The organism is Streptomyces rimosus subsp. rimosus, assembly GCF_000720725.1.
In the GTDB taxonomy this organism is placed as follows: Bacteria; Actinomycetota; Actinomycetes; order Streptomycetales; family Streptomycetaceae; genus Streptomyces; species Streptomyces rimosus_A.
Genome location: NZ_JOCQ01000011.1, coordinates 1 through 57,076 on the forward strand (window position 1 = coordinate 1; position 57,076 = coordinate 57,076).

The 57,076-nt window shown below is 73.5% G+C and carries 49 protein-coding genes (1 of these 49 cut by a window edge); 20 read left to right on the plus strand and 29 right to left on the minus strand.

The window, feature by feature from the left end; all coding sequences use genetic code 11:
• Positions 1-701 precede the first annotated feature (701 nt).
• Positions 702-971, plus strand: a complete 270-nt coding sequence (locus tag IH45_RS0108220) for an acyl carrier protein (protein ID WP_030663681.1) — start codon at positions 702-704, stop codon at positions 969-971.
• Positions 972-1,264: 293 nt separating this feature from the next.
• Here IH45_RS0108220 and IH45_RS0108225 read toward each other — a convergent pair whose 3' ends face one another.
• Entirely contained in the window at positions 1,265-1,894 is a 630-nt protein-coding gene (locus IH45_RS0108225; RefSeq protein ID WP_030663684.1) for an RraA family protein, read from the minus strand.
• A gap of 216 nt (positions 1,895-2,110) precedes the next feature.
• On the opposite strand from IH45_RS0108225, the gene IH45_RS0108230 reads away from it, so the two are divergent.
• Positions 2,111-3,070: a D-2-hydroxyacid dehydrogenase family protein gene (locus IH45_RS0108230; RefSeq protein WP_030663687.1), complete on the plus strand. Its 960-nt coding sequence runs from the start codon at positions 2,111-2,113 to the stop codon at positions 3,068-3,070.
• Positions 3,071-3,171: 101 nt separating this feature from the next.
• Here the strand turns inward: IH45_RS0108230 and IH45_RS0108235 are convergent, their stop codons facing one another.
• Positions 3,172-4,635 carry an MFS transporter gene (locus IH45_RS0108235; protein WP_030663690.1) on the minus strand — a complete coding sequence of 488 codons (1,464 nt, stop codon included), beginning with the start codon at positions 4,633-4,635 and terminating at the stop codon, positions 3,172-3,174.
• Positions 4,636-4,812: 177 nt separating this feature from the next.
• On the opposite strand from IH45_RS0108235, the gene IH45_RS0108240 reads away from it, so the two are divergent.
• The gene (locus IH45_RS0108240; protein ID WP_030663694.1) at positions 4,813-5,733 is read left to right on the plus strand and encodes a helix-turn-helix transcriptional regulator; all 921 of its coding nucleotides are present in this window, start codon (positions 4,813-4,815) and stop codon (positions 5,731-5,733) included.
• A gap of 50 nt (positions 5,734-5,783) precedes the next feature.
• Here the strand turns inward: IH45_RS0108240 and IH45_RS0108245 are convergent, their stop codons facing one another.
• Complete coding sequence (locus tag IH45_RS0108245; RefSeq protein ID WP_030663697.1) at positions 5,784-6,860, minus strand: glutamate--cysteine ligase 2; 1,077 nt, start codon at positions 6,858-6,860, stop codon at positions 5,784-5,786.
• Positions 6,861-7,143: 283 nt separating this feature from the next.
• Between IH45_RS0108245 and IH45_RS0108250 the strand changes: the two genes are divergently transcribed.
• Complete coding sequence (locus IH45_RS0108250) at positions 7,144-7,968, plus strand: alpha/beta fold hydrolase (RefSeq protein WP_030663700.1); 825 nt, start codon at positions 7,144-7,146, stop codon at positions 7,966-7,968.
• A gap of 68 nt (positions 7,969-8,036) precedes the next feature.
• On the opposite strand, the gene IH45_RS0108255 is transcribed toward IH45_RS0108250, so the two are convergent.
• The 7 genes from IH45_RS0108255 to IH45_RS0108290 form a co-directional block, all read right to left on the minus strand.
• Positions 8,037-9,602, minus strand: a complete 1,566-nt coding sequence (locus IH45_RS0108255) for an AMP-binding protein (protein WP_050514639.1) — start codon at positions 9,600-9,602, stop codon at positions 8,037-8,039.
• A 235-nt stretch (positions 9,603-9,837) separates the two neighbouring features.
• Positions 9,838-10,512 (minus strand): CBS domain-containing protein, encoded by a 675-nt coding sequence (locus IH45_RS0108260; RefSeq protein ID WP_050514640.1) that lies wholly within the window; start codon positions 10,510-10,512, stop codon positions 9,838-9,840.
• Positions 10,513-10,656: 144 nt separating this feature from the next.
• A complete protein-coding gene (locus tag IH45_RS0108265; RefSeq protein ID WP_030663706.1) occupies positions 10,657-11,103 on the minus strand; it encodes a cyclic nucleotide-binding domain-containing protein in 447 nt (148 codons plus the stop codon).
• 205 nt (positions 11,104-11,308) lie between these two features.
• Positions 11,309-12,823, minus strand: a complete 1,515-nt coding sequence (locus tag IH45_RS0108275) for an ABC transporter ATP-binding protein (protein WP_234440461.1) — start codon at positions 12,821-12,823, stop codon at positions 11,309-11,311.
• Between the two features lie 38 nt (positions 12,824-12,861).
• Positions 12,862-13,695, minus strand: a complete 834-nt coding sequence (locus tag IH45_RS0108280; RefSeq protein WP_078897349.1) for an ABC transporter permease — start codon at positions 13,693-13,695, stop codon at positions 12,862-12,864.
• A complete protein-coding gene (locus tag IH45_RS0108285; RefSeq protein WP_032917008.1) occupies positions 13,692-14,582 on the minus strand; it encodes an ABC transporter permease in 891 nt (296 codons plus the stop codon). Before IH45_RS0108285 ends, IH45_RS0108280 begins: the two co-directional genes overlap by 4 nt.
• A 110-nt stretch (positions 14,583-14,692) precedes the next feature.
• On the minus strand, positions 14,693-16,237 hold the full coding sequence (locus tag IH45_RS0108290; protein WP_030663714.1) for an ABC transporter substrate-binding protein: 1,545 nt from the start codon (positions 16,235-16,237) through the stop codon (positions 14,693-14,695).
• Positions 16,238-16,625: 388 nt separating this feature from the next.
• On the opposite strand from IH45_RS0108290, the gene IH45_RS0108295 reads away from it, so the two are divergent.
• The 6 genes from IH45_RS0108295 to IH45_RS0108320 are packed head-to-tail and all read left to right on the plus strand — an operon-like array spanning position 16,626 to position 23,220.
• Positions 16,626-17,624 carry a TauD/TfdA family dioxygenase gene (locus IH45_RS0108295; RefSeq protein ID WP_030663716.1) on the plus strand — a complete coding sequence of 333 codons (999 nt, stop codon included), beginning with the start codon at positions 16,626-16,628 and terminating at the stop codon, positions 17,622-17,624.
• Between the two features lie 26 nt (positions 17,625-17,650).
• The gene (locus IH45_RS0108300) at positions 17,651-18,676 is read left to right on the plus strand and encodes an ornithine cyclodeaminase family protein (RefSeq protein ID WP_199810638.1); all 1,026 of its coding nucleotides are present in this window, start codon (positions 17,651-17,653) and stop codon (positions 18,674-18,676) included.
• A complete protein-coding gene (locus IH45_RS0108305; RefSeq protein WP_030663720.1) occupies positions 18,667-20,052 on the plus strand; it encodes a type III PLP-dependent enzyme domain-containing protein in 1,386 nt (461 codons plus the stop codon). The genes IH45_RS0108300 and IH45_RS0108305 overlap by 10 nt, the downstream gene beginning before the upstream one ends.
• A 49-nt stretch (positions 20,053-20,101) precedes the next feature.
• Positions 20,102-21,130, plus strand: a complete 1,029-nt coding sequence (locus tag IH45_RS0108310; protein ID WP_030663723.1) for a cysteine synthase family protein — start codon at positions 20,102-20,104, stop codon at positions 21,128-21,130.
• Positions 21,131-21,138: 8 nt separating this feature from the next.
• A complete protein-coding gene (locus IH45_RS0108315; RefSeq protein WP_030663727.1) occupies positions 21,139-22,545 on the plus strand; it encodes an MATE family efflux transporter in 1,407 nt (468 codons plus the stop codon).
• Between the two features lie 57 nt (positions 22,546-22,602).
• Positions 22,603-23,220, plus strand: a complete 618-nt coding sequence (locus IH45_RS0108320; protein WP_030663731.1) for a TOPRIM nucleotidyl transferase/hydrolase domain-containing protein — start codon at positions 22,603-22,605, stop codon at positions 23,218-23,220.
• Between the two features lie 12 nt (positions 23,221-23,232).
• Here the strand turns inward: IH45_RS0108320 and IH45_RS0108325 are convergent, their stop codons facing one another.
• From IH45_RS0108325 to IH45_RS1000000150600, 9 genes are all read right to left on the minus strand, one after another.
• Positions 23,233-24,744: an ABC transporter substrate-binding protein gene (locus tag IH45_RS0108325; protein WP_050514642.1), complete on the minus strand. Its 1,512-nt coding sequence runs from the start codon at positions 24,742-24,744 to the stop codon at positions 23,233-23,235.
• Positions 24,745-24,751: 7 nt separating this feature from the next.
• On the minus strand, positions 24,752-26,782 hold the full coding sequence (locus tag IH45_RS0108330) for an ATP-binding protein (RefSeq protein ID WP_158812973.1): 2,031 nt from the start codon (positions 26,780-26,782) through the stop codon (positions 24,752-24,754).
• Between the two features lie 136 nt (positions 26,783-26,918).
• Positions 26,919-27,155, minus strand: a complete 237-nt coding sequence (locus IH45_RS0108335; protein WP_030663741.1) for a helix-turn-helix domain-containing protein — start codon at positions 27,153-27,155, stop codon at positions 26,919-26,921.
• Positions 27,155-27,652 (minus strand): DUF2975 domain-containing protein, encoded by a 498-nt coding sequence (locus IH45_RS0108340; protein WP_030663744.1) that lies wholly within the window; start codon positions 27,650-27,652, stop codon positions 27,155-27,157. Before IH45_RS0108340 ends, IH45_RS0108335 begins: the two co-directional genes overlap by 1 nt.
• Before the next feature lie 88 nt (positions 27,653-27,740).
• A complete protein-coding gene (locus IH45_RS0108345; RefSeq protein WP_030663746.1) occupies positions 27,741-28,928 on the minus strand; it encodes an FAD-dependent monooxygenase in 1,188 nt (395 codons plus the stop codon).
• A gap of 179 nt (positions 28,929-29,107) precedes the next feature.
• A complete protein-coding gene (locus IH45_RS1000000145110; RefSeq protein WP_050514644.1) occupies positions 29,108-30,589 on the minus strand; it encodes a 3-deoxy-7-phosphoheptulonate synthase in 1,482 nt (493 codons plus the stop codon).
• A 2-nt stretch (positions 30,590-30,591) separates the two neighbouring features.
• Entirely contained in the window at positions 30,592-31,758 is a 1,167-nt protein-coding gene (locus tag IH45_RS0108355; RefSeq protein WP_078897350.1) for a 3-deoxy-7-phosphoheptulonate synthase, read from the minus strand.
• 53 nt (positions 31,759-31,811) lie between these two features.
• On the minus strand, positions 31,812-33,833 hold the full coding sequence (locus tag IH45_RS0108360) for a multicopper oxidase family protein (RefSeq protein ID WP_078897351.1): 2,022 nt from the start codon (positions 33,831-33,833) through the stop codon (positions 31,812-31,814).
• Positions 33,834-33,997: 164 nt separating this feature from the next.
• Positions 33,998-36,991 carry a helix-turn-helix transcriptional regulator gene (locus tag IH45_RS1000000150600; RefSeq protein WP_030663756.1) on the minus strand — a complete coding sequence of 998 codons (2,994 nt, stop codon included), beginning with the start codon at positions 36,989-36,991 and terminating at the stop codon, positions 33,998-34,000.
• Positions 36,992-37,143: 152 nt separating this feature from the next.
• Here IH45_RS1000000150600 and IH45_RS0108370 point away from each other — a divergent pair, with 152 nt between their 5' ends.
• Complete coding sequence (locus IH45_RS0108370) at positions 37,144-38,256, plus strand: alpha/beta hydrolase (protein WP_030663758.1); 1,113 nt, start codon at positions 37,144-37,146, stop codon at positions 38,254-38,256.
• A gap of 19 nt (positions 38,257-38,275) precedes the next feature.
• On the opposite strand, the gene IH45_RS0108375 is transcribed toward IH45_RS0108370, so the two are convergent.
• Complete coding sequence (locus tag IH45_RS0108375; RefSeq protein ID WP_030663762.1) at positions 38,276-38,779, minus strand: MarR family winged helix-turn-helix transcriptional regulator; 504 nt, start codon at positions 38,777-38,779, stop codon at positions 38,276-38,278.
• Positions 38,780-38,923: 144 nt separating this feature from the next.
• Here IH45_RS0108375 and IH45_RS0108380 point away from each other — a divergent pair, with 144 nt between their 5' ends.
• Together IH45_RS0108380 and IH45_RS0108385 are read left to right on the plus strand one after the other, a co-directional pair.
• Positions 38,924-39,682 carry a nitroreductase family protein gene (locus IH45_RS0108380; RefSeq protein ID WP_234440462.1) on the plus strand — a complete coding sequence of 253 codons (759 nt, stop codon included), beginning with the start codon at positions 38,924-38,926 and terminating at the stop codon, positions 39,680-39,682.
• Positions 39,679-40,650 (plus strand): EamA family transporter, encoded by a 972-nt coding sequence (locus IH45_RS0108385; RefSeq protein ID WP_030663769.1) that lies wholly within the window; start codon positions 39,679-39,681, stop codon positions 40,648-40,650. The genes IH45_RS0108380 and IH45_RS0108385 overlap by 4 nt, the downstream gene beginning before the upstream one ends.
• Here IH45_RS0108385 and IH45_RS0108390 read toward each other — a convergent pair.
• On the minus strand, positions 40,562-42,847 hold the full coding sequence (locus IH45_RS0108390) for a GMC oxidoreductase (RefSeq protein WP_050514645.1): 2,286 nt from the start codon (positions 42,845-42,847) through the stop codon (positions 40,562-40,564). The two genes, IH45_RS0108385 and IH45_RS0108390, sit on opposite strands and share 89 nt — an antisense overlap.
• A gap of 302 nt (positions 42,848-43,149) precedes the next feature.
• On the opposite strand from IH45_RS0108390, the gene IH45_RS0108395 reads away from it, so the two are divergent.
• The 5 genes from IH45_RS0108395 (at position 43,150) to qcrB (ending at position 47,408) form a co-directional block, all read left to right on the plus strand.
• Positions 43,150-43,983 carry a SigB/SigF/SigG family RNA polymerase sigma factor gene (locus IH45_RS0108395; protein WP_032916998.1) on the plus strand — a complete coding sequence of 278 codons (834 nt, stop codon included), beginning with the start codon at positions 43,150-43,152 and terminating at the stop codon, positions 43,981-43,983.
• Positions 43,984-44,125: 142 nt separating this feature from the next.
• Entirely contained in the window at positions 44,126-44,542 is a 417-nt protein-coding gene (locus tag IH45_RS0108400) for a CBS domain-containing protein (protein WP_030663779.1), read from the plus strand.
• A gap of 177 nt (positions 44,543-44,719) precedes the next feature.
• The gene (locus tag IH45_RS0108405; protein ID WP_030663784.1) at positions 44,720-45,202 is read left to right on the plus strand and encodes a VOC family protein; all 483 of its coding nucleotides are present in this window, start codon (positions 44,720-44,722) and stop codon (positions 45,200-45,202) included.
• A 181-nt stretch (positions 45,203-45,383) separates the two neighbouring features.
• Positions 45,384-45,758, plus strand: a complete 375-nt coding sequence (locus IH45_RS0108410; RefSeq protein WP_050514646.1) for a DUF6479 family protein — start codon at positions 45,384-45,386, stop codon at positions 45,756-45,758.
• Between the two features lie 9 nt (positions 45,759-45,767).
• Positions 45,768-47,408 carry a cytochrome bc1 complex cytochrome b subunit gene (qcrB, locus tag IH45_RS0108415; protein ID WP_030663790.1) on the plus strand — a complete coding sequence of 547 codons (1,641 nt, stop codon included), beginning with the start codon at positions 45,768-45,770 and terminating at the stop codon, positions 47,406-47,408.
• A gap of 80 nt (positions 47,409-47,488) precedes the next feature.
• On the opposite strand, the gene ctaF is transcribed toward qcrB, so the two are convergent.
• The 4 genes from ctaF to IH45_RS0108435 all read right to left on the minus strand — a co-directional run bounded on the left by ctaF (position 47,489) and on the right by IH45_RS0108435 (position 50,594).
• Positions 47,489-47,875, minus strand: coding sequence for an aa3-type cytochrome oxidase subunit IV (gene ctaF / locus IH45_RS0108420; RefSeq protein WP_030663792.1), 387 nt, complete (start codon positions 47,873-47,875; stop codon positions 47,489-47,491).
• Positions 47,872-49,560, minus strand: a complete 1,689-nt coding sequence (ctaD, locus tag IH45_RS0108425) for an aa3-type cytochrome oxidase subunit I (protein WP_030663794.1) — start codon at positions 49,558-49,560, stop codon at positions 47,872-47,874. Before ctaD ends, ctaF begins: the two co-directional genes overlap by 4 nt.
• Before the next feature lie 276 nt (positions 49,561-49,836).
• The gene (locus IH45_RS0108430; RefSeq protein WP_030663795.1) at positions 49,837-50,133 is read right to left on the minus strand and encodes a hypothetical protein; all 297 of its coding nucleotides are present in this window, start codon (positions 50,131-50,133) and stop codon (positions 49,837-49,839) included.
• 137 nt (positions 50,134-50,270) lie between these two features.
• Positions 50,271-50,594, minus strand: a complete 324-nt coding sequence (locus IH45_RS0108435; protein ID WP_030663797.1) for a hypothetical protein — start codon at positions 50,592-50,594, stop codon at positions 50,271-50,273.
• A gap of 398 nt (positions 50,595-50,992) precedes the next feature.
• Between IH45_RS0108435 and IH45_RS0108440 the strand changes: the two genes are divergently transcribed.
• Complete coding sequence (locus IH45_RS0108440) at positions 50,993-52,381, plus strand: cytochrome P450 (RefSeq protein ID WP_030663799.1); 1,389 nt, start codon at positions 50,993-50,995, stop codon at positions 52,379-52,381.
• A gap of 101 nt (positions 52,382-52,482) precedes the next feature.
• On the opposite strand, the gene IH45_RS0108445 is transcribed toward IH45_RS0108440, so the two are convergent.
• Positions 52,483-52,812 carry a DUF6233 domain-containing protein gene (locus IH45_RS0108445; protein WP_030663801.1) on the minus strand — a complete coding sequence of 110 codons (330 nt, stop codon included), beginning with the start codon at positions 52,810-52,812 and terminating at the stop codon, positions 52,483-52,485.
• 56 nt (positions 52,813-52,868) lie between these two features.
• Entirely contained in the window at positions 52,869-53,660 is a 792-nt protein-coding gene (locus IH45_RS1000000147760; protein WP_050514647.1) for a hypothetical protein, read from the minus strand.
• A 645-nt stretch (positions 53,661-54,305) separates the two neighbouring features.
• On the opposite strand from IH45_RS1000000147760, the gene IH45_RS0108455 reads away from it, so the two are divergent.
• Positions 54,306-54,674: an ArsR/SmtB family transcription factor gene (locus IH45_RS0108455; protein WP_030663805.1), complete on the plus strand. Its 369-nt coding sequence runs from the start codon at positions 54,306-54,308 to the stop codon at positions 54,672-54,674.
• A 155-nt stretch (positions 54,675-54,829) separates the two neighbouring features.
• Here the strand turns inward: IH45_RS0108455 and IH45_RS0108460 are convergent, their stop codons facing one another.
• Both IH45_RS0108460 and IH45_RS0108465 read right to left on the minus strand, forming a co-directional pair.
• The gene (locus tag IH45_RS0108460; RefSeq protein ID WP_030663808.1) at positions 54,830-56,239 is read right to left on the minus strand and encodes an FAD-dependent oxidoreductase; all 1,410 of its coding nucleotides are present in this window, start codon (positions 56,237-56,239) and stop codon (positions 54,830-54,832) included.
• A 136-nt stretch (positions 56,240-56,375) separates the two neighbouring features.
• On the minus strand, positions 56,376-57,076 hold the 3' portion of the coding sequence (locus tag IH45_RS0108465) for a TetR/AcrR family transcriptional regulator (protein ID WP_050514648.1). Its footprint extends 55 nt past the window's final position; only the last 701 of its 756 coding nucleotides appear in the window; its start codon lies beyond the right edge, outside the window; its stop codon occupies positions 56,376-56,378.

Consider the following 57,076-nt stretch of genomic DNA (forward strand, 5'->3'; position numbering starts at 1 on the left):
GGCGGGGGGTGGGGTGTGGGGTGTGGGCATGTGGGTCCCAATCGTTCTCACGCCGGCGGCTGTGGCAAGGGGGGACGTGCCGGGCTGTAACGGGGTCCATCCGGAAAGTGATCATGGCATATGTGGCGACTCGTTCAAAGATCGGCAACCAGCCATCGGCAAGCGTCCGGCAAGCGGAACGACAAGGAAGCGGCAAGCCGCGGCCCGATGACCGGCAAGCGTCCGCCAGCGTCCGGACAAGGGGGCCGCAAGGGGGCTGGCGCACGATGGCCGTCGGCTGCCCGCCGGCCCGGCCGACGCCCGTCGACAGGCCCGGGCGGGTACCTCGCACCGAATGACCACCACCTCGCGGACAGGAACGACATGCACTCAGAAGGCCACGTGGACGCGCCCGGCGCGAGGACCGGAAGGCCGGCTGCCGCTCCGGGCACGGCCTCGGCGCACCCGCGGCCGTGGCGTCCGGCGGCGCCGTAGCGCGGCGCGCGCTTTCAGGAGGACCCGCTCCGTGCCATCGCCTCCCCGCGCCGTACCCGCCCACGCCGAAGCCGGGCGACTTTTACGGAAATTGAGCTCCGCTGCCCCGGACCCGGCGGCCGTCGCCGACGCCACCGACCGTACGGAAGAACGCCGACACCCCCTCACACCGAGCGCGCGACCGGCCACCGCCCTGCCTTCTCCCCCACGGAACCAGGACCTGAGACATGAACCGGACACAGAAGATCCAGCAGTTCATCGAAGAGCGCTTCCTCGTCCAATTCGGCGGCGAGGTGACGGCCGACACCGACCTCTTCCAGGCGGGCGTCATCGACTCGTTCGGCTACATCCAGCTCATGTCCTTCATCGAGAACGACTTCGCGCTGCGCGACACGGACGACGAGCTGCTCTCCAACATTTTCGTTTCCCTGACGGACATCGACGCGTTCGTTGCCGGTCTGGCCGAAAATCATGCCCCCGCGGGCGAGGGGTGGTGAGGCGCGCCGTGTGCGGGCGCGCCCTGAGGTCCTCCCATGACCCACACGGAAACCGTTGACGAGACCCCGGCGACGCGGGCCGCCCACTTCCGCGCGGAGGCTGCCGCGCGGGGGATTCCGGCGGCGGAGGTGGCGGCGCACCTACGCGCCGCGGGCCGCCGAGCTGGGCTCCGCCGGGTCGCACGTCGTCGGATGCTGCCCGCACGGGCGCTTCCAGCACAGTTGGCGGGCCTCGTGCCACGGCCGGCCCGGTGGGTCCCGTCGGTCCTGCCGGTCCCGTCGGTCCCGCGCGCTCACCCCATGAACCCCTGCTCCCGCAGGATCGCGTCGATACGGGCCCGGTGGGCCGCCTCCCAGGCGTCGAGGGTTTCGTCCGCCTCCTTGGCCAGTTTCTTCCGGGCGTCGGCGAGCACCTGCTGCTGACGGTCCCCGGGCCCGGGGGTGACGACGACGCCCTCTTCGTCGGCCACCACGACGTCACCGGCGCGTACGGTCACGCCGCCGCACCGCACCGGGCCGTTGAGCGGCGCGACAGCCGCCTTCGAGCCGGGGATGGGGATGACACCACGGGCGAACACGGGGAAACCCGCCTCGCGTACCTCGCCGAGGTCACGGATCAGCCCGTCCGCCACGATGGCCGCCACCCCACGCCGCCGGGCCACGGCACAAACGTTTCCTCCGGCCAGCGCGTAGTCCAGGTCCCCCGACTCCACGACGATGACCGCACCCGGCTCCGCCCGGTGCACGGCCGCGTGCAGCATGAGGTTGTCACCCGGCGGACACCGCACGGTGAACGCGGGCCCGGCCACGCGCGGGACCGGGGACCACAGGGGCCGGATGCCGCTGTCCATGACCTGCTCGCGCCCCAGGAGGTCGGCGAGGGTGGTGGTGGGGACGGTCCGGAAGCCGGAGAAGTCGTTCATGGGTTCCTCTTCTACCGGCTCAAGTGGATCAACGCCAGGGATTCCGGGCGGCTTTCCCATCCTTTACGTCCTTTGCCATCGAGCTGCCGGTGCGGCCGCCACCCCTGTGAGTTGTCGGTACGGCCGCCGCACCGCACCCGTAATGTGATCACCGTGCCGCGGGTCCCGGGCGGGCCGGGCACCTCGACCACCCATCGCACCTACGGAGACACCGCCATGAACCTGCGCTGTGCCGTGCTCGACGACTACCAGGACATCGCCACGACCGCCGCCGACTGGAGCCCCGTCCAGGACCGGGTGGAGGTCACCGGCTTCACCCGGCACTTCGCCACCGAGGACGAACTGGCCGGGGCGCTGGCCGGTTTCGACATCGTCGTCACGCTGCGCGAGCGGGTGCCGTTCCCGGCGGGGCTGTTCGCCCGGCTGCCCCGGCTCAAGCTCCTCGTCGCCTCGGGCATGCGCAACTCCGTGATCGACTTCGCCGCGGCGGCGGAGCACGGCGTGACGGTGTGCGGTACGGCCAGTTCGTCCACCCCGCCCGTCGAACTGACCTGGGCGCTGCTCCTCGGCCTCGCCCGGGGCGTGGTCACCGAGCACAACGCGCTGCGCGCGGGCGGCCCCTGGCAGTCCACGGTCGGCGCCGACCTGCACGGCAAGCGGCTCGGCCTGCTCGGGCTCGGCAAGATCGGCAGCCGGGTGGCCCGGGTCGGCGCGGCGTTCGGCATGGACGTGGTGGCGTGGAGCCGGAACCTCACCGCGGAACGCGCCGAAGAGGTCGGCACCGGCCTCGCGCCGAGTCTGGAGGAACTGCTGCGCACCAGCGACTTCCTCTCCGTCCACCTGGCACTGAGCGACCGCACCCGAGGGCTGCTCGGCGCCCCCGAACTGGCCCTGCTCAAGCCGACCGCGTACCTGGTCAACACCTCGCGCGCGGCCATCGTCGACCAGGACGCCCTGCTCGCCGCGCTGCACGAGGGCCGGATCGCCGGCGCGGGCATCGACGTCTTCGACACCGAGCCGCTGCCCGCCGACCATCCGATGCGCACGGCACCACGGCTGCTGGCCACGCCGCACCTCGGCTACGTGTCCCAGGACAACTACCGTACGTATTACGGTCAGGCCGTCGAGGACATCGAGGCGTTTCTCAAGGGGGCGCCGATACGTCGGCTGGGGTGAGGACGGCCCAGCCGATGAGCACCCGTGCGGCCCGTGTCGCCAGCCCCTTGCCCACCGCCGACGGCTCCAGACGGCAGCCTGTTGTACGGCCCGATGAACTCCTACTCACACGCCCCGGGCGGCTGTGGCAGTGCCCGCAGCAGGACGGACACCGCGATGGCCAGCGCCAGACAGAAGGCCAGGGCGGCGGCCAGGGCAGGGCCGTACGCGCTCGGGTCGTGGTGCGCGGCGCCGCCCAGCGTGCCGTAGAAGATGACGCCGACGACGGCGACCCCGACCGAGCCGCCCACTTGCTGGCCGGTGGACAGGATGCCGGAGGCCATGCCGATCTCCGCGGGCCGTACGCGGGCGAGTACGGCGTTGAGCAGCGGCGTGACCAGCACACCGGTGCCCGCGCCGATCACCAGCAGGGGGACGACGAGGGACCGGGCGGTCAGCGCGGCCCCGGCGTGGAGGACGACGGCGACGGCGGTTGCGTGACCGAGGCCGAGGACGAGCGCCCCGGTCTGCAACAGGCGCCGCCCGTAACGGGCCAGGCGCCCGGCGACGAGGCTGCCGGCGAAGAAGGCCGCCGCGAAGGGCAGGTAGAAGGCGCCGGCGGCGAGGGTGCCCAGGCCGAGGCCGTCCTGCAGGGTGACGGACAGCACCAGGAAGAGGGAGTTGATCCCGAAGTACGTGAGCAGGACCAGCACCATGCCGACCGCGAAGGCGCGGGACCGCAGCAGGCGCAGCCGTACGAGCGGGGAACCGCCGCGTGCCTCCACCCGGCGTTCCACGCGCGCGAAGGCGACGAGGGCGAGTGCCCCCAGGGCCGGGCTGAGCCATGTCCACAGCGGCCAGCCGGCCTCCCGGCCCTCGACCAGCGGTACGACGAGGAGGAAGAGCGCGGGCGTCAGTACGGCCGTGCCGGCCAGGTCGAGGCGGTGGGCCTCCGGGGCCCGCGACTCGGGGACGAGGGCGGCCGCCAGGGCCAGCGTGAGCAGGCCGACGGGTACGTTCACCCAGAAGACCGGGCGCCAGGACGTACCGAAGAGGTCGGCGGAGACGAGCACCCCACCGAGGAGCTGCCCGGCGACCCCGGCCGTACCGATGACCGCGCCGAGCACACCGAACGCCCGCGCGCGCCGCTCCGGCGGCAGCAGCACCTGGACGGTCGAGAAGACCTGCGGGGACATCACGGCGGCACCGAGACCCTGGACGAGCCGCGCGCCGATCAGCGCCCCGGCGCCGGGCGCGGCAGCACAGGCCGCCGAAGCGAGCGTGAAGACGGCCATACCGATCAGGAAGCACCGTTTGCGGCCGATGAGGTCGCCGAGGCGGGCGCCGGTGATCAGGGCGACGGCGTAGGCGAGCTGATAGCCGGCGAGGACGAGCTGCACGTCCGCGTCGGAGGCGTGCAGGTCCTGCTGGATGGCCGGAGTGGCCACGAGGACGATGAAGGTGTCCAGTACGGCCACGAAGGTGCCGATGAGGACGACGGAGAGGGCGCGCCAGGGGGAGGGCGCGGTGCGGGCGTGGGCACGGACGTCGAATCCGGAGTCGGCCGGTGGCCTGGTGTACGTCATGATCTCGACCCTCGTCCGGGCCCGGACGGCGGTACAGAGGCCATTTATGCTGGTGGTGGCGGTACCCCCCTGTGCGGTCCGGAGTGCTGGGAGCGGCTGCGGCCGCCGCGGGAACACGCATCGCGCACGGGGACCGCGAGTGGGGGAGGACTGGGGAAGAAATGGGGGAGGACCGGAATGAGCGGGCGCGAAGCCAGGGGGAGCGGGGAGGGGACGGCGTCCGACGCGGCGGAACAGCGACGGGTCCTGGCCGCCTTCCTCCGCTCCCGCAGGGAACGCATCGCCCCCGGTGACGCGGGCCTCCCGGCAGGCCCGCGCCGCCGTACGCCCGGACTGCGCCGCGAGGAGGTCGCGACGCTGTCGGGTGTCAGTGTCACGTGGTACACGTGGCTCGAACAGGCCAGGGACATCACCGTCAGCCGCCAGGTCCTGCACAGCCTGGCCCGGGTCCTGTGCCTGTCCCCGGCCGAGACCCGGCACCTGTTCGCCCTGGCCGGACAGCCGTTGCCGGCACCTGCTGCGGCACAGGCCGGAGGCCGGACGTTGCAGCGGCTCGTGGACGCGCTCGACCCGCACCCGGCGTACGTGATCGCCGCCAACTGGGACCTGCTGGCCTGGAACCGCGCGGAAGCGGGCCTCATCGGCGACCCGGCGCACTGGGGCGATCCCGAACGCAATCTGCTGCGCCTGGTGTTCACCGATCCCCGTATCCGTACGCTGCTGGCCGACTGGCCCGACCAGGCCCGTACGCTGCTGGAGCAGTACCGCGCCGGCGCCGACCGGCACCCCGGCGACCCGGCGTTCACCCGTCTGACCGCCGACCTCCGCGAACGCAGCGCGGAATTCCGTACCTGGTGGGACACCCACGACATCGCCGAATTCCGACCCACCCGCCGCGTCTTCGACCACCCGCATCTGGGACGCCTGACCTTCGACTACGTCAAACTCACACCGGTCGACACCCCTGGGGTCACGCTGGTCTCCTGCATGCCGTCGGACGACGGGACGGCCGGGAAACTGGGGGAGTTGAGTGCGTACGCGGACGGCCTCGAAGCGGTTTCGCAACGGCGCGCCGAGGGCGCACCGAGCCCCCGGTGATCCCTTCTCGCCCACGGACAGCGCAACCCGCGCCGTAACACCCGTCCCCCTCACACGGCGGTACGCCGCACGCACTCCCCGACCACCGACCGCAGGTCCCCCGTCCGTCCCAGCAGTTCCCGTTGCACATGGGCCCCGTTGCCGCGGCCCAGCAGGGTGTCGAGGCCTTCCTTGGCGAGGGCCAGGTCGCCGGTGTCCTCCAGGGCCTCGCCGACGTGGTCGAGCAGGGCGCGGACCACGGCCTCGGCGGGGGCCGGGGTCCAGGTGAGCGGGTGGACGAGCCGGCCGGACAGGCCCGACCGGCCGGCCCGCCAGGTCGCCAGCCGCAGCAGACCGATCCCGGCGGAGTCCGGCGGCTCGCCCGCACGCCACGCGCGGGCCGCCGTCTCGACCAGCCCGCGGGTCAGCGCGGCGAGCAGTACCGTGTCGTCCGACTGCAGGCACACGTCGGCGACTCTGATCTCGACGGTGGGGTAGTGACGCGACAGCCGGGCATCGAAGTAGATCATGCCCTCGTCGATCAGGGTGCCGGTCGCCAGCATCTCCCGCACCCGCCGGTGGTAGTTCTCCGCGCACCCGAACGGCTCCATGGGCCCGGAGGACGGCCAGCGGCCCCACACCCGGCTGCGGTAGCTGCTGTACCGGGTGTCCTTGCCCTGCCAGAAAGGCGAGTTGGCGCTGAGCGCCAGCAGCGTCGGTAGCCAGGGGCGGATGCGGTCCAGTACGGCCACGCCCTCGTCGTCGGACTCCACGGACACGTGGATGTGGCAGCCGCAGGCCAGCTGCTCCTGCGCGGTACGGCCGAACTCCTCCTCCAGCCGCTGGTAGCGCTCGTCCACGCTGAGGGACGGCGTGACGGGCAGCGGAGAAGTGGCCAGGGCCACCAGTTCCGTACCGGCCCGGCGCGCCCGGCGCGCCGCCTCGCCACGCCAGCGCCCGACCTCCGCGGCCAGGTCCTCGATCAGCTTTCTGGGACGGGTGGCGATCTCCAGCTGCTCGCGGTGCAGTTCCTTGTCCAAGGTGGAATCGTGCGGAGTCGAGGCCAGCACGGTCCCGGCGACAGCTCGCGGCTCCCCTGAGTGCGGATCCACCAGGAGCAGTTCTTCTTCCACACCCACGCTCCGCATACGACAGCCTCTCTCGACCGGCGACGGTCAGCAGGACGGGCTTTCGGGCCTGCTGCCATAGGAGACGTTCGCGCGGCACGGCACAAGGGGTCGGGCGGCCACCGAGTGGCGTGATGAGAGCGGGGGTGTGACGCGGGCCGCCGGCCCCGAATGCGGAGGCCGGCATGCCGGCGGGGCCGTATGCCCGGCGCGGAGACCGGTCGGTTGGACATCGGTACGCGGCCGACTGGATCTGTTGTGATGGTGAGCGTGCCCGGGTTGTTCCGTGGAGGGGGGCGGGCTCATGCCGGTGCTGAGGACGAACGGGATCCGTCTCGCGTACGAGGAGTACGGGACCGGGGAACCGGTCGTGATGGTCACCGGTACCGGCGCGCCCGGACGGGTGTGGCGCGCGCACCAGGTGCCCGCCCTGACCGCGGCCGGATACCGGGTGATCACTTTCGACCACCGGGGTGTCGCGTCGAACGGGCAGCACGAACACCCCTTCACCCTCGACGACATGGCGGCCGACCTCGCCGGCCTCATCACCCACGTCAGCCCGGGGCCGTGCCGCGTCGTGGGCTTCTCACTGGGGTCGATCATCGTCCAGGAACTGCTTGTGGCCCGGCCCGAACTCGTCGGCCGGGCCGTGCTGATGGCGACCATCGGCCGGGCGGACACGCTGGTCGGCGCGATGGCGTCCGCCGAGATCGCCCTGTGCGACAGCGGAGCCGTCCTCCCGCCCCGGTACGCGGCCTACGTCCAGGCCCTGCAGTACCTGTCGGGGGAGACGCTCGGCGACGAGGAACGGCTCCGGGGCTGGCTGGACATCTTCGAGATGACGGCGGCGACCGATTTCACCGGTGTCCGCGGCCAATTGGGCCTCCAGGTGATCGAGGACCGGCGGCCCGCGTACCGGGCCATTCGGTGTCCGTGCCTGGTCATCGGATTCGGCGACGACCGTATCGTCCGCCCGCGGCTGGTGCGCGAGGTCGCCGAGTGCATTCCCGGCGCCGCGTACACCGAGCTGCCGGGGTGCGGCCATTACGGGTATCTGGAAAAGCCGGAGCTGGTGAATTCCGCCATTCTGGAATTCTTCGCGGGACGGCAGAAGGCCGAGCGGGTTTGAGCGGGCCGTACGCCCGGGCCCGCCCTCCGGGCCCTCGTGCGCCCGGGCCCGGCCCCCGGCCCACCCCTTCAGTTCCCCAGCATCGCCCGGATCCGCTTCTTGTCGGGCTTGCCCACCGGAGTCAGCGGGATCTCCGTAACCAGGTGCAGGGCGGAGGGCGCGTACATCGCGCCCTTGTGCCGGGTGACGAACTCCCGCACCCGGCCCAGGTCGAGCGGGCGTTGCGGTACGGGGACGATCGCGACGTGCACCTCTTCGCCGGCGTCCGGGCCGCGCACGCCGAACGCCGCGCAGTGGGCGATGTCCGGGTGGGTGAGCAGCAGGTCCTCCAGCTCGCTGGTGTAGACATGGCCGCCCACCACGATGATCATGTCCTTGAGCCGGTCGACGATGTGGAGATAGCCCTCGCGGTCGAGGTAGCCGAGGTCCCCGGTGTGCACCCACCCGTCGCGCAGCACCTGCGCGGTCAGTTCGGGCTGCTTCCAGTAGCCGGTCATGGCCTGGGCGGAGCGCACCCGGATCTCGCCCACCGCGCCGACGGGTACGGGGGTGCCGTGCTCGTCGTGGATCGCGACCTCGACGCCGGGGATCACCCGGCCGACCGTGGCCTGCCCGTCCCCGGACATCCTCGCGTGTTCGTCGGGGCCGATGGCGGTGACGTGGCCCGCCTCGGACTGGCCGTAGCCGCCGAACAGGACGGCGCCGAAGGCCTCGTGGGCCTGCCGCAGCCGTGCCGGCGAGGCGGCGCAGCCGCCGTAGGAGATCCGCCGGACACTGGACAGGTCGGTGCCGGCCAGCGCGGGGTGGTCGAGCAGGCGGTAGATCAGCGGGGGCAGCAGCCACAGGTGGGTGATCCGCTCGCGTTCGACCGCGGCGAGCACCCGGCCGGGGTCGAAGGCGTCCTGGAGGACCACCGAGCCGCCGGCCAGGAAGGTGGCGTCGGCGATGTTGCCCGCCACGTGGGCGAGGGTGGTGCAGGCCAGGAAGCGGGGCGGCTCGCCGGCGCCGACGGAGCCGAAGGCGAGCATGGCCTCGTAGGGGCCGTGCGGCATCCGGACACCCTTGGGGACGCCGGTGGTACCGCCGGTGTGGCGGATGCACCAGTCGTCCTCGGGGCGGGCCGCGCTCCGTACGGGGTGCGGCTCGTGCCGCGCGGCGCGCGCCAGCAGGTCCTGGCCGTGCGGTCCGGGGCCGAAGGAGAGGACGTACGGGGGCCGTGCGTGGGCCAGCAGGCTTTCGGCGGCCTCCGGCAGCTCCGGGTCGAGGAGCAGCAGCGCGGTGTCCACGCTCCGCGCGATGTGCGCGAGCGTCTCGGGGGCCATGCCCGGGTACAGGAAGACGGCGCGGGCGCCGAGCAGATTGGCCGCGTACCGGGCGGTGAGTGCCTCGGGCCGGTTGCCGGACAGCAGGGACACGGTGCTGCCGCGCCCGATTCCCCAGCCGCGCAATTCGCGCGCGATGCGGTGGACGGCGTCGCGGAATTCACCGGCGGTGATCTGCCGGCCGTCCGCCGTGGTGATGACGGGGCGGTCCGGTGCGGCGGACATGACGTCGAGAATCGATTCGACATAGGTGCGGAATACGGTCGTGGGGGAATTCACCTCTACGGCGGCGAGGTCGGTGCCGGTGGTCATGAAGTATTTCTCCCTACGGATGTAGGCGATTACTACTTCTCGGTAAGCTAACAACCGGTTGCCGTATGAAGGTGTCGTGCCGATGAACAGCGCGTGATGTCTGAAAAGTGGCTGGCGCGTCGCGCTTGCCTGTGCTGTACGGGTCTGCCGGGCGTGCGGTCACGCGTCCTGGGGCGGGACGGGCGTCGCCCGGTGGCAGTACGTCCGCCACGCCGTGCCCGTGCCGCCCCGCCCCTCACGACCGTCCGGAGCCGCCCCTCAGCTGTATGTCGACCTCGACCACCCCTTCGACCGCGCGGGCCAGCCGCGCGGCCACCGGTATGAGCGAGGTGTCGGCCAGGGTGCCGGAGAGGGTGACGATGCCCTCGCGGACCTCGACGGCCAGGTCGTGGGTGCGGTGGGCGAAGAGCTGGCCGACGACTGTGCGGCGGACCTCCTCGGCGATCTCCTCGTCCTCGCGGAGGAAGACCTTGAGCAGGTCGCTGCGGCTGACGACGCCTTCGAGCCGGCCGACGGCGTCCACCACCGGCATCCGTTTGATGCGGTACCAGGCCATGGTGCGCGCCGCCTGGGCCAGGGTCGCGTCCGCGTGCACGGTGACGGCGGGCGCGGTCATCAGCTCGTCGGCGGTGACGCCACCGGACTTGATCAGGGCGTCCAGGACGCGCATCTGCTCGATCCGCGAGGGCGTGTGGTCGCGGAACTCCTCCTTGGGCAGCAGGTCCGCCTCGGACACCACGCCGACCACCCGTCCCTCGCCCTCGACAACGGGCAGGGCGCTGACCTTCCACTGTTCCATCGTGCGGACGATCTCCTTGAACGGGGCGGCGCGGCCGATGCTGATCACGGTGCGGGTCATCACGTCGCCGACGGTGCGGAGGCTGTTCCCTTGCGTCGCGGGCTCCTGCATCACGGACTCCTTCAGCGCGGGCTCTTCCCCCAGGGTTGTGCCTCGCGGGCCCGTGCACCACACACCGTCCCGGCCGGATCCCGGCGGTCGGTACCTGTGTCCGGGCCCCGGGCGCCCGACCGGGGCCCGGACACAGGAGGCCGGTCAGCGCACTCCGCTGCCGTACGGTCCGTACAGGTCCAGCAGCCGGGTCCGCGCGCACCGCAGCCGGTCGCCGATCACCTCGGCGTACATGAGCACGAGCGCGTGACCGAGCACCGGGTCCTCGTGGCACAGGGCCCGTACGTCCTGGGCGTCGAACTCCCAGGCCCGTACCGGGCTCAGCGTCTCCGCGCCCAGCTGCCAGCTGTACGGCGGGAAGAGCCAGGACCAGCCCAGCGGGTCGCCCGGGTGCAGCGTCTCGACCACCGCGGCGCGGCGGCCCGGCACCCGGATGTCGAGCTGGACCGCTCCGGTCCGCACGATCCAGAAGCGGTCGGCCCTGCGGCCCTCCTCGAAGATGCGCACGCCGGCCGGGAAGGAGACCTCCCGCGCCCGTGCCATCAGCCGCTCGCGGTGTTCCGCCGGCAGCGCACCGAGCCGTCCGGTCATCGTCCTCACCGCTCCACCTCCGCTTCCTCCGCGGCGCCGGCGCCCGCGGCCGTCCGGGGCGGGCCGTCGGGCACCGGCAGATCCCATGCCATCAGGCTCCGCCGCGTGCGGCCGCCCCGGCAGGGGCCGATCAGCCCTGCGGCACTGCCGAACAGCCCTCCGCGTGTCAAGCCCTCCGCGTTTCACAGGAGTTCTCCCGGCTCCGCTATGCCGACGCGGCGCCCTCACACGGTGCCGCGGGCCGGACGACCCGCCCGCCCCGCAGCAGATGCACGGTGTCCGTGTAGGCGGCGATCAGGCCGACTTCGTGGCTGACGAGGACGAGGGTCAGCCGGCGCGCGGCGCGCAGGTGGGCGAGGAGGTCCAGGACCGCGGTGGCGGACGCCGGGTCGAGGGCGGAGGTGACCTCGTCGCACAGGAGGAGGTCCGGTTCGGTGGCCAGGGCGCGGGCAATGGAGGCGCGCTGGCGCTGTCCGCCGGAGAGTTCGTGGGGATAGCGGCCGGCGAAGTCACCGGGCAGGCCGACGGCATCGAGGAGGCTGCCGACCCGGGCGGGCATGTCCCGCGCGCCGACGATGCGGTGGAGTCGCAGGGGACGGCTGAGGGTGGCGCCGATGGTGCGGGCCGGATTAAGGGCGCCGAGCGGGTTCTGCGGGACGAGCTGGATGCGCCGCTGCTGGTCGCGGCTGCGTTTGCGTACGGGCGTGGGCAGGAGCCGGCCGTCCCAGGTGAGGGTGCCGGACTGCGCCGTCTGGAGGCCCGCGAGGGTCCGCAGGAGGGTGGTCTTGCCGCAGCCGGAAGGGCCGGTGATGCCGGTCGCGGAGCCGGTGGGGGCGTGGAAGTCGGCGCCTGCCAGGGCCTGGTGGGTGTGGCCCCGGTGGGTGAAGGCGACGTGCAGATTCTCGGCGCGCAGGCCTTGGGGAGGTGCTGCGGGCTTCTCGGGCGGCAGGTCGGAGGAAGCCGGGCGGCTCGCGGCGGGGAGCGCCGTGGCGGGTGGGGCGTATGGGGCGTCAGGTCCGTACAGTTCGCCAGGTGCGTACGGGGCGGCCCCGCCGGCCAGGGCGACCACCGTATCGGCGCAGCTCTCGGCAACGTAAGGATCATGGCCGGCCAGCACGACGGCGAGACCGTGCCCGGTGGCGAGCCGGCGCAGGAGCGCGGTGATCTCGTCGCGCAGGGCGGCGTCCAGCCCCGCGGTGGGCTCGTCCAGCAGCAGTACCTCGGGCCGCCGGGCCAGAGCGCGGGCCAGCGCGAGCCGCCGCTGCTGGCCGCCGGACAGTGCGCCGGGCCGGTGGTGGGCGAGCGAACCGGGCAAGTGGCAGTCGGCCATGACCCGTTCGATCGCCTCCGGCGAACGGTCGGCGGCCAGTTCGGCGATCAGGCGCCGGGCCGTCATCCGGGGGTTGAGGGCGGAGCCCGGGTCCTGGCCGACGTAGGCGACATGCCGGCGGCGCAGGGTCCGCAGCGCGGCGGGCGCGAGCGTGAACACATCCCGGCCCAGCACCTCGACGCTGCCGGAGGTGACGCGCGCGCCGTACGGGAGGTCGCCGACGACGGCGTGCAGAAGCGTCGTCTTGCCGGAGCCGGACGGCCCGGTGAGGGCGGTGATCCGGCCGCGCCGCAGGGTCAGGGCGGTGCGGCGCAGCAGCACGGGCCCCGCGCCGAGGCTGATTTCGAGGTCGGTGACCGTCACGGGCGGCGGGGAGTCGGTCGGGGCCAAAGCGGTGTCCTCCAGAGGCGGGCGCGGGACGGCCGGGGTCATCGCAGGGCGGCCCTGCGGGCGGTGGCGGGTGCCAGGGCGCCGGCGGCGAGGTTGACGCCGACGGCGAGCAGCCCGATGGCCAGGCCGGGCGCGAGGACCGCCCAGGGGTTGAGGAGGATGCCGGGGCCGTTCTCGCGGATCATCAGCGCCCAGTCGGCCTCCGGGGGACGGGGGCCGAGCTGGAGGAAGCCGGCCATGGCGATGACGTACACCGCCTCCACGAAGCGCAGCCCGAACAGCGCCAGCACGGTGGCGCGCAGGTTGGGCAGGATCTCGCGCAGCGCCAGGTGGACCAGGCGTTCACCGCTCGCGGCGGCCGCCTCCACGAAGCCGGTGGCGGCGAGCGGGGCCGCCGCTCCGGCGACGATCCGTACGGCGTACGGGGTCCCCAGCGCGACGGCGGCCACGCTGATCGCGAGCCGGCCGCCGCCGGGCCAGGCCAGCGCGAGGAGCATGATGCCCAGCACCGACGGCAGCAGGATCGCGGTGTCCGCCGCGCGTTCGACCAGCCACCCCAGCCGCGGGCCGAGCACGGCGAAGCAGCCGAGCAGGGTCGCCAGGAAGGTGACCACGGCGGCCACCACCAGCGCGCTTCCGATCAGCGCGCTCCCGCCGTGCAGCAGCCGGCTGAGCACGTCCCGGCCGAGCTGGTCCCCGCCCAGCGGCGCGCCGCCCGTCCCCGCTTCCCCGTACGGGGCGGTGACCGGCCGGTCCACCGGGTGCGCGGCGAGCAGCGGACCGGTCAGCGCCACCAGGATCAGCAGGGCGGCGGGGACGGCGGGTGCGGCGGTACGCAGCCACGGCCGGGCGCCCACCGCGACGGTGCTCATGAGCGGGCTCCCAGCGTGCGCGCCCGTATCAGGTCGGCCAGCAGGAGGACGACGGTGATCAGGGCGGCCGAGCAGGCGACGACGGCCGCGATGACCGGGGTGTCCCGGTCGGCGACGGCTCCGGCCAGTACCGTGCCGATGCCGGGGTAGTTGAAGAGGGTTTCCACGACGACGGTGCCGCCGAGCAGCATGCCGGTGGAGGTGGCCACGCCCGTCGCGATGGCGGGCCAGGCGCCCGGCAGCGCGTGCCGTAGCAGCACCTGCCGGGTGGGCAGCCCGTCCAGGCGGGCCGCCGCCACATGCGGGGCCGCGGCTTGGTCGGCGAGGGCGCCGCGGACGATACGGGTGTTCCAGCCGGTCTGCGGAACGGTCAGGGCCAGCACCGGCATCACCAGCATGCTCCACCGGGCGGGCGCCCCGTCGGCTCCGGTGACGGTGGCGGCCGGCAGCCAGCCCGTCCACAGCGACAGCACCAGCAACAGACCGACGGCGACCACGAATTCGGGCAGTGCGAAGGCGGCGGTCGAGGTCAGGTCCACCACCCGGTCCACGACGCCCTTCGGGCGGGCGGCGGCCCAGGTGCCCAGGGCGAGCGCGGCGAGGACGGTCAGGACGAACGCGGTGGAGGCCAGCAGGATGGTGTTGGGCAGCGGCGCGGCGAGCAGGTCGGAGACGCGTTCGCCGCGCGCCGAGGTACCGAGGTCACCGGTGGGCAGCGCCGTGATCCAGTCCCGGAAGCGCTCCCACACCGGCCGGTCCAGGCCGAGCAGATGACGGCGCGCGGCGACTCCGGCGGCGCCCTCGCCGCGTTCGGATGTGGCGGTGGCCGCGTCGCCCGGCAGCAGCTCGATCGCGGCGAACACCACCGCGAGCAGCACCACCAGCATCGCGACGCGCTTGGCCAGTACGGCCGCCGGCCGCGCGGCCAGGGCACCGGCGCGCCGCGCGGCCGGTTCCGGTACGGGCCGGGTGGTGTCCTTCGGGGCCCCGCTCCCCGTCACGGGGCGAGCCAGACGTTTTCGAGCTGCACGCGTCCGTAACCGGGCAGCTTCGGCAGGCCGCGGACCTTCGGCGCGGCCAGGTCGATGCCGTCGGCCATGCCCCACAGCAGATAGCCGGACCGGTCGTGCTCGATGCGCTGGAGGCCGCGCAGAGCCGCGGTGCGGGCCGAGCGGTCGGCGGTGGCCAGGACCTTGTGGTACGCGGCGTCGAACTCCTTGTCCGACCAGTCGGCCTCGTTCTGCCCGGCCCCGGTGGTCAGGGTCTTGGAGGCGAAGAAGACGACGGAGTCGTTGGTGCCCCAGTAGTTGGTGTAGAAGTCGCCCTTGAGCCAGGTCTTCTGGTAGAAGGCACCGGACTCCTGCTTGACGACCTCGATCTTGACGCCGGCCTCCCGGGCCTGGGAGGCGAAGAGCGTGGCGGACTCGGCGAGCCCGGCGACGTCCTCCGTGGTGACCAGCCGGTACGTACGGGAGAAGTCGAACCCGGCGTCGGTCAGCAGCCGTTTGGCTCTGGCCAGGTCGCGTCGCCGCTGGGGGATGTCCCCGGCGTAGGCGGGATCGCCCGTACCGAGGATGTCGTTGGCGACCGACCCGTACCCGGACAGCACCTGCCGGACCATCGCCTCGCGGTCCACCAGGAGCTTCATCGCCTCCCGCACCTCCGCGCCGGCGAACGGCCCGTCGGAGGTGCGCATCACCACGGGCATGGCCATGTCGTCGGGGCGGCGGACGACCTGGATGTCCCGGCGGGCTTCGGCGGTACGGGCGGCGACCGCGCCGACGTTGGACGCCACGTCGATCTGGCCGGACAGCATCGCGTTCGCCATCGCCTGCGGGCTCTGGAACATGGTGACCTCGACGGCGTCGAGGTGGACCGCGCCGCCGTACCAGTGCGTGTTGCGCAGCAGCCGGGCGTTGCCGCCGCGGTACCAGTCGAGCTTGAAGGGCCCGGTCCCGGGCGCCCGGGGTATCTCCGCGTCCGGGGTGTCCTTCTTGAGCACGAACGTGGACAGCCGGGTGAGCAGGGGGAGTTCGGCGTTGGCGTAGTCGGAGACGAGGACGACGGTGCGCTTGCCGTCGGCGGTGATGCGGCCGGCCGCGATACCGGGCAGCCGGGCCGCTCCGGAGGGGGTGCCGCGCAGCCGGCGCAGCGACCAGACCACGTCGTCGGCGGTGACCGGCGTCCCGTCGTGGAAGGCGGCGCCCTCGGCCAGGGTGAAGCGCCAGGTCTTCAGGTCCTTCGAGGGCGTGAAGGCGGAGGCCAGGCGGGGGACGGTGTTGTCGGTCCTGCCGCCGGGCGCGGTCAGCGTGTCGTACACGAGCGCGATGACGAGGTAGTCGCTCTCGTTGCCCTGGGTGCCGTGCGGGTCGCGGGTGATCGCCGACGTACGGCCCAGCGCGCCGATGCGCAGGGTGCCGCCCTGCCGCGGTGAGCCGCCGGCGGCGGGTGCCGCGTCATCGCCGCCGCCGCACGCCGCGAGCATCGCCGCCGCGCCCAAGGTCCCGCCGGTCCACAGAAGTTGCCGCCTGGTGAAATCCACGGTGCCTCGCTTCGTTCGGCCGGTCACTTAGGGTTGCCTACCCTCATGGCGACCATCCCCGCAAGGGTGCTCCCCGCTGAGTGCTTCCGTGCGCCGGTGCCAACTGCCCTTTAATGGGAGGGAGTTGAGCGAAGCCGGGCAGGCGCGGGCAAAGCAAGTGAGGTTTGCCTTGCCTAACTTAGGTGAGTAGCGTCGTTACTGTCCGCTGGACTCCGGGCACGGAGCGGCAGCGATGACGCGCCGCGCCCGGACCGTCGAGCGCGCCGCGCGCTGCCCGTACGGCATCGCACCGGACCCGATTCCCCGCCTGCGACGGACCTTCAGCGGATTTTCAACGCCCCCTCAATGGGCCTTCAATGGACCTTCAACGGAAACGGACCACCTGGACATGACCACGGGAGCCGCACCCGTCCGCCAGCTCGACCCCGCCGATGCCGTGGAACTGCGCGGCACCGCCGAGAAGATCCTCGCCGCGGTCGGCCGCGGGACCTCCGCCGCACCACAACTCCTCGCCCGCGTCGCGGAATCCGCCGACGGGCTGCCCCCTTCGGTCCGCCGGCAGCTGCGCCCGGCCGACACCGACGACGGCCTCTTCGTCCTGCGCGGCCTGGACGTGGACGACACCGAGTTGGGCCCCACACCCGCCGGCTGGGCCGCCGCCGGTGACAGCGGCGCCGTACACGACGTGGTCCTGCTGCTGCTCGCCACCGCCATGGGCGACCCCATCGCCTGGGAGGGGCAGCAGGGCGGCCGGTTCGTACACAACATCGTCCCGGCCCCCGGCCACGAGGGCGAACAGACCGGTGCCGGCAGCGCGGTGCTGCTCAGCCCGCACACCGAGGACGCCTTCCACCCCGGCCGCGCCCACCTGCTCATGCTCAGCTGCATGCGCAACCACGACCGCGTCGCCACCACCGCGGCCGGCGTACGCCGCGTACGGCTCGCCGCGGCCGACGTCGAGCTGCTGAGCCGGCCGCTGCTGCCGATCCTGCCCGACGACGCGTACGCCGGGGCCCGGCACTTCGACGGCGGCCCACCGCCCGCGGTCCCCACCCTCTACCGCGCCGAGGACGGTCTGACACTCCGCTTCGACCCCGCGTACACCCCGCTGGCCGACGCCACACCCGCCCACCGCGCCGCCTACCGGCGCCTGGAAGCCGAACTGGCCCGTGTCTCGGTGGCGGTGCGCCTCGCACCGGGCGACGTGCTCGTCCTCGACAACGATCTGGTCGTGCACGGCCGGGTGCCGTTCCAGGCGCGCTACGACGGCACCGACCGCTGGCTCAAGCGTGCCTCCCTCCGTGTCCCCGCGCGCCGTACACGCCCCCTGGCCGAGGCTTCCGAGCACGGTTACGGTCAGGCCGCCATCGAAGCGCACGCCGGATGACCGCTCGCATCTCCCCGAGGACGGACATGACCGACCGCACCGTGGCCGACGACACCCGCTCCATACCCGCCGGCGACCGAACCCTGACCCTCCTGTCCGCGGGCGACCTGGCCGGCCTCCGCATCGACTTCGCCGATGTCCTGGACACCGTCGAAGACGCCTGCCGCACGCTGGCGGCGGGCCGCTCGGACAATCCCCGCAAGCTCACCGTCAAACCCGCCGACGGACACTCCGTCGCGTATGCGATGCTCGGCCGGGACGGCTCCCGTGACGTGGTCGCGGTGAAGACCTCGTACAAACACGGCCTGGACCGGGGCCGCGACGAGCAGCACTACTACACGACGCTGACGCTCTACGACGACACCACGGGCCTGCCGGTCGCGATGCTGGACTGCGGCCGCGTCGGCGCGCTGCGCACCCCGGCCGTCTCCGCGCTGCTGGCCCGCGAGTGCGCGCCGCCCGGGGCCCGCAGCGCCCTGGTCATCGGCACCGGCACCCAGGGCCGCCTGGCCCTCCCGTTCCTGCTCACGACGCTGCCCGGCCTGGAGCGGCTGATGCTGTCCGGTACCCACCCCGAGGGCATCGCGGCCGTACGGGACGGACTGCGCGGCCACTTCCCCGACCGGGACGTGGAGACCGTCACCGACCTGCGGGCCGCCGCGGGCGACGCCGATGTCCTCGTGGCCACGGCCGGCGGCCACACCCCGGCGGCCGTCGAGGCCGGCTGGCTCAAGCCCGGCGCGCTGTCCGTCCTCGTAGGGCACGGCCTGGCGCCCTCCACCCTGCACCGCGCCGACCGCGTCGTGGCCACCAGCGAGGCGCAGATGCGGGTCACCGGCACCGACATGGCCGACGCGGCCGGGCGGCTGCCCGCCGTGGACGCCGAGCTCCCGGCCGTCATCGCCGGTACGGCCACCGGCCGCGGCACGGCCGGGGAGCGCGTCTTCGCGTACAACAGCGGCCTGGTCGTCACCGACATCGCGCTCGGCCACCGCTTCGCCCGGCTCGCCCTCGACCAGGGACGGGGAACGCGGGTGGCGCTGTGGGCCTGACCGGACCGTGCCCCGCGGACGTACCGACGCTGCCCGCCCACGCCGACCCCGGCACCGACCGGATCATGGACAGCGGCCTGCTGCACGAACTGTCCCACGCCTTCGGCGGCCCCTTCCACTTCCTGCTGCCGCACCGCTTCGACGCCAACCTCGCGGCCTTCCGCGCCGCGCTCGACGACGCCGGGGTGGCGGGCCGCGTCCACTACGCCAAGAAGGCCAACAAGGCCGCCGTCTGGGCGGAACGCTGCGCCGCCCACGGCGCGGGCGTGGACGTGGCGAGCGTCCCCGAACTGCGCGACGCCCTCGGCCACGGCGTACGCGGCGAGCACATCGTCGTCACCGGCCCGGCCAAGAACGACGAACTGCTGCGGCTGGCCGTCCTGCACGGCTGCCTCGTCACCGTCGACGCCCTGGACGAACTCGACCTGCTCAGCACGCTCGCCCTGACCGGCACCGTACGCCCCGCCCGCCTCCTGCTGCGCCGCCTGCCGCCCGGGCGGCCGCACAGCCGCTTCGGGATGACGGCCGCCGAAGCGGACACCGCGCTGGACCGGTGCGTACGGGCCGGGGACGCCGTACGGATGGAGGGCTTCAGCTTCCACCTGTCCGGATACGCCACCCGGCCGCGCGCCGACCTCGCCGGCCGGCTCATCGACGCGTGCCTGCGCGCGCGGGAGATGGGCCTGCGGGCCGACCGGATCAGCATCGGCGGCGGCTTCGCCGTGGACTACAGCAGCGGCGGCCACTGGAACGCGTTCCTCGCCGCGCAGCGCCCCGAGCACTACCACGCGCACAAGGCGTTCGACGCGGACGGCTTCTATCCGTACCACTCGCCCGTCGCCGGGGCCGACGCGCTGCGCGTCATCCTGGACACCGTCCCCGACGGCGGCCGTACGAGCCTGGCAGGACGTCTCAAGGACACCGGAACGCTGCTGCTGACGGAGCCGGGGCGGGCCCTGCTGGACGGCGCCGGCGCGTCCGTCTTCCGCGTGCAGGGCGTCAAGGAACGCGACGGCTACCGCATCCTGACGGTCGACGGCACCAGCCTCAGCCTGTCCGAGCAGTGGTTCAACAGCGAGTACCTGCCCGATCCGTACCTGGTCACCCCGGACGGGCGGGCCCGGGGCGACGCGGTGCACCCCGCGTGCGTCGGCGGCGCGACCTGCCTGGAGCCGGACCTGCTGACCTGGCGCAAGGTCCCGTTCCCCGCCCGGCCGCGCGTCGGCGACCTGCTGGTCTATCCGAACACGGCCGGGTACCAGATGGACTCGAACGAGTCCCCGTTCCACGAGCTGCCGCTGCCGCCCAAGGTCGTCGTGGACCGGCCGGGCGCCGCCCGGCCGCGCTGGCGCCTCGACCGGAACCCCGCCCGCTGACCCCTTGTGACCCCTCCTCCTCTGCCTCAGGAGTTCACCCGTGAACCCCATGAACGACGCCCTCGGGCGTCCTGCCGTGGTCTCCCGCGTGTCCGACCTCATCGGCGCCACCCCGCTGTTCGAGCTGGGCCGCACCGCTACCGGCAGCCGGCTGCTGCTCAAGCTGGAGATGTTCAACCCCACCGGCAGCGCCAAGATCCGGATGGCCCGGCAGATGATCCTGGACGCCGAGGCGCGCGGCGACCTGCGGCCCGGCGGACGCGTCGTGGAGTCCACGTCCGGCAACACCGGGCTGGGCCTGGCGGTCATCGCGGCCGAACGCGGCTACACGTTCACGGCGGTCGTGGATCACCATGCGGCCACCGACAAACTCCGCGCCATGAAGGCCCTGGGCACCGAACTCGTCTACGTGGCCGACGACGGGGCCGAGGAACTGGCCACCGCCGCGCGCGAGGAACTGGCCGCGGAACTGGCCCGCGGCCGGGCCGACACCTTCTTCACCGAACAGCACAACAACCCCAGCAACGGCGTCGGCTACTTCCCCGTCGCCCACGAACTCCACCAGGCCCTGGACGGGCGGCTCGACGTCCTGATCGGCGCCGTGGGCACCGGCGGCGGCCTCTGCGGCACCGCCCGCGCACTGCGCACGCTCGTACCCGGCTGCACGACGGTCGGCGTCGAGCCCAAGGGCTCCATCGCCTTCGGCGGCCCGGCCCACGACTACTACCAGTCCGGCACCGGCACGCCCGAAGGCGCCGAGATCGGCGCGCTGGTCGACTTCGACCTGATCGACGAGGGCGTGAAGGTCGGCGACGTGGCGGCCTTCGCCACCGCCCGTGCCGTCGCCCGCGCCACCGGGCTCCTCATCGGCGGCTCGGCCGGCGGTGTCGTCCACGAGGCACTGGCCAGGCTCCCCGCCCTGGCGCCGGGTTCCACCATGGTCGCGCTGGTCAACGACGGCGGCGAGAAGTACCTGGACACCGTCTTCAACGACGACTGGATGCACGCCCGCGACCTCGTCGACCGCGAGCTGGAACACGGGATCGACGAGACGCTCACCAAGCTCCGCAGGAGGTGAGGCCCGCCATGACGCTCGCCGTGCAGCCCGCCACGCTCCTCCGCGACAGCCGCGCGCTGGCCGCCCTCGCCGTCCCCCTCGTCCTCACCCAGCTCGCGCAGGTGGCCCTGACCACCACCGACACCGTCATGATGGGCCTGCTCGGCACGGCCGACCTGGCGGCGGGCGGACTGGCGATCGTCCTCTTCAACCAGCTGCGCACCATGGGCGTCGGACTCGTCACCGCCGTCGGCAACCGGACGGCTGCCGCCGCCGCGCGGATGGAGGGGACGGGCGCCGACGCGCACGAGGGCGGTGAGGAGGTCCGTGCGACCGTCCGCGCCGGGCTGGCCGTCGCCACCCTCGCCGGGCTGGCGGGCGCCGCCCTGATGCTCCTCATCGGCCGCGCGCTGACCTGGCTCGGGCAGGACGCGGAGATCGTCGGCCGCGCGCAGCCGATGCTGCTCGCCCTCGCGCCGGGCCTGCTGCCGTGCCTGTGGTTCCAGGCCGTGCGCCAGTTCACCGTGGGCATGCGCCGGCCACAGGCGCTGCTGCGCATCACCCTCGTCTCCGTCGCCGTCAACGCCGCGCTCAACTGGTGCTTCATTCACGGCATTTGGGGGCTGCCCGAGCTGGGCCTGCCCGGCGTGGGGGTGGCCACCACGCTCGTGTACGTCCTCTCCTTCCTGGCGCTGTACGCCGCCGCCAAGCGGGACGCCGTACTGGCGCCGCTGATCGGCCTGAACATCGCCCGGACCGACCGTGCCACGGTCCGCCGCCTCGTCCGGCTCGGCGTGCCCATCGCCGCGACGTACGGGTCCGAGGCGGGCTTCTTCTCCGTCACCACCCTGATGGCGGGTTCGTTCGGCAGCGCGGCGCTGGCCGCGCACACCGCCGTCAACCAGCTCGTCTACATCGTCTTCCAGGTCGCCGTCGGCCTCTCGCACGCCGCGTCCATCAACGTCAGCCGTGAACTCGCCCTCGGCCGCACCGACACCGCCCTGCGCATCAGGAACACCGCGCTGGCCTGCGCGGGCGCGGTCATGGCCGTCGTCGCCGTCGTCTACGCCACGCTGCCCGGCCTGGTCCTCGGAGCGTTCTTCGACACCGCCGGGCCCCGTGACGCCGAAGCCGTCTCCATCGCCACCCACCTGCTGTTCGTCGTCATGGTCCTGCAGTTCTTCGACTGCGCGCAGAACATCGGCGTCGGCCTCCTGCGCGGTCTCGACGACACCACGGGCGGCTTCCGCATCACCCTCGTCGGCTACTGGGCCGTGGGCCTGCCCGCCGCCTGGCTCCTGGGCTACGCCGCCGGGCTGTACACCCTCGGCATCTGGCTCGGCCTGCTCACCGGCCTCGCCACCACGGCCGTGCTGCTCCTGCGCCGCTACGGGGCGAGCCTGCGCGCCCGGACGCCTGCGCCGCGGACCGTATGAGCAGCGGCCGGGCGATATTCCCGTGCCGTGCCGTCGGCAGCGGTGCACACTCGCTGCATGGCGGACATGCGGACGTTCCGGGATGCGGTCGGCGGCTGGGCGGCCGGCGGCCCCGGCGGACCGGCGGGCGAGCTGGCGGCGCGGCTGGGGGTGCGGACGGCGGTGCTGCTCGAAGGGCCGAGCGACCTCGCTGCCGTGGAGGCGCTGGCCGTACGGCGCGGCCGGGACCTGACCGCCGAGGGGGTGTGCGTCCTGCCGATGGGCGGGGCGATGAGCGTCGGCCGCTACACCGCACTCCTCGGACCGCCCGGCCTCGGCCTGCGCCTGGCGGGGCTGTGCGACGAGAACGAGCAGCGATACTACGACCGCGCCCTGGAGCGCGCACGGGCGCCGCACCGGGGCTTCCACGTGTGTGTACGGGACCTGGAGGAGGAACTCATCCGCGCGCTGGGCACGGCACGGGTCGAGGAGATCGTACGCGCCGAGGGCGACCACCGAGCCTGGCAGACGTTCCTGCACCAGCCCGCACAGCACGGCCGGCCCCGGCAGCAGCAGTTGCGGCGCTTCCTCGGCACGAAGAAGGGCCGCAAGATCCGCTACGGCCGTCTCCTCGTCGAAGCCCTCGGCCCCGACCAGGTGCCGGCCCCGCTCGACGACCTCCTGGCGAGCTTGTGACACGACCGCCCGCTACGGCCACACCACCTGCCGGAAGGCATACGAGCCGTCCGGCTTCAGCTCGACCAGCGCCAGCGGCTTGCCCTCGGGGTCGCCCTGCTCGTCGAACCGGATCGGACCGCTGACCCCGTACACCGGCTTGCTGCCGCCGATCAGATACAGCATCTGGCGGGTGCTGCTCGTGGTCACCGGGCCGCTGCCCTGCCGGTCCGCGCCGGAACGGATGGCCACGCCGAGGGTGAGCAGGGCATCGTGGCCCATGATGGCCTGCCCGTCGGACAGTTCACCGACCGAGCGGTGGATGTCCTTGCGGTAGGCCTCGCGGAACTCCGGCAGCGGGTTCCCGTCGCCCGGATAGGTGGTGAGCCACTGGTCGGGGTGGGCCAGTACGGTGTGGTGCACGGTCAGCCGGCTGCGCTCCCACACCTTCCGGAACGCCTCGCGCGCCTCGTAGCTCTCCGGTACGTCGAAGACGCCCACCACGTCGTCCCCGGTGTACACCGAGGTGGGGCAGCGCCGCCCGGCGGCGGCCATCGCCTCGATGAAGCCGCGCAGCGCGCGCCCGCGGCCCGCGAAGTACACGGCGTCCGGCGGATCGGCGCAGACCCGGTCGGCGAGCGCGGAGAACGCGTTGGCGGTGGCGCGGTCGGCCGAACTGTAGGCCAGCCCCATGTCGGTCAGCTTCAGCTCCTGGCGCGCCGCGGCCGCGGTGAAGCCCCGGTTCAGGGACGCGCTGTAGGTGTCCTGCTCGCTGCGGTCCTTGATGGTCGTCACGCGGTAGGGCCGCTGACCGGCCCGCTTCTGCAGCGTCCGCAGATGCCGCACCACCGCCGACGCCTGGTCGGCGTTGGGCGGCGCCACCCGCCAGAACCCGGTCTGCCCCGGCCGGTTGATGGCGTCGGCGGTCACGGTCGAGCCCATCATGGGGATGCCGGCGGCCCGCAGGGCGTCGATCGCGTCCTGCGTGGTCTGCCGGCTCTGCCCGAGCCCGGCCACCGCGACCAGGTGCCGGTCGCCGTCCTTCAGCCCCTTGAGCTGGTCGACCAGCGGCCGCCACTGCTCGGACCCGGCGCCGCTGTTCGCCAGCAGCAGCTTGATCTGCGGCGAGTCGCCGCGCCCGCCGCGCCGCGGGTCGTTCAGCTCGCGCTGGGCCAGGTAGGCGCCCTCCAGCTCCCGCCGGATGATGTCGCGCCCCTTGTCGTCGGGCCCCGGCGTCATCGGCTGGAGGTACGCCACCGACACCCAGGGCTTGCCGGACTTCGCCACCCGCCGGTTCTCGGCCAGGATCTGTCCGGAGATGTCCCGCAGCGCTGGGTCGAACACGTACGAGCCGTCGGTCACGCCCACGCACTCGCCGCGCGGCCCCTGCTCGCGCACGCCGTCGGCACACCGTACGAACACCGTGTCGTAGACCCAGTACCCGCCCACGGCCAGCGCGCCCGCGGTGACCAGGACGACGGCGGCCCGCAGCCATCTGCGGGGCCGCGGCTTCGGCGGCGCGAGGGGCTGGTCGTCGTCACTCATCCCACGCTCACCAGGGCTTCCTCTCGTAGGCGGCCGCCCGCTGCCACAGCACGTCGTGGTCCGTCTCGTCGCTCAGCCGGCCGCTCAGGGTCTGCAGTGCATCGACAATCTTCGGGTACAGCTCGGCCGCCGGATCGCCCAGCGGGTCGGACCACAGCGCCGCGTACGGGTCGGTCGCCGGATGGGTGGTGATCCACCCGGCCACCAGCAGCCGGGTGACCATCACCAGGTCGGGCGGGCCCGGCGCCCGCGCGATCCGGTGCTGGAACTCCGCGCCCGCCGAACGCCCCTGCGCCTCCGCCTCCCAGCGGCGCGGCGCGCGCTGGATCCAGGACAGTTCCTCGCACCACGCCTGCGCCGAGCCGTCGCCCCCGCACACGGCGACGAAGCGGTCGTGCAGATAGGCCGCCGCGCCCTGGACGTCGCCGCCCGCCAGCCGGTGGTACGCGCCCAGGCGCCCCGACTCGGCGACGGCGCCGAGGATGCCGTGGGCCGCGTCCCACGGCGAGGTGCCGTCCGGCGGCGCCGGAGCCAGCGACAGCCTGCCGAGCAGCAGCCTGCGGACGACGTCCGGGAGGGCGCTGTGCTGGTGGCCGTCGAAGGCGATCCGCTCGGCGTACTGGTCGTCGTGGGCCAGGCGGCGCAGCAGCCGCGGCGGGGCGTCGCCCTGCCGCCACAGGTCACCGGCGCTCGCGGCCTGCCCGAGGGTGACGGCCGCGGCAGCGCGCGGCAGGGCGTCGGACAGCTCCTGCGGCACGTCCCGGAGCAGCAGTTCCAGCAGCGCGTCCGCGACGGAGTGCGGTCCTTCCGGTGCCATCACCATGCGCAGCCGCCGCCCGCACGGCACCTCCGGCGCGAAGTCCTCCAGCGCCTCCAGCACGGCGCGGGTGGCCGCCGGATGGCCGCGCGTCAGCTCGTGGACCGTACGGCCGAGCCACGCCACCGGATGCGTCAGGCCCGCCAGCGCCGCCGGCGGCATCCGCTTCACATACGGACCGGCCTGCTCCTGCACCTCGGCCCGGTCCAGCGGACGCAGCTGCGCCACCTCCAGTCGGGCACCGCCGCCCGGCCGGGTCACCACCCGCGGCACGAACAGCTCCGGCCCGTCCTCCCGCTCCGGCGGCTGCCAGCACGACAGATAGCCGCCGAGCGGCCGGGGCCCCAGCTCCAACTGCCGCAGCACTTCCGGCGTACGGCGCGCGCACGCCACGACCACCAGCGGGTCCGGCCGTTCGGGAGCCGCGGCCCGCGCCTCGACCAGGGCCTGGAGGAACGCGTCCCCCAGCTCGCTGTCGGCGTTGTCCAGCAGCACCAGGCAGCGCAGCGTACGGACGCGGTCGCCGCCGTGCTTCGTGTATGCGCCCTGGAGGTCGGCGAGGAACGCCTGCAACAGCACCGACTCGGCCCGCTCGCGCTGGGCCGCCGTGCCGTGCCGGAAGTGCTGGTTGAGTTCGACGAGCACGTCCGCCGGTGACGGTACGCGTGAGCCGCCGCGCGGGACGCGGTCCAGCCGCCGGTGCAGCCGCCACCACACCCGGGCCCGCTGCCAGCCCTGTATCAGCGGCACGATCGCCGCCGACCAGCCGGGCAGCCCCACCGGCACACCGACCGACGTCACCAGGTCCCGCAGCACCTCCAGCGAATGGTCCTCCGCGCGGCCGGCGCGCAGGGCCTCGCGCATCTGGCCCAGGGCGGCGTCCCGGCTCTCCGGGTCGGCCTCGGCCGAGAGCGCCATCAGGAGTACGGCGAAGGACGGCAGGGCCAGCGGCGGGAAGTCGCGGCGGCGCGCGTTGAGCTGGAAGGCGATGCGGGCCAGGACGTCCACCGGGTGGTGTACGCCGTCGTCGAGCGCCGCCAGGTCCAGGGCGGCCGTCGGCGCGCGGCGCCCCCAGTTCTCCAGGTGGCCCGCCAGCGCGGTCTTGCCGCTGCCGCGGGGCCCGAGCAGGAGCAGAACGGGATGCCGGGCGTGCCCTCCGTCGGCCCGGACGAGCCGCTGCCCGACGAACGTGCGGATCATCAGATCACGTCGGGACTGCACCCGTGTCCCCCTCGTGGTCACCGTCGTGAAGGACCAGGATGCAGCAATTCCCGGGGCGCGCAAGAGGTTTCAGGCGTGGGGGGTATGGATGGGGAACGTGGGGTCATTGAGGCGCGGCGCACGGCCCGCGTACCGCCTACCCGCCCGCACCCTGCTCGTCCGTGTCCCCGTCCGGAACCCAGCGCAGCACGTCCCCGGGCTGGCAGCCGAGCGTGCGGCAGATCGCGTCGAGCGTCGTGAAGCGCACCGCCTTCGCGCGGCCGTTCTTCAGCACGGCGATGTTGGCGGGCGTGATGCCGACGGCCTCCGCGAACTCGCCGACCGACATGCGGCGTCTGGCGAGCTGGACGTCGAGGTCGACGACGATCGCCATCAGATGACCCCGGCCATCTCGGTCCGCAGCTCCGTCGCCTTGCGCAGCAGGCCGCGCAGGACGACGACGAGCATTGCGAACGCGGCGCCCACGGCGGTGACCGCGCCCGCGGCGGCCAGCGCGCCGACGGCATCCATGCCGTCGGCGGGCGACGGGATCTCGGCCACGGCCAGGTGCCCGGTGACGCCGAGCGCCAGCAGCGTCGCCACGCCCGAGGCCCCGATGATGACATCGACCCACCGGAAGGCCCGCGGTGTGAAGATCGCGTCGCGTTCGACCATGGTGAGCAGCATCCACAGGGCGACGAGCGCGACCTGGACACAGGCGACGACCGCGATCGCCACCGCCGCGTAGGGCACCGCGTACGGGGCGTACGGCGGGAAACCGGCGACCTCGTCGGCCGCCGTCCCCGGGATGACCACGAACTGGCCGAAGAGGCCGATCAGGAACGCGGCGCCGATGCCGACCTGGAGTGTGGTGATGAGGAGACGATGCATGTATCGATTATCGATCGGTTCCTATCGAAAATCAATCGATCCTGCATGGAATTGGCCGAAGGACGGGACCGGAGGAGGCGAGGCGGCCTCAGTAGCGGCTCCCGGGAATCCCGGCGTCGCGCGGGCCGTACGGCGCCGAGTCCAGCCAGCGCCCGGCGCGCTCCGAGCGGGGTGCGGCGGCGACGGCCAGCCGCTGGACGGCGCGGTGCCAGGGAGTGGAGGCGGTGAGGTGGGTCAGGGCCCGCCCGGCGGCGCGGCGGTTGAGGAGCGCGGCGCGGTGGCGGTCGCGCGCGTAACCGGACACGTCACCGGTGGCCAGCGCGTCCGCGGCCGCCGCCGCGTCGGCGATGCCCGAGTTAAGGCCACGCGCGCCGAACGGGGCGAAGAGATGCCCCGCCTCCCCGGCGAGCAGCACCCGGCCGTACGCGTCGGTGAGCCGGTCGGCGACCACCTGCTGGAAGCGGTAGTGCGAGGACCAGGTCACGGAGCAGGCGTGCCCGTCCGGCAGCAGCCCGGGCAACCAGTCCGTCGCGGCCTCGCCGAGCGCGTCGGGATCGTCGTCGGGACGGCACTGCACGTCGATCCGCAGCCCGCCACGGAACGGCACGGTCAGCACGTTCCGCCCGGCCATGCGCGGATCCCGGTAGTGGAAGGCACGCTCTGGCGGCAGCGGGTGCCCGGGGTCGTCCGCGACGTCCAGCACGAGGAACGCATGCGGCGAGCGCGGCCCGTGCAGCCGTACGCCGATGGCCCGCCGCACGGCCGACCGGGCGCCGTCGCAGCCGACGGCGTACGCGGCCCGGAGCCCGCCTTCCGGTGTGCCGACCCGCACGCCGTCGGACGACGCGGTGACGCCGGTGACCGGGCTCTGCCAGCACAGCTCCACCCCGGCCCGGCGGCAGGCCGCCCGCAGCAGCTCCTCCATGACCGGTTGCGGAAGGCTGGAGAAGGGCGCGCGGTCCGGCGGGGGCGGGGTGTACGTACGGTGGTGGACCTCCCGGCCCGCGTAACTCGTGCGCCGCGCGCCCCAGATGAGCCCGTTGCCGACCAGCTCGGCGCCCAGTACCGGGTCGGCGTCGGCGAGCGTGGCCAGCGACTGCCGGTGCAGGAAGATCGCGCGGCTGCCGGGCCGTGGCACGTTTTCCGCCGCCTCCTCCAGGACGGTGACGGCCAGGCCGCGGGCCCGCAGCAGCAGGGCGGTGGCCAGCCCCACCGGGCCGGCGCCGACGACGATGACGGATGTCGGGGCGGTGTCGATGCTCGGAATGGTGTCCATGACGGCTTCCTGAAGTGCTGTGCTCAACGGGGCAGTCGACCGCGGGCGACCTTGCCGCCGGCAGTGGGGAGTGCGGGCAGGAACGTCGTACGGCGGGGAATCTTGTGCGGGGCCAGGTGCGCCCGGCAGTGGGCGAGGATGGCGGGCTCACTTTCGCTGTTCGTAGGTAGGCAGGGGTGTCAGCCGGCAGGCCGCCAGGCGTCCGCGGCGGCGTGCACCGTCCGCAGCACCTCGGCGGGGGTACGGCCGTACTCGTCCAGCAGCAGGCCGCCCGGCCGGCTGCCCACCGAGTAGTGGATGTCGAAGAACGTGCCGACCTCGGCCGTTGCTGTCTCCGTGCCGTGCCGGGGCGCGCAGACCCATGTCACCGGGGTGCCGGTGCAGGCCACCGCCTCGATCAGCGCGGGCAGTTCGGCCAGCATCCGGTCCGGGGCGAGCCGTACGGCCAGGACGAGCCGTCCGGGCACGCGACCGGGGTTGAGCGCCGCACACCGCATGGCGACCGCGCGGGGGTGGCAGCCGGGCCGCGGGCGCAGTCCGGCCACGGCGCCGGGACGCGGTACGCGCTCGCCGTCGGCCGTCCAGTGGACCTGGCCCGCGACGGCGGGCGGGCAGGCGTCGAGGAAGGTCATCAGCTGGGGGAAGTCGCCCAGCCAGGCCGACGGGCCGGCTGACGTGCGGTATTCCTCGGCGATCCACCGCGCCTCGCGCGGCAGTACGCCCGGGGGAGGGTGCCCGCCGGTGACGACGGTGACGGGCACACCGGCCGCGTAGCGGACCAGTCCGGCGGCCACCGTCGTCAGCGCTCCGGTCGCATGGCGCCCGAGGTGCAGGAGGAAGGCTTCGCCGTCCGCCGTCGGAGCCAGTGCCGGGTGCGGCCCGTCCACGGCGGGCCCGGCGCCCTGGATCTCCTCGGTGAGCGGACGCGGGCGGCCCAGCAGCCGCTGCCGTGCCGGCGGGGCCGGGACGACGACCGGTTGCGGCGGTACGGGAGCCGGTTCCCCGCCCGGCGGCAGGCGGTCGGGCCGGCTGTTCGCCGGCCCGTCGTCCACGAGCCCGGCGGGCACCAGCCGCGGGTTGAACAGCTCACGGATGAACAGCCAGGGCCGCTCACCGTCGAGCACCACGTACGACTTGAACACGGCCGGCCGGATGCGGCCGTCCTGCTCCCACCCGGCCACGCCCACCTCGACCAGCCGCCGGCTGCGCATGGAACCGGCGGCCCGCAGTCCGTAACCGATGGGCGTACGGGGGCTGGTGAGGCACGCGGCCAGCGCCGGGTCGTCCGGGACGAGGCCGACGACGGTGTTGAGCGAGACGGGCGTCAGCGCGGCGTCGGCCAGCGCGGAGCGCCGTACCAGGACCTGTTCCTCGCGGCCCAGGCTCAGGCAGCGGCGGGTCAGCGCGTCCTGCGCGGCGGCGGGTTCCGTGCCCTGGTGCAGCACGCGCAGCCGCAGGGGAGTGGCGAGCGCGGACTCCAGCAGGGTGGTGGTCAGCCCGTCGCTGGCGAGCAGCATCCGGGCCAGTGGACTGGCGAACCGGGCCACGTCCCCGAGGTCGAAGGGCCGCGGGGCCGGCCGGTCCGGGGAGCGGTCGCCGGTGCCCGCGCAGCCGTCCGGCAGGTCGCGTTCGGTACTGGGGTAGCGCAGCGGGGTGTACACGGTCAGATCCTTTCCATGAGGGCGGCGGCATCGGTGTCCGCCATCTGGCGGGGGCCGGGGCAGGAGGCGCGGCGGCGGGCGCGTGCCGCGCCGGCCAGCTCCCGCAGCAGCCGTTCGGTGCCGCTCCAGCCGATGCACGCGTCGGTGACGCTCTGTCCGAAGACCAGGGGCCGGCTGCCGGGTTCCTGCCGGCCGGGGACGAGGAAGCTCTCCAGGAGCACCCCGCGCACCGTGCTCTCGCCGTCGGCGACGCGTACCGCCAGGTCCTCGGCGACCGCGTGCTGCCGCTCGTGCTGCTTGCCGCTGTTGCCGTGGCTGGCGTCCACCAGCACACGGGCCGGCAGCCCGGCGACGGCCAGCAGCCCGGCGGCCCGGCGGACGTGCGCCGCGCCGTAGTTGGGGCCGTCCGCGCCGCCGCGCAGGACGACGTGGCAGTCCGGGTTGCCGCTGGTGCGCAGCAGCGCCACAGGACCGGCGCCGGACGCGCCGAGGAAGGTGTGCGGCGCGGCGGCGGCCCGTACGCCGTCGACCGCGACCTGGACCGAGCCGTCCGTGCCGTTCTTGATGCCGACGGGCATCGGCAGGCCGCTGACCAGGTCCCGGTGCACCTGGCTCGCCGCCGTACGGGCCCCGACGGAGCCCCAGGCGACGACGTCGGACAGGTAGGCCGAGGCGACCGGGTTGACCCATTCGCAGCCCACCGGCAGCCCGGTCTCGGCGATGTCGAGCATCAGGGACCGGGCCTCGGCCAGGCCGCGGCCGAGGTCGGCGCCGCCGTCCAGGCCGGGGTCGCCGACCAGGCCGGGCCAGCCGAGGCAGGAGCGCGGCTTCTCGACGTAGACCCGCATCACGACGAGCAGGTCGTCCGCCAGGGCGGCGGCCGCGTCCCGCAGCCGGGAGGCGTAGTCCAGGGCGGCCGTGCGGTCGTGCACGGAGCACGGCCCGACGATGGCGAGCAGCCGGTCGTCCCGGCCGTCGAGGATGCGCACGATGTCGTGCCGTGCGGTCAGGGCGGTGTGCGCCGCGTGGTAGGTCAGGGGCAGCCGCTCGGCCAGCTGGGCCGGGCTCTCCGCCGCGAGGACGCGGGTCTGGCCGCCGGTGGGGCGCACCCGGCGTCCGTCGGGGTGGCGCAGGCGCGGGGTTTCCGGGGCGGGGATCGGGGTGGTCATGGTGGTTCGCTCCTCAGGAGTGGAACGGTTCGGTGTAGACGGTTCGAAGGGCGTCATGACGCGTGGCCTCCATGTCCGGAGCCACCGGAGCCACCGGAGCCACCGGAGCCACCGGAGCCCCCGGACCCGTGCCCGGAGCCATGACCGCCGCCGGCCATGCCGGGGTGCATGTCCACCACCGGCCCGGGCATGACGGTGAACGGCCGCATCATCGCCTCGTCCTCGTGTTCGAGGATGTGGCAGTGGTACATGTAGCGGCCCGATCCGCCGTCGAACTGGCCCAGTACGGTGACCAGCTGGCCGGACCCGGCGGGCGCGGGCGTGGTGTCGCCGACCCGTACGGTGTCCTTCCAGCCGCGGTCGGCGCCGGTGGCGGGCAGCTCCCCGGTGAAGGTGACGGGCGTGACGGTGCCGTATCCGCGCACCGTGCCGTCGCCGTTGACGAGCCGCTGGAAACCGCGGGCGTCGTAGTTCTGCCGCCGGGTTTCCTGGAAGCGGATCAGGTGGATGTGGAAGGGGTGCACGGGGCCGCCCAGGTTCAGGACGTTCCACTGCTCCCAGCCGCCTTCGCGCGCCATGATCGTCGTGGTGTCGTTGAACGTCTCCGCGACCCGGCGCAGCGTCAGCAGGGGCCGCCCCGGCATCCGCACCTGCACGATGCCGTCGCTGGGGATCTCCACCGTCGAGGCGTCCTCGACGGTCTCCATCTCCCACATCATCGGCATGCCGGTCGCGGCCGGCGGGGTCAGCACGATCCACCGGTGCTCGTGGTCGGGGGCCGTGGCGTGGCTGAGCCGTACGTACGACGGGCTCAGGCGCGCGGGCAGCGTGAACGGGGCGTCCGCCGCCTCGTCCGCGACCCGGAATTGCAGCACCTCGGGGGTGGGCGCCGGTCCGGGAGGGGTGGTGGCGACATCGGCCCAGTGCACGCGCATGCCGCGCAGGACGGAGAAGTCGGCCAGGACGTCGGCGCGTTCGCCGGGGGCCAGGGTCAGGCCCTGCTCCGGCAGCGGCTCCGGCTCGGGCAGCAGTCCGCTGTCCGTACCGATCTGGTGGAACGCCCGGTCCACCAGCTCCCGGTCCACCGGCGTCCCGTCCTCGTGGCACAGGCGCAGGGTGAAGAAGCGCGCGTTGGAGCCGTTGAGCATCCGGAAGCGGTACCGGCGCGCGGCCACCTCCAGGTGCGGCTGGACGACGCCGTTGACGACGTTGTACGGCCCGTAGAAGGGCCGGGGCACGTCCTGGTCGTCCCGCAGGACCTTGTGCATCAGCAGGCCGGTCGGGCGGCCCTCCCAGTCGGTGTCCACGTTGCGGTCGCACAGGACGAGCGGGATCTCGTGGACGCCGTCCGGCAGGCCGAGCGCCGCCTCCTCGTCGTCGCGTATCCAGTACATGCCGGCCAGGCCCGTCATCACGTTCAGCGCGGTGATGTTCATGGCGTGGTCGTGGTACCAGAGGGTGCAGGCCGCCTGGTCGTTGAGGTATTCGGAGAGCTGGGTCTCGCCCGGCGGCACCGCGTTGTCGGTCCAGCCGTCGTTGCCGCCGCCGGTGCGCGCGCCGTGCAGGTGCACCACCGTCCAGGGCGGCAGCGCGGCCACCTTGCGGTCGTAGTCGTCCGCCGCCGGGTCGAAACCGGGGCGCATGATGTTCGCCGGCACCCGCGTCTCCACCTTGATCAGCGGATACGGGCCGCTCAGCCCGTTGGCCCAGGACACCCGCAGCCGGGTGCCGCGCCGCACCTCGATGGTCGGCCCGGGGACCTCGCCCTCGTAGGCCCACATCAGGGACGGGGGAAGCTGCGAGTGCAAAGGGATACGGACGGGACGCGTCCGTACGGTCAGCTCGGCGCGCCCGGTCTCGGGGTCGGGCTCGGGCCGCAGGACCGGCGGGATGCGCAGCGGGTCGAGGAAGGGGGTGAGGGGCGGGGGAGCGGGGACGGGGGCGGTGGGAGGCCGCGGGGCCGGCTCGGTGACGGTGACCGGTGCGGTGGGTGCGGCCGGGTCGGTGACGGCGGCCGGTGCGGCCGGTCCGGTGGCGGTGATCGCTTCGGCGGGGGGTTCGATGAGCTCGGGCATCTCGGGGACTCTTTTCCGCTCGGTGGGAAGTTGACTTCTTCACCGTGCGCCCCGGCGGCCCCGCACCACATCGGGGAAAACACGTGCCCGACTACTGAACCGGTACGGATACGCAGCCCCTCACCACCGAGTGACCACCGAGTGCCGGGCGGCCCCGCCGTCCCTCAGGCCCCGTACTCCCCAGGACTCCCGGCCCCCGCCAGCTTCCCCGCCACCGCCGCCCGCGACGACACCCCGAGCTTCGCGAAGACGTGCGCCACATGCGTCTCGACCGTCCGCGGACTCAGGAACAGCCGCTCCGCGATCCGCTGGTTGCTGAACCCCTGCCGGACCAGCTCGGCGACCTCTGCCTCCCGCCGTGACAGGCCCCCGTCCGCACGCGCCGCCGTACGCCCGGCCCGTACCCCCAGCCGCCGCTGCTCGCGTACGGTCCGGGCGTGCAGCCCCAGCGCCCCGCACGCGCCGAACACCTCCGCCGCCCGCGCCAGCTCCGTACGGGCCGCGGCCTTCTCCCCGCAGCGGGCGTGCGCGGTACCGGCCCGCAGCCACGCCCGCGCCGCGGACAGCCGCTCGCCCGTCGCCTCGAACAGCTCCGCCGCCCGGACCGCGCCGCCCGCCGCCGCGGCCGGGTCGGCCTCCTGGTCCGCGTGGGCCCGCGCCAGCACCGCGTGGCCCGATCCCGTACCGCCGCCCGGCACCGCCGCGGCCCGGTCCGCCCAGCCCGCCGCCGCCGCGGCACGGCCGCGCTCGGCCTCCGCGTCGGCCATCGCCTCGCAGCACACCAGCAGGCAGCTGTGCTCCAGCAGCGGCGAGACGAACGCGTCGCACGCGGCCAGCACCTCCGCCCCGCCCGTGTCCACCTCGTCCAGCCCCACCAGCGCCAGACCGCGCCCGACGACGCCCAGCCGCGCCCACCACTCCCGGCGGCCGTCCGCGTGCCGGATCGCCTCGTCCGCCAGCGCCAGCGCGGCCGCCTGGTCACCCGTCCAGCGGACCAGGAGCGACTTCACGGCCAGCGCGAGCGCCACGCACTCGTCGGAGCCGAGCAGCCGCGCGGCGTCCACCGCGTCCTCGGCCCGGTCCACGGCCTCCGGAAGCCGCCCCGTCCGCCCGTACGTGAACGCCTGCGCGGTCAGCATCCAGGGCGCCAGATAGCTCTGCCCGGTGGCGTCGGCGATGGCCAGGCTCCGCTCGACCATGCGGACGGCCTGTGGCAGCCGGCCCATCATCGCGTCGATCCAGCACAGGAAGGACAGCGACTCCAGCCAGGGGGCCAGCTCGGCGTCGGTGGCCTCCTCCGTCAGCCGCTCGGCCCTGCCCGCCAGCTCGCGCGCGGCGTCCAGGTCGCCCGAGCCGTACGCGTGGCCGAGCCGGAGCGTCACCAGCGGCACCCGGCCCTCGGGCGACGCGCCGGCCCCCTCGGCGGTGCCACCGGCCCGCGACAGTACGGCGGTCAGCCGGTCCAGCTGCTCGGCGGCGGCCGGGAAATCGGCGCGGATCAGACTGTCGCCGATCAGCTGGAGGTGGAGCGGCACCGCGTCCGCCTGATGCTCCGGCGGCACCCGGCTCAGCTCGGCGCGCAGCAGCGCCCGGCCCTCCGCCTGCCGGTTGAGCAGCCGCTCCAGGATGGCGCAGAACCGGGCGGCGCGGGCGCGCTGCGCCCAGGCGTCCGGCGGCAGCAGCCGCAGTACCTCCAGCGCGGTGTCGCGGCCCTGGACGAGCCGTCCGCCGACGCCCTGGAGGCGGGCCAGTTCGACGAGGAGCGCGAGCCGGTCGGGCGCGGGCCCGGCCGCCGTGCCGCCGGGTTTCTCCGGGAGCAGGTCCAGGGCGGTCCGCAGCCACTGCGCGGCGGTCGCGGGGGACTGGTACGCGGTCGCGCGGGCCGCCTCGACGAGCACGCCGACGGCCAGCAGATCGCCGAAGCGCGCCGAGCGGGCGATGTGGCGGGCGCGGGTGACGGTGGGCGCGTCGCGCTCGTCCAGGGCGGCGGCCACCCGTGCGTGCGCGGCGACCCGCCAGCCCGCGCCGGAGGAGGCGTACGCGAGATGCCGTACGACGGGGTGGCGGAAGCGGAAGCGCCCCGGCGTGGGCGCGCAGCGCACCACGTCCCGCACCGCCAGCTCGTCGAGGGCCGCGAGGGCTTCCGCCTCGGTCGCCTGGGCGGCCACCGCCACCATGCCCGGCTCGAACTCGTCGCCGAGCGTGGCGGCGGCCTGGGCGGCCAGCCGCGCGCCGTCGGGCAGCGCGGCCAGCTCGGCGGCCAGGGCCTCGCGTACGGGGCCCGGCAGCAGGCCGTCGTCGGCGTCGGCCGGGGTGGCGCTCCCGGCGGGCGCGGCGCCGGCCGGCGCGGAGCGGGCCAGCGCCTCCAGGTACAGCGGGTTGCCGCCACTGGCCTCGTACAGGGCGCGGCGCCGCCGGGCACCGACGGACGGGCCGAGGAATTTCCCGGTCTCCTGGAGGGTGAGCGGGGCGACCTCGATTCGGGTACGCAGGCCGGGCGCGGCGTCGGCGAGCGCCGCGGTGAGCCGGGGGCCCGCCTGCCGGGTGCGGTAGGTGACGGCGAGCAGGATCGGGCCGCGCGGCGCGTGCCGCGCGAGGTGGGACAGCAGCTCCACCGAGCCCTCGTCGGCCCAGTGCACGTCGTCCAGCAGGACGGCGAGGCCGCCGGGGTCGGCGAGGGCTTCCAGCAGGAGGCGTACGGCGCGGTGCAGGCGGTAGCGGTTGAGGCCGGTGCCGATGGCCGCTGCCTGGTCCGGTCCCGGCCCGCCGGCCGCCGCCGGACCCTGCCCGCGTCCGCAGCCCGACAGGGACGGGAAGACGTCGGCGAGCAGCCGCGCGCTCTCCGCGTCCAGGGCCGCGCGTACCTGCTCGGCGCGGCTGTCCACCTGGTCGTCCAGGGCGTCCACGGCCAGGGACAGGGGTACGTCGTTCTCGTACTCGGTGCCCCGGCCGCGCAGCACGGTCAGCCCGTGCCGGAGCGCGGCCCCGGCGGTCTCGCCGAGCAGCCGGGTCTTGCCCGCGCCCGGGTCGCCGCTCAGATCCACGAGCCGGAACTCGCCCTTGGCCGCCCGCTCCGCCTCCGCGCCGAGGAGCCGCACGACCTCCGTACGGCCGACGAGCGCGCGGTTGCCGTCGGGGGGTGAGGGGCTGTCGGGCATCGGGCGGGCCGGTTTCGGTCGGGTGGGCGGAGGGGTGAACGGCGGGTGGCGCCCCAATGGAATATTTTGGTCTATGGCGACTTTTCGGGCAATCCCTCGGGGTGGACGGCGGGGGCTTTCGGAAGGGCGGGGGCTGAGGAGGCGGGTGCCGCATGCAGCGCCGCATTCCCCTGTTCACGGGCGAAGGCGTCCGGGACGCCGAGGTCGCCGTGCACCCGTTCGCGGCCGGCGACGGACTGGGGCTCACCCTGACCCGCTACCGCCGCGCACCGGCCGCGGACTCCGCCCCGGCCGACGCGGTGCTGCTCGTACACGGCCTGACCACGTCCAGCGACATGTTCGTCATGCCCGAGCACGACGACCTCACCAGCTACCTGCTCGACCACGGCTACCGCGACGTCTGGGCCCTCGACCACCGGATGAGCAACCGCTTCCCGTACGACATGGCGTCCCACCGCTTCACGCTCGACGACGTCGCCCTGTACGACTTCCCCGCCGCGTTCGCCGAGATCCGCGCGCACATCGGCCCGACCGCCCGGCTGCACGTGATCGCGCACTGCCTGGGCGGCGTCACCTTCGCCATGAGCCTGGCCGCCGGGCTCGTCGGCGGCATCGCCAGCGCGGTGGTCAACAGCTCCGCCCTCGTCCTGCGGGTGCCCCGGTGGTCGCGCTGCAAGCTGTACGCGGTCCCCGGCCTGACCGAGTACGTACTCGGCCTGCCCTACCTCAACCCCGCCTGGCCGCAGGATGCCCCGTTCACCCGCGGCCGCATGATCGCCCGCCTGGTGTCGCTCTTCCACCCCGAATGCCGCGTCGGCCCCTGCCACATGGTGAGCGCCATGTGGGGCTCCGGACGGCCCGCGCTGTACGAGCACGCGCACCTGTCGCCGGTGACCCACGAGCGCGTCGCGGACCTGTTCGGCGCGACCGGCGTGCACTACTACCGGCACATCCGGGCGATGGTGCGGGCCGGCCGGGCCGTGAAGTACCGCCCCGGCGACCCGGCGTACCGCGACCTGCCCGACGACTACCTGGAGGCGGCGGCCGGCCTGACCACCCCCCTCCTGCTGACGACCGGTGACCGCAACCACGTCATGGCCGACTCCAATCCCGTCTGCCACCGCGAACTGACGGTCCGCGCGCCCGGGATCTCCCGGCTGCGGGTCTTCCCCGGCTACGGCCACCAGGACGTCTTCATGGGCCGGCACAGCGCCCGGGACGTCTTCCCGCACCTGACCGCGTTCCTGGACGCGCACGCGGGGTGAGGGGTGGCCCAGGGCCGTCTCATCGCACCCGGTCGATGTCCCCCAACGACTCCAGCAGCCCCCGCAGATCCTTCGCCATCCGGTCGCGCTGGGCGCGGGTGAGGCCGGCGAGCAGGCGGTCCTGGGTCGCGACGTTGTCGAGAAGGGCCTTGTCGACGAGGGCGAGGCCCGCTTCGGTCAGGGTGACGTCGAAGCTGCGGGCGTCGTGGGTGCGGCGGGTGCGGGTGATCAGGCCGCGCTCCTCCAGGCGGTCCAGGCGCTGGGAGATGGCACCCGAGGTGACCATCGAGGCGTGCATCAGCGCGGCGGGGGTCAGACGGTGCGGCGGGGGACTGCGGCGGAGGGTGGCGAGGACGTCGAAGGCCGCGGCGTCGAGGTCGTGGCTCTTGTAGGTGGCGCGCAGCTCGGTCTCGATGATGTGCGCGAGCCGCTTGACGCGGCCGACGACGGCCATGGGTGACGCGTCGAGGCCGGGGGCCTGTTCGGCCCACTGCGCCAGGACGCGATCTACGTGGTCGGTCATCTGCCCAGCTTAACGGTTCCCTTAATGGTGAGATAGATATTGCCTTAGGGCTAAGTTAACGGTTAGGTTCCTGGGGTGATCGAAGAGACTGCATCCGCTTCCGTTTCCGCTCCCGTTTCTGCTTCCGCTTCTGCTCCCGCATCCGTGCCCGCTTCCCTTCCCGCCCCGCTGTCCGTGCCGACGGCCGTACGGACGCGCCGCAGCATCCGCCACTACCTGCCCGACCCGCTGCCGCCCGAGCAGCTGACCGAACTGCTCTCCCTGACGCTGGAAGCTCCCTCCAGCTGGAACGTGCAGGCCCGTTCCGTCGTGGTTGTCTCCGACCGGGAAGGCCGCGACGGCCTCGTCCGGGCCACCGGTGGCCAGCCGCACCCTGGCGAGGCGCCGGTGACGCTGGTGTTCGTGGCCGAGAGCCGGGCCTGGTGCGGGGACCTGGGCGACATCTACGAGCGGGCGCGCCGCAACGGCGCCTGGAACGAGCAGTTCATCGCCGGGTTCTCGCAGGCGAGCCTGGACTTCCACCGGGACCTGGAGGCGCGGGGGCTGCTGCGCGAGTACGCGGTCAAGGACGCGGTGATCGCCGCCACGTACGCGATGCTCGCTGCCGCCTCCATGGGGCTGGCCGGATCGCCGATGAACGGCTGGGACGAGGCGGAGGTCAAGAAGGTCATCGGCATCGAGGACCGCGACGATCTGCACATCGCGATGCTGCTCCCGGTGGGCAGGCCCGCGGAAGAACGCCGGCACCCCGGCCGCAGACCCCTCGCGCGCCACGCCTTCGACGGCCGGTACGGACGCGCCCATCCAGTCGCCGCCGACGGTCCTCAGGGCGGCGGCGAAGGCCCCGCATCCGGTCTCGCCGCCGATTTGTCCCGTACCGCCGCCCCGGCCCCGGTCCGATGAAGCCCAGCCGAGTCCTCCTCGACTCCCTCCTGACCGTCCTCGCTCCTTCCGTCTGGGGCTCCACCTACCTGGTCACCACCGAACTCCTGCCTCCGGACCGGCCGTTGCTCGCCTCGATGGTCCGGGCCCTGCCTGCCGGGCTGATCCTGGTGGCGCTCGGCCGGACCCTGCCGCGCGGCGTGTGGTGGTGGCGGGCCCTGGTCCTCGGTGTGCTGAACATCGGTGCCTTCTTCTTCCTGCTGTTCGTCGCCGCGTACCACCTGCCCGGCGGAGTCGCCGCCCTGGTGATGTCCGTCCAGCCGATGGCGGTGCTGGCCCTCTCGGCGCTGGTGCTGAAAGCGCGGGTGGCCCCGGCCCACCTGGTCGCCTGCGTGCTGGGCATGCTCGGCGTGGGTCTGCTGGTGCTCCAGCCGCACGCCGGGCTGGACGCGGTCGGCGTCGGCGCGGGGCTGCTGGGCGCGGTGAGCATGGCGAGCGGGATCGTGCTCACCAAGCGCTGGGGGCGTCCGGCGGACACCGGGCTGCTGACCTTCACCGGCTGGCAGCTGACGGTCGGCGGCCTCGTCCTCGCGCCGGTCACCCTGCTCGGCGAGGGGCTGCCCGCCACCGTCACCGGCGAGAACGTCCTCGGGTTCGCCTACCTCGGGCTGATCGGGGCGCTGTTCGCCTACGCGGTGTGGTTCCGCGGCGTGGAGCGGCTGCCCGCCCTCACCGTCTCCTTCCTCGGCTTCGCCTCTCCGCTGACCGCCACGGTCCTCGGCTACCTCGTTCTGGACCAGGCGCTGTCGCCCCTTCAGCTCGCCGGGGCGCTGGCCGTGGTGGCTTCGGTCGTCCTGGCGCAGTACGCGGGGGGCCGTGGTGCGCCGCCTCCGGTACGGCCTATCGCCCCGGCCCGTACGCGTCCCACAGCTCCCCGGCGAAGAACCGCCCGAACCGGACCAGCCCGGCGAGCGGAGCGGCTCCCGTAGCGCGCATGGTGGTGAGCTGCCGGACGAAGTCCAGGCGCCCCACGCGCACGACGCCGGTGCAGAGCGGCGTCAACCCGCGCTCCTCGCCCGGTTCGCGGCGGCCCCGGTGGATCTCGACCGCCAGGGTGGTGGTGTCCGCCCACAGGTCGGGCCCCGGATCGTCGCCCACCTCCTTGCGGCCGGTGAGGGTCAGCGGCCGGCCCCGCGGACCGTCCAGGTGGAGGTGGTAGAGCATCCGGCGGCGCCCCGGCAGCCCGCTCGGCACGAAGAGGTTGAACCAGCCTTCCCGTACGGGGAGTCGGCCACCCAATGGCTCGCAGTCCACCGACCCGTGCGCGGCGGCCCGGTGGTCCGGCGCGTCGATGAAGGCGTCCACGTCGTCCACGGTGATGGTCAGACGCAGCGTCAGGGCCGGGCCGTCGGCCAGCGCGCCGCGCATGACCTCGGCGAACGTCAGGGCCGTGGCGGGCGCCGGAGCCGGCCGGCGCGCCCGCCGGGGCGGCCGGTTCTCCAGCAGGCGGGTGCTCATCCGGTCCGCCAGCGCCGCGATCGTCAGTGACGGATTGACGCCGACCGGTCCGGGCAGCGCCGCCGCGTCCGCCACGTACAGCCGCGGGTGCCCGTACACCTCTCCGTACGGGTCGCAGACGGCCTCCTCCGGGCATTCGCCGATGGGCGCGCCGCCCACCGGGTGGACGGTGACGACCCGCCGCCACCACCAGATCGGATTGTCCAGGTGGCCCGCCCCCATACCGTCGGCGAGCTGCCGCATGGTGGCACGGACGCCCTCGTAGTACGCCCGGCTCGTGGCGGTGGTCCACCGTACGTCCAGCCGGCCGTCCCGCAGCCCCATGACCCCGTCGGGTACGTCCCGGCCCACCCCCAGCAGCGGCAGCACGCCGGGGAAGCCCTTCCCGGAACCGAGCAGGGCGGCGATCTCGCCGGAGAGGTTGCTGTCCGGCGAGCCGAGGGCCCGCCGCGTGGCGAGGCCGGCGGCGAGCGCGGCCAGCCGTCCGGCGCCCCCGGCGAGCCGTACGCCCTCCGCGAGCCAGTTCAGGAAGCCCGGATAGCCGCCGTCCTGCACGATGTGCCCGCGCTCGGTACCGCCACCCGCTTCACCCGGTACCCCGACCACTCCGGTGATCACCGGCCCCTGGTCGGGGCGCGGCACCGGTGCGCCCTCCCGCCCGTACAGGAACGTCAGCAGGTCGCCGTTGCCGCAGAACCGGGTGCCCAGCGCCGGGCCCAGGCCGGGCAGCCGCGCGCGGTTGGTCAGCAGCAGGTGGACGGTGCCGTACGTGCCGGCCGCCAGCACCAGGCGGTCGCAGTCGATGTGGTGCCGCGGCAGGTCGGCGGTGCGCGCCGGGCCACCGTCCGTGTCGTGCATGACGTACCCGACGCGGTAACCGCCCCCGCCCAGCGGTTCCACCGTCACGGCCTGGTGCCCGGTCCGCAGATCGGCGCCGTGCCGGTGCGCGGCGGACAGGTAGGTGTGGTCGAGGGTGTTCTTCGCGCCGTTGTTGCAGCCCAGGTCGCATTCGCCGGTGAGCCGGCAGGTGCCGCGCGGTACGCCGTGCAGATTGCCGTACGGCTCGTCCGCGAGCGGCAGTCCGGGGCCCGGCGGCGCCCCGGTGCGTGGCGCGAAGCTGACCGCGAGCGGGGCCGGGGACCACGGCAGCCCCGCCTGTCCGGCCGCCTCCCGCAGCGCCCGGGTCTTCGGCGTACGGGCGTACGGCTCGGTCCCGACCGGGTACGGGACCGGGCGCAGCACCGCCTCCACCGCGGCGTAGTGCGGATCGAGGTCCGCCCGGGACAGCGGCCAGGACTCGTGGCCGCCGCCGGGCAGCTCCTCCCGCCGCACGAACCAGTGCGCCTCCTTGCGGAGCAGCACATTGGCGTAGATCAGCGAGCCGCCGCCCAGCCCGCTGGAGACGAGCGAGTCGCAGCCCCGGAACCGCCAGACGTCGAACAGCCCGTACAGCCCCTCGCCCGGGTCCCAGAGGGCCCGCCCCAGCTCGGCCGGGGTACGGGGAAAACTGCCCGGCGGGTACGCCCGGCCGCGCTCCAGGACGACGACGGACAGCCCCGCCTCCGCCAGCCGGCACGCCGCCACCGAGCCGCCGAAACCGGAACCGACGACCAGGGCGTCCACCCGCTCGGGCCGCCCCGTCCCGCTCCGTCCCGTCGCCTCGGCCACGCCCCGTCCTCCCGGTTCGGCAGCGGCCGCGCGGCCGCTGCCCTCAGTAGAGCAACGGTGCGCCGCGCCCACATCCGGAGCGGGGCGCCGGGTGCGGGGAACGGGTGCCGGCCGCCCCGTGAACCGTGCGGACGTCCCGTGAACCATGTGACGGCATGTGTGCGGCGTGACCGGCTGGACAGGAGAACCCCAGAAGTGTTGCGGAAGCGCAGGCACCCGCGAGGGGCGACAAGGTCTGCCGTTTCCCGCCGTGTGCCCTCGTGAACCGTACGAACGCCATCGCAGCGTTTGGAGGGACCGTCATGGCCGCCACCGCACCCGCACGCCGCACACACCGCCCCGCCCACCGTCCCGCCCGCCCGGACACCACGGCGGACTTCCGCCTGCTGGCCGAACTCCCCGCCGGGGCGCGCCGCACCGGACTGCGCCGCCACGTGATCGCCGCCTGGCTGCCGATGGCGCACCGCCTGGCCCACCGGCTGCGCGACCGCGGCGAGAACCTCGACGACCTGCGGCAGGTCGCCGCCCTCGGCCTGGTCAAGGCCGTCGACCGCTTCGACCCCGAACGCGCCGGTGCGTTCGAGACCTTCGCCGTCCCCACCATCACCGGCGAACTGAAAAAGCACTTCCGCGACTGCACCTGGGACGTGCACGTGCCGCGCCGCACCCAGGAGCTGCGCAACAAGGTCCGCACGGCCGTGCAGGAGCTGAGCACCACCCTCGACGGCCGCGCGCCGACCGTCGCCCGGCTGGCCGAGCGCACCCGGCTCGGCGAGGAGGACGTGCTGCTCGGCCTGGACGCCCTGGAGAGCTACCGCTCACTGTCCCTGGACGCGCCGCTCGGCCCGGACGCGGAGGACGGGAGCAGCCTCAAGGACACCCTGGGCGGCACCGAGAGCGGCTTCGCGCTGGTCGACGAGCGGGAGGCGGTCAAACCTGCGCTGGCCCGGCTGCCGGAGCGCGAACGCCGCATCCTCTACCTGCGGTTCTTCCAGGACATGACGCAGAGTGCCATCGCGGCCGAGACGGGCCTGTCCCAGATGCACGTGTCGCGGCTGATCCGCCGGTCGCTCGCCCGGATACGGGCCGAGGTCTCGCCGGCGGCATCCGGCGCAATCCAGCAGATCGGACGTTAGGGCGCGCACCAGCCGGGAACCCGTGTGCCCGGCGGCCGGAGCCCGGGCCTCCGCGGCGCCCACCAGCAGCTCCCGGCTGCGGCCGGCCGACCAGCACGTCTCACATACATCCCCGTACGCCGCACGGAGAAAGGCGGAACCCATGCCCACTGCACGCGAGATCATGACCCCCGGAGCCGAGTGCATCGGCGCCGAGGACAGCGTCCTCGACGCGGCCCGCAAGCTCACCGACCTGGGTGTCGGCGCGGTGCCCATCTGCGGTACGGACGAGAAGCTCAAGGGCGTCCTGACCGACCGCGACATCGTGGTCAAGGTCCTGGGCCGGGGCAAGGACCCCGCGCAGACCAAGGCCGGCGAACTGGCACAGGGCGAGGCGGTCACCATCGGCGCCGACGACGGCACCGAGGAGATCCTCGCGACCATGACGCAGCACAAGGTCCGGCGCCTGCCGGTGATCGACGGGCACCGCCTCGTCGGCATGGTCGCGCTGGCCGACGTGGCCCGCTCGCTGCCCGACGCCAAGGCCGGGGACCTCCTCGAAGCCCTCTCGACCGACTGAGGGCGCCGCTCGCGCCCGCCCGCCGTCCCCGGGCCACGCGGACCGTAGGCACGATGGTGTACGCGGCGCGAGCGCACGTCCGTAAATCACCGTGAACTCCGGTTCGAACACGGGTCCGGTTATGGCGCCGCTCCCGTCGTACGGGTATACACGGGCCCAGACGACGGGAGGCACACCATGACCATCGACGGTTTCACGACCTGCCTGTGGTTCGACGGCCAGGCCGAGGAAGCGGCGCACCACTACCTCTCCATCTTCAAGAACTCCCGGCTCGGGGACATCGGCCGCTACAACGAGGCCGGACCGGGGACGCCCGGCGAGGTGATGGTGGTCGAGTTCGTCCTCAACGGCCAGAAGTTCATGGGGCTCAACGGCGGCCCGGAGTTCAGGTTCAACGAGGCCGTGTCGTTCCAGGTCCGCTGTGCGGACCAGGAGGAAGTGGACTACTACTGGGAACGGCTCACCGACGGCGGTGAGGAGGGGCCCTGCGGCTGGCTCAAGGACAAGTACGGCGTGTCCTGGCAGGTGTTCCCCGCCGAACTCCTCACCTTGGTCGGCGACTCCGACCCGGCGAAGGCGAAGCGGGCCACCGAGGCGATGTTCCGCATGAAGAAGATCGACCTCGCGGCCGTGCGCAGGGCGCACGCCGGGGAGGAATAGGCCCCTGGCCGGGCCCGCGGCGGGTCCGTACGGGGCTGCCGTACGAAGACCCGTACGGCGGGGCACGGGGGGACGGAGCGGCCCGCCCGTGCCCCGCCGTACGCCCGCCGTAAGCCCCGGCCGCCCACCCGATTGGCGGCCCCGGTGATGACGAACCGGACACATCGGGTAGTCAGCTCCCATGTTCCTCGCTGCGCCCCCGACGGCCGCGCCCCGGCCGGTCGAACCGCCGACCGCCGCCTCCCACCTGGCCATCGGCATCGGCCCCCTCATCGCGGGCATCGTCATCGTGCTCCTGCTGATCGGCGCCGTGGTGTACGGCTACCGGCGCCGCGCGCGCAACCAGGACCGCCCGCCGCGCGCCCACGCGCGGCCCCGCGGCACGGCCGCCCGCAACGGCACCTCGGCGCGGGACACCGACGGGGTGTCCCGGGACAGCCACGACGGGACGCCGAACGGGGTCCGGGACATGGGCGAGTACGGGACGCGCCCGGGGAACTCCGGCGAACCGCCGCCGTGGGACGAGGGAAAAAGCGGCTCGTTCGGCAACGGCTGAGGCACGCCGATGGCGTTCCGCAGGCGTACGGCACCGGCGCGGGGCCGGGCCGGGCAGCTCGCGCGCACCGGCTTCGAAGCGCTCGACCGGCGGCTGCCGATGGCCGAAGGGGGCAAGGCGCTGCTGCGCAAGGCCTTCCCCGACCACTGGTCGTTCCTGCTCGGCGAACTCGCGCTCTACGCCTTCCTCGTGCTCGTCCTCACCGGCACCTACCTGACCCTGTTCTTCGACCCGGTGACCGCGCAGACCGTCTACCACGGACGGCACACCCCGCTGTCCGGCCTGCCGATGTCCCACGCCTACGCCTCGACCCTGCACATCAGCTTCGACATCCGCGGCGGGCTGCTGATCCGGCAGATCCACCACTGGGCGGCCCTGGTCTTCATCGCCGCCATCTGCGTCCACCTGCTCCGCATCTTCTTCACCGGCGCGTTCCGCAAACCACGGGAAGTCAACTGGATCATCGGCGTGACGCTCTTCGTGCTGGGGACGCTGGAAGGGTTCGCCGGTTATTCGCTGCCCGACGATTCGCTGTCCGGGACGGGCCTGCGCACCGCGAACACCATCGTGATGTCGATCCCCGTCGCCGGCACGTACCTGAGCTTCTTCCTGTGGGGCGGCGAATTCCCCGGCACGGACCTCATCAACCGCCTGTACGGGCTGCACATCCTGCTCGTCCCGGGCATCCTCGTCGCGCTGATCACGGTGCATCTGATCCTCGTGGTGCATCTCAAACACACCCAGTGGAACGAGCGCGGCCGGACCAACCGCAATGTCGTCGGCCGGCCGATGTACCCGCACTTCACCGCGAAATCCGCCGGCCTGTTCTTCATGACCGCCGGTGTGCTGACACTGATCGGCGCGCTGGCCCAGATCAATCCCGTATGGGAATACGGGCCGTACCGGTCGGACCAGGTCGCCACCGACGCGCAGCCCGACTGGTACGTCGGATTCCTGGAAGGCGCCCTGCGCCTCATGCCGCCGTGGGAAACCGACCTCTGGGGCCACACCGTCCTGTGGAGCGTCCTGATTCCGGCGGTGATCCTGCCCGGGCTGTTCTTCCTCGCCCTGTACCTCTATCCCTTCTGCGAGAAATGGGTGACGCGGGACGGCATCGAACACCACCTGTGCGACCGGCCGCGGAACCGGCCCACCCGTACCGGACTGGGCGTCGCCGGAATCGTCTTCTACGCCGTGCTCCTCGCCGCCGGCGGCAACGATGTGACCGCCCTCGGTTTCGGCGTCTCGGTGAATGCCTTGACCTGGTTCTTCCGCGTTGCCGTGGTGGTGGGGCCGGTGCTCGCGTTCCTGCTCACCGAGCGGATCTGCCTCGCCCTGCAGAGCGAGGACCGCGAGGCGCTGCTGGCGGGGGAGGAGACGGGTGAGGTGACGCAGGACCCGAGCGGCGGGCTCGACGAGGGGCGGCGCGGCCTCTCCGCCGACCGCCGCCACCGGCTGCTCGTCCGCGACGTGCCCGAGCCGCTGCGGCCTCCCGAGGGCGGCCCGGCGCGCCTGGCCCGTCGGCAGCGGGTGCGCCTGGCGCTGAGCAACTGGTACTACCGCGACCGGGTCGACCTGCCGGTCACCCCCGAGCAGCGGGCCCGCATCGCCGAGCGTACGGCCGGTCCGGAGCACGAACCGGACGGCTGACCCCTGGCCGTACGGATGCGCCTTGCTCATACGGCTGACCCCAGCCCGTACGGAAGAATTCCGTATCGCACCGGGATTCTTCAGGCATGCCCGGAGAATTCCAGCACCATGCCGGTGACGCCCGCGATCAGCAGACCGGCGCCGATGACGAACAGCCACAGGCCGAAGACGACGCCCAGCGCGGTCAGCGCCACCGCCAGACCGGTCAGCGGGGGATAGGCGCTGCGCGGCGGGAAGAATCCGAGGCCGCCGAAACGCTCGCGTACCTCGGCCTCCTTGTGGTCCTCCGGCCGCTTCCCCCGTTTGCGGTGATTGAGCGCGCAGAAGCCGCTCACGAGCGAGGACATCAGGAAGGAGACGGCCAGCGCCGCGGTACCCGCGGGTTCTTCCGACCAGAAGGCGTAGCCGAGGCCCGCCACGAAGAAGAAGGCCGCCACTCCGGCGAAGAGAAAAGCCTCGGTCTTCACATGTGCCGCTCTCTGTGCGGATCGGGCGTCGGTTCGGCACTGCCGCGCTGCGGAGCGGGCAGCCGCAGCGCTTCGGGATGGTGCAGGTCAAAAGCGGGGGAGTCGGACCGCACGCGGGGCAGCGTGTGGAAATTGTGCCGGGGCGGCGGGCAGGACGTCGCCCACTCCAGCGACCTGCCATGGCCCCACGGATCGTCCACCGTCACCTTCGGTGCGTAACGCGCGGTACGCCACACGTTGTACAGGAAAGGCAGCGTGGAAAGCCCCAGCAGGAACGCGCCCACCGAGGACAGCGAGTTCAGTACGGTGAACCCGTCGGCCGCCAGGTAGTCCGCGTAACGCCGGGGCATTCCGCTGGAGCCGAGCCAGTGCTGCACGAGGAACGTCAGCTGGAAGCCGGTGAAGAGCGTCCAGAAGTGGATCCTCCCCAGCCGTTCGTCGAGCAGGCGCCCGGTGAGCTTCGGCCACCAGAAGTAGAAGCCGCCGAACATCGCGAAGACCACCGTGCCGAAGAGGACGTAGTGCAGGTGCGCGACGATGAAATACGAGTCGGTGACGTGGAAGTCCAGCGGCGGCGACGCGATCAGCACCCCGCTCAGCCCGCCGAGCAGAAAGGTGACCAGGAACCCGCCGGCCCACAGCATCGGCGTCTCGAACGACACGCTGCCGCGCCACATGGTGCCGATCCAGTTGAAGAACTTCACCCCGGTCGGCGCCGCGATCAGGAAGGACATCAGGGAGAAGAACGGCAGCAGTACCGCGCCGGTGGCGAACATGTGGTGCGCCCACACGGTCGCCGAGAGCATGGTGATGGCGATGGTCGCGCCCACCATGCCGATGTACCCGAACACCGGCTTGCGGCTGAACACCGGAATGATCTCCGTGATCACGCCGAAGAACGGCAGGGCGACGATATAGACCTCCGGATGCCCGAAGAACCAGAACAGGTGCTGCCACAGAACCGCCCCGCCGTTCGCCGGATCGTAGACGTGCGCGCCGAACGTGCGGTCCGCCTCCAGGGCGAGCAGCGCGGCGGTCAGCACCGGGAACGCCAGCAGCGCCAGGAACGAGGTGAACAGCACGTTCCAGGTGAAGATCGGCATCCGGAACATGGTCATGCCCGGGGCGCGCAGACACATGATGGTGGCGATGAAATTGACCGCGCCCAGGGTGGTGCTCAGGCCCGACACGACGAGCCCCATGGTCCACAGATCACCGCCGGTGCCCGGCGTACGCAGCGCGCTGTTCAGCGGCGCGTAGGCGAACCAGCCGAACGACGCGGCGCCCTGCGGGGTGAGGAAGCCCGACACCACGATCAGGCCGCCGAACAGGAACAGCCAGTACGTCAGGGCGTTCAGCCGGGGGAAGGCCACGTCGGGGGCGCCGATCTGCACCGGCATGACCGCGTTCGAGAACCCGGCGAACATGGGCGTCGCGAACAGCAGCATCATGATCGTGCCGTGGATGGTGAACAGCTGGTTGTACTGCTCGGCGCTGACGATCTGCAGGCCCGGCCGGGCCAGTTCGGCGCGCATCACCATCGCCAGCGCGCCCGCGAACAGGAAGAAGCCGAACGCGGTGACGAGATAGAGGTTCCCGATCACCTTGTGGTCGGTGGTGGTCAGCCAGCGGCGTACCGCCCGGCCCACCGTGTTGCGGGGCGCCGCGGCGGCCTCCGTACGCATGACCTGCTCGACCTGGACCACCAGCAACCTCCGCCCGGCCCGCGCCGGAACCGGCACGGGGACGCCGACACGTACCGCGACGCACGCGCGCGCCGGGCCGGCGCGCGACCGCCGCCCGGCACCTGGGACAGCCTGGCATCAGCGCGGCCGGATTCGCGGTGCCCCACGGGGCGGGGCGGCCCGCCGCCACCCGGAAGGGTGCACCGGCGCCCCCGGAGAGGCACCGGTACGACGGCGGGACGCCCCGACGCATCGGGCCGGGCGCTCGTGCCCGGCTCAGGCCCGCCGCGTCCTCTCGGCAGCCGCCGGGCCACGGCGCAGGGAGAGCAGCCGGAGCAGGAGTCCGGCCGGGCGTGTGGCGGTCGGTACCTGCTCCGGGGCGGGGACGGGTGCCTTGGCCGGGGCGGCTCCGGGGGCGGGAGCCTTGTCCCCGGCGAGCGCGGGCTCGGGCTCGGGCTCGGCCTTGGCGGTGGTCGCGGGGCGGCCGGGCCCGGGGGCCGGTCCGGAGTCGTCCGCGTCGTACGTGAGGGCGCGCAGGTAACCTTCCAGCGCGCGTTGGGGATCGATGGGCATGACGCACCTCTCCTGCTGGTCGCTGCTGCGGTGTGCGGGAGCGTTCGCGCCTCTCCGGAGCGCGGCGTCAGGAAACGCCGCGTCGGCCGGATCCGTACGGACCGGCGGCTTCGGAGCATGGCGGGAACGTGGCGCGGTCAGCAGCGCAGCACGGTGTGGTGCGCGCGGGCATTGGCGTCGTTGCGCACGCCCGGACGCGGCTCGGCCCGGCGGGCGAGGAGGCCGGTACGCCCGGGGCGGTGCGGCAGCGACGGGGTGAGAACCTGCGCCGTGGGGGAGCGGTCCGTACGTGCGGCCCTGGCTGCCCGGGGGCCGGCCGCCTGCGGAACGCTGTCGTCGGCGGCGAGTTCGGCCGACGCGGCGGTGACCTCGGACTGCCCCGAAGGTGGTTCGAAGGCCGCGGGCGCCGCACCGCACAGCACGATCAGCACGGCGACCAGCATCAGGACGCCGGCCCGCACCCGGGACCGGCGCCTTGGGCGTCCCCCGTGGTCCAAGCGGCGTCCCCCATGACTCATGCGCAAAGAGTAGCCATTCGATTACTGTGTGCGCATGTCGTCGAACGGGTGAGTTTCCAACGCCTGCGCGCCGCGTCAGGGCCTTCCGGGGTCCGGAGGGCGTGCCCGTTCCCTCGCCGCTCCGGGGGTGCGCCCACCACCGGCACCGGACACATCCTCCGATAGGAGTGAGGTGTGGCCCCGCGGGTGTCGGTGACATGCGCCCGGGGGAAAAGATCCAGGCGTCGGCCCGCGCGCGTCGCGCTGCGCACAGGGCCCGGCGGCAGCAGGTTCACGCCCGGCCCCGACGCCGAGGAGCCGCCGGGTCTCCCCGCCTCGCCACGTCCGGAGGAACCGTGCCCGTGCAGACCGTCCCGCTCCGCCCCGTACCCGGCCCGCGCGGCCTGCCGTGGCTCGGAAACCTGCCCGCCTTCGGCAAGGACCCGCTGGCGTTCCTGACCCGGCTGCGGGACGAGTTCGGCGACGCCGTGACCTGGTCCCTGGGCCCGCGGCGCAGCCTGTTCCTCTCCCACCCGCAGCACATCGCCGATTTCCTCGGGTTCCGGGACGGCGCCTGCGACGTCCTGCGCATCGGCTGGGCCCTGCCGCGACTCGTCGGCAACAGCATCCTGCTCGCCGCGGGGCCCGAGTGGCGCCGCAAGCGCGGCATGGTCCAGCCGGCCGTCCGCCCGCGCCAGGTCCGCCGCTTCGCCCGGGTCATGGTCGACAGCGCCCTCGGGGCGGCCGACGGCTGGCGCGACGGTGACCGCTTCGACCTGCTGCGGGAGATGACGCTGATCACCCAGCGCGTCGTGCTCCGTACGCTGTTCGGCAACGATCTCGGGGACCGGACCCGCGCCGTCGGCGCGGCGATGGCGACGGCCGAAAACGCGATCGCCACCGAGATCCGGGGCCTCCCTCTCTTCCTCCCGGACTGGGTGCCCCTGCCCTACCGCCGGCGTCATCTCGGCGCCGTCGCCACCATCGACGCCGAGATGCGGCGGCTCATCGACGCGCGGCGGGCCGGAGCGGACGCCGGGGGCGGCGCCGGCGCGGACGACGGGTCCGGCCGCGACGGCGACCTGCTGACCCGGCTGCTCGCGGCGCGGGACGAGGAGGGCCGCCCGCTGTCCGCCGAAGAGGTCCGCGACGAGGCGGTGACGCTCTGGGCGGCCGGACACGAGACGACCTCCACCGCGTTGACGTGGACCTGGTACCTGCTGTCCCGGTCACCCGAGGCGCGGGCCCGGCTGGACGAAGAGCTCGACCGCGTCCTGGGCGGCCGTCCGCCCACCGCCGAGGACTACGAACAACTGGTCTGGACCCGGCAGATCGTCAAGGAGAGCCTGCGGTTGTATCCGCCGGTCTGGCTCGTCCCCGCCGTGGTGACCAAGGAGGGTGTCGCCCTGGGCGGCCACGCCATTCCCGTCGGTACGACGGTGTGGTGCAGCCAGTGGACGGCCCACCGTGACCCGCGCTGGTTCCCCGACCCCACGGCGTTCCGCCCCGAACGCTGGGACGCCGACGCTCCCGATGTCATCCCCGAACACGCCTGGTTCCCGTTCGGCGGCGGCACTCGCGCCTGTATCGGCGCCCGGTTCGCCCAGGTGGAGGCGGTTCTGCTCATCGCCTCCGTGGCGCAGCGCTTTCACCTGGACGTCACACCGAAGGAAGCGCCCCACCGGATGGGCCTGGTCATCCAGCCGGCCGTGCCGCTCATCGCCACGCTGCGCGCTCGGCCGCGTCCGTAATGGCGTGACCGGGGGCGGGCGAAGCGGACCGGGGGCGTCCGGGGTTGCACAGGCTCGTCCGGGGCCGTCCGGCAAGGCAATCAGCCTTCCGCCCGGACCCATCAGCCCAGAATGCCCAGTTCCGTGTCCGGACGGCAGCCGTAGCACGCCTCCACGCCCTGTCCGAGGGCGTCCACCGCCTGCTCACGGCTGATGGCCCGGCCGCGCGCCTGGCCGCACCCGCCCACATGGACGCGAACGGGACGCCCGTTGCGGCCGCCGAGCCGCTCGGTCTCCAGCAGCCAGTCGGGCCGAGGTGGCCGGACCGGAGCGGGACGGTCCCGCTCCTGCTGTTCGAGGAACTGGATACGGGCCCGGACCGCCGTGAGCTGCAGGCGCAGCCACGTCTCCAAGGTGCGGAGGCGCGGCAGGTCAGGGGGCAGTTCGCTCACGTGTTCGAGTCTAGCCTTCCGGGGTGCCCCCGTTCGTACGGGCTCGGGTCGCGGGGTCAGGCGTCACGCCCGCTCGGGGCGGCGGCGGAGGAAGGGGTGGCCGCTGGAGAGGGAGTGGTCGCGCGAACCGGAGCGCGGCAGACCACGGCGGCGCACAGGAGCGCGGCAGCGATGCCGCCCAGGTGGGCGCGGCTGGAGAGGGTGGAGGTCAGGGCGCATTCCAGGGAGAAGGTCAGCACCGTGCCGTAGATCAGCAGAGGGGCGCGGCAGGCCCAGCCGACACAGATCAGCAGGCCCACGACGGCGGCGGACGGCCCTGTGTCGGCCAGCATTGCCTCGTCGGGGGGAACCGCCAGCGGGTGGCCGGGTCCGAGGGTGAGCACGAGGCGGGCGAACAGCGTCGCCGCCGCCGTGACGACCAGGGAGACGGTCGCCGTGCGCACCGTACCGAGGACGCACTCGGCCACCCCGAAGATCACGATCACCTGGGCGAGGGCACCCCACCACGGCAGTCCGGGCGCGGGCGCGAAGAGCGACAGCGGCAGCCGCGGCAGCACCAGCCAGAACGGGACGTCCGCCCGCACTCCGCCGAGCGCCCAGACCAGCCGCGAGCCGGTGTCCGTCAGGGCGAGAGCATGGCAGGTGATCACGAGGAGCACGGAGGCCGTGGTGAGCGGTACGGCGGCCAGGCGGCGACGCCGGAGTGCGGCCCACGTGGGGCCGGCGACGCGGTGCCACTGTGCGAGGAGAAACCGTCCGACGCGGGTGGCCGGGCTCGGCGCGGGGGTGTGCGCCGCCCGGTCGCCCGGTGCGGCGGCCGGGTGGCCGGAGGCCGGGGGGCGCGGCATCGGGCGGTCGGGCAGCCGCCGCTGCGGGTGAGGCGAGCGCGTACGGGAGAGCTGCGTAGGCGAGGGCTGCGTAGGTGAAGGCTGCGTATACGAAGGCTGCGTACGAGAAAGCTGTGCACGGGAAAGCTCTGTCCGAGAAAGCTCTGTACGGGACAGCCGCCGGCGGGAGGGCTGCCGACGGGTGAGCCGACGACGGGTGAGGCGCCGTTCGGGGCCCGGCAGGGTGGCCCGTGCCCGGCGCGGAAGGGGCCACCACGCGCCGGTCACGGGCGGGTCCTGTGAGTCATCGGGCCTCCGGCGGGAACCGGCGACGGCGTCGCGGTTCGGCGGTCGTGATCAGTCGTGCCTCGTTCGTTGCTCACTCGTTCCCCCGAACGGCTCCCGAGGCCCGGCAGCGCCGGGCAGTTCACCCCTTCGCCACGGGTGCCCCACCGGGCCGCGTACATGTCAGCCGTACGGCGGCAGCTGAACGCGCGTCAGCCCGCCGGCCCGGAGGATCCGCCCGGCCACGGGCCGGTCCACCGCCTCCGTCCTGGGAAGATGTCAAATTACGACGTTCCTCGTACAATGAAGATCCCCGTCCGGGAACCCCCAGCGATCCCCGGCTGAGAACCGTCCGTCCGGAGCCGACTTCCAGGAGCCGCCATGCCGACCACCACGACGCCCTCGGCCGACCGGCCCGGTGCCCGTGTCCTGGACCACCCGGACGTCACGGCGATCCGCCTCGAAGACGTGCTGCACGCGCTGGCCGACCCGATGCGGCTGCGGATCGTGCGCTGTCTCGCGGCGGCCCAGGGGGAACTGTCCTGCGCCGGCATCGAGCTGCCGGTCAGCAAGTCCACCTGTACGCACCACTACCGGGTGCTGCGCGAACACGGCGTCATCAGCCAGATCTACCGCGGTACGGCCAAGATGAACGTGCTGCGCCGCGCCGACCTGGACGCGCTCTTCCCCGGCCTGCTCGAACGGGTCCTGGAGGCGGCGGAACTCCAGGACGGGCGACTGGACGACTGACCGTCCGCCCCCGCGGCCCCGCCCGCTGCCTTTCTTCCCGGTGCGTACGAGGTCGTGCGGTCTCGTTCGAGGTCGTGCGGTCCCGTACGACCGCGTACGGTTGCGTCGCCCCCTCGCCTGTCCGGGCCCGCTCAGCGCTCCCTGTCCCGGCCCGCTCAGCGCTCCCCGTCCGCGGCCGCCACCAGCAGCCCCGGCCAGTCGGCGATCTTCACGGTCGTCCGCCCCAGCTCGCGGCCGAGCGCCGCCTCCGCCGCCTCGATGCGCAGCCAGCCCGGCCAGCGCACCGGCTGCTGCCCCGCCCGCCGCAGCCCGGCCACCGGATCGTCCGGCAGCGGCTCGCGCGCCAGCGTGTCCGCGTCCGCCAGCAACGCGGCCGCGGTCTGCTTCGCACACGGCCGGTTGGTGCCGATCACCCCGGTCGGGCCGCGCTTGATCCACCCCGCCACGTACTCGCCGGGGAAGGGCACACCGTCCCGCAGCACCCGCCCCTCCGCGTGCGGCACCGTGCCGGTCGCCGCGTCGAACGGCAGGCCCGGCTGCGGCGCCCCCTTGTACCCGACCGAGCGCAGCACCAGCTGCGCCGCGATCTCCTCGTACTGCCCCGTGCCGGTGACCCCGCCCGATCCGTCCGGCACGGTCCGCTCGAACCGCACCCCGCGCACCCCCGACCCCCGATCGCCGATGATCTCGACGGGCCGGAGGAAGAACCGCAGATGAATCCGGCGGCGCTTGGCTTGCACCGCGCCCGGCGCCCTTTCCGTCTCTCTTCCCGCCCTTCCCGCATCTCCCGCCCCGTCCGTCTTCCCGGCCCAGTCGCGCAGCACGTCCACGTTGCGCCGGTTCACCGCGGGCAGCCCCGCGGAATCGTGGTACGCCGGGTCCAGCGCCAGCTCCTCGGGCCGTACGGCCACGTCCGCACCCGGCAGCGTGCCCAGTTCCCGCAGCTCCTTGGTGGTGAACTTGGCCTGCGACGGCCCCCGCCGCCCCACCATCCACACGTCCTCGACCCGGCTCTCCGCGAGCGCGCCGAGCGCCGCCTGCGGCACGTCCGTACGCGCCAGTTCGTCCGCGCCGCGGGCGAGGACCCGCGCCACGTCCACCGCGACGTTGCCCACGCCGATCACCACCGCGGAGCGCGCGGCCAGCGGGAAGCGGCCGTCCGCCGCGTCCGGGTGCGCGCTGTACCAGGAGACGAAGCCGGTGGCGGAGTGGCTGCCGGGCAGGCCCTCGCCCGGGATGCCCAGATGCCGGTCGGTGGCGGCCCCCACGCAGTACACCACCGCGTGGAACAGCCGCCGCAGCTCCCGCGGGTCCAGCCCGCCGGCTCCCACGTCGACATTGCCCAGGAAGTGCACGCGCGGATGCTCCAGCACCGTACGGAGGTTGTGCTGCAACGACTTGATCTTCTCGTGGTCGGGCGCGACCCCGTAGCGGACCAGCCCGTACGGGCACGGCAGCCGGTCGAGCACATACACCTCGACGTCCGGCACGGCTTCCTGCCCGACCAGCGCCTGAGCGGTGTAGACGCCACTGGGTCCCGACCCGATCACTGCGACACGAAGCACGGAAGGCCCCTTCCCGCGGAGTACTTCCAGAATCGCACTGGCGTGGGATGCGCGGGAGGTGTGCTGCCGAGGTTGGCGGACAGGCATGCATGGGGCCGGCGCCGGGGACATCGGGCGGGTGAGGCCTGCCCCGGCCCTACCCTTCCGCGGCGGCAGGCGAATCGGCTGTCGGTGACTGTTCGGGCAGCGGTGAGGGTTCGGGCAGCGGTGACGGTTCGGGCAAGGGCGTGGGCCCCTCCGGTGCCGGCGTCAGCAGCGGGGGCGGGCCCTCCAGCGGCGCATCCGGGCCCTCGCTCGGCGGCACCCCCAGCTCCCAGTCGAGGCCGTACCGCTGGAACAGCTCGGCCCGCAACCGCGCGGCCGGCATGGGTGCCCCGGGCAGCAGCACCGCCACCACCGACCCCATCAGCAACGCCCGCAGCAGCCGGTAGTCCGTGTCCGCGTCCTTCGAGCCGTACCGCTCGACCGTGTCACGCAGCAGGAACGCCAGCCGCTGCTGCTCGGGGCACTGGATGAAACCTTCCGCCGTCAGAATTCCGGCCATATGCGTACGCATCAGCAGCGGACGCTCCTGCGCCAGCCCCAGAATCGCGTCGATCGCCCGCGCCAGCCGCTCCCGGCCCGCATCCTCACCCGCCGGAACGGGTTCGCGCTCCAGCGCCGCTTGCAGCGAGTGGTGCATCAGCCGGTGCACGGCCGACTGCAACAGCTGCCGCTTGCCCGGGAAGTAGTACGAGATCAGCCCGCGCGCCGAACCGGCACGGCAGGCGATGTCCCCGAGCGTCGTCGCCTCGTACCCGCGCTCGTCCACCAGCTCGACGGTCGCCTGCAACAAGC

Excerpts from the sequence above, each read along its gene's own strand:
- IH45_RS0108220 (WP_030663681.1), top strand. The coding sequence starts at position 702 with ATGAACCGGACACAGAAGATCCAGCAGTTCATCGAAGAGCGCTTCCTC.
- IH45_RS0108225 (WP_030663684.1), bottom strand. The coding sequence starts at position 1,894 with ATGAACGACTTCTCCGGCTTCCGGACCGTCCCCACCACCACCCTCGCC.
- IH45_RS0108230 (WP_030663687.1), top strand. The coding sequence starts at position 2,111 with ATGAACCTGCGCTGTGCCGTGCTCGACGACTACCAGGACATCGCCACG.
- IH45_RS0108235 (WP_030663690.1), bottom strand. The coding sequence starts at position 4,635 with ATGACGTACACCAGGCCACCGGCCGACTCCGGATTCGACGTCCGTGCC.
- IH45_RS0108240 (WP_030663694.1), top strand. The coding sequence starts at position 4,813 with ATGAGCGGGCGCGAAGCCAGGGGGAGCGGGGAGGGGACGGCGTCCGAC.
- IH45_RS0108245 (WP_030663697.1), bottom strand. The coding sequence starts at position 6,860 with ATGCGGAGCGTGGGTGTGGAAGAAGAACTGCTCCTGGTGGATCCGCAC.
- IH45_RS0108250 (WP_030663700.1), top strand. The coding sequence starts at position 7,144 with ATGCCGGTGCTGAGGACGAACGGGATCCGTCTCGCGTACGAGGAGTAC.
- IH45_RS0108255 (WP_050514639.1), bottom strand. The coding sequence starts at position 9,602 with ATGACCACCGGCACCGACCTCGCCGCCGTAGAGGTGAATTCCCCCACG.
- IH45_RS0108260 (WP_050514640.1), bottom strand. The coding sequence starts at position 10,512 with ATGCAGGAGCCCGCGACGCAAGGGAACAGCCTCCGCACCGTCGGCGAC.
- IH45_RS0108265 (WP_030663706.1), bottom strand. The coding sequence starts at position 11,103 with ATGACCGGACGGCTCGGTGCGCTGCCGGCGGAACACCGCGAGCGGCTG.
- IH45_RS0108280 (WP_078897349.1), bottom strand. The coding sequence starts at position 13,695 with ATGAGCACCGTCGCGGTGGGCGCCCGGCCGTGGCTGCGTACCGCCGCA.
- IH45_RS0108285 (WP_032917008.1), bottom strand. The coding sequence starts at position 14,582 with ATGCTGGTGGTGCTGCTCGCGGTGGTGTTCGCCGCGATCGAGCTGCTG.
- IH45_RS0108295 (WP_030663716.1), top strand. The coding sequence starts at position 16,626 with ATGACCACGGGAGCCGCACCCGTCCGCCAGCTCGACCCCGCCGATGCC.
- IH45_RS0108300 (WP_199810638.1), top strand. The coding sequence starts at position 17,651 with ATGACCGACCGCACCGTGGCCGACGACACCCGCTCCATACCCGCCGGC.
- IH45_RS0108310 (WP_030663723.1), top strand. The coding sequence starts at position 20,102 with ATGAACGACGCCCTCGGGCGTCCTGCCGTGGTCTCCCGCGTGTCCGAC.
- IH45_RS0108315 (WP_030663727.1), top strand. The coding sequence starts at position 21,139 with ATGACGCTCGCCGTGCAGCCCGCCACGCTCCTCCGCGACAGCCGCGCG.
- IH45_RS0108320 (WP_030663731.1), top strand. The coding sequence starts at position 22,603 with ATGGCGGACATGCGGACGTTCCGGGATGCGGTCGGCGGCTGGGCGGCC.
- IH45_RS0108325 (WP_050514642.1), bottom strand. The coding sequence starts at position 24,744 with ATGAGTGACGACGACCAGCCCCTCGCGCCGCCGAAGCCGCGGCCCCGC.
- IH45_RS0108335 (WP_030663741.1), bottom strand. The coding sequence starts at position 27,155 with ATGGCGATCGTCGTCGACCTCGACGTCCAGCTCGCCAGACGCCGCATG.
- IH45_RS0108340 (WP_030663744.1), bottom strand. The coding sequence starts at position 27,652 with ATGCATCGTCTCCTCATCACCACACTCCAGGTCGGCATCGGCGCCGCG.
- IH45_RS0108345 (WP_030663746.1), bottom strand. The coding sequence starts at position 28,928 with ATGGACACCATTCCGAGCATCGACACCGCCCCGACATCCGTCATCGTC.
- IH45_RS0108355 (WP_078897350.1), bottom strand. The coding sequence starts at position 31,758 with ATGACCACCCCGATCCCCGCCCCGGAAACCCCGCGCCTGCGCCACCCC.
- IH45_RS0108360 (WP_078897351.1), bottom strand. The coding sequence starts at position 33,833 with ATGCCCGAGCTCATCGAACCCCCCGCCGAAGCGATCACCGCCACCGGA.
- IH45_RS1000000150600 (WP_030663756.1), bottom strand. The coding sequence starts at position 36,991 with ATGCCCGACAGCCCCTCACCCCCCGACGGCAACCGCGCGCTCGTCGGC.
- IH45_RS0108370 (WP_030663758.1), top strand. The coding sequence starts at position 37,144 with ATGCAGCGCCGCATTCCCCTGTTCACGGGCGAAGGCGTCCGGGACGCC.
- IH45_RS0108375 (WP_030663762.1), bottom strand. The coding sequence starts at position 38,779 with ATGACCGACCACGTAGATCGCGTCCTGGCGCAGTGGGCCGAACAGGCC.
- IH45_RS0108385 (WP_030663769.1), top strand. The coding sequence starts at position 39,679 with ATGAAGCCCAGCCGAGTCCTCCTCGACTCCCTCCTGACCGTCCTCGCT.
- IH45_RS0108395 (WP_032916998.1), top strand. The coding sequence starts at position 43,150 with ATGGCCGCCACCGCACCCGCACGCCGCACACACCGCCCCGCCCACCGT.
- IH45_RS0108400 (WP_030663779.1), top strand. The coding sequence starts at position 44,126 with ATGCCCACTGCACGCGAGATCATGACCCCCGGAGCCGAGTGCATCGGC.
- IH45_RS0108405 (WP_030663784.1), top strand. The coding sequence starts at position 44,720 with ATGACCATCGACGGTTTCACGACCTGCCTGTGGTTCGACGGCCAGGCC.
- IH45_RS0108410 (WP_050514646.1), top strand. The coding sequence starts at position 45,384 with ATGTTCCTCGCTGCGCCCCCGACGGCCGCGCCCCGGCCGGTCGAACCG.
- qcrB (WP_030663790.1), top strand. The coding sequence starts at position 45,768 with ATGGCGTTCCGCAGGCGTACGGCACCGGCGCGGGGCCGGGCCGGGCAG.
- ctaD (WP_030663794.1), bottom strand. The coding sequence starts at position 49,560 with ATGCGTACGGAGGCCGCCGCGGCGCCCCGCAACACGGTGGGCCGGGCG.
- IH45_RS0108430 (WP_030663795.1), bottom strand. The coding sequence starts at position 50,133 with ATGCCCATCGATCCCCAACGCGCGCTGGAAGGTTACCTGCGCGCCCTC.
- IH45_RS1000000147760 (WP_050514647.1), bottom strand. The coding sequence starts at position 53,660 with ATGCCGCGCCCCCCGGCCTCCGGCCACCCGGCCGCCGCACCGGGCGAC.
- IH45_RS0108455 (WP_030663805.1), top strand. The coding sequence starts at position 54,306 with ATGCCGACCACCACGACGCCCTCGGCCGACCGGCCCGGTGCCCGTGTC.